Raw genomic sequence first — 56,300 nt, forward strand, 5'->3', positions numbered from 1 at the left:
CGCCGGGGTAGCAGGATCGCGCGCCCGGGGACGCGTACCCGGTGCCGCCGAGGGTGACGTCGCCCGCCGCGACGGCCGCGGCGACCGTGCACCGCGGGCTCAGCGTGGCCACGTCGCTGTCGCCTTCCCGGCGCACCAGCGGCAGCGAGTCGTGCAGCGTCGGCGTTCCCGGCGTCACCAGCACGACGTCGGCGGAGCGCTCCCGCAGCGCGTCGAGCCGCTTCGCGGGCACCAGGTCGGGCTGGGTGACGAGCAGCGTCGCGTTCTCGCCCGCCACCTCGTCCGCTTCGGCCATCGTGTGCGCGGTCCGGACGTCCACGCCCTGGTCGCGCAGGAGCTTCGCGAGCGCGTGGGCGCCGCCGGGTTCGTAGGAGCCGGGTTCGAGCGCGCCGTGCGTCTGCTCCCCGCGGCCGAGCAGGAGCAGCGCGCCGGCGGCGAAGATGAGGGCGACGAGGGCGAGGGGGATCCGGGCCCCGCGCCAGATCCGGCGCACATCCGGCGAGACCGAGGTGCTGCTCATACCGCGACCGGCCGCTCACGGCGGCACTGCTCGTCCAGCTCGGTCAGCGTCCGGTACGCCGTTTCGGTGCCTTCGCGGCCGCCGTAGTGGACGTCGTCGAAGAGCCGTGCGCCCGTGCGCAGCGCGTCGGCCACGTTGGGCAGCAGGGCACCGGCCTCGGCGGCGGCCTCGTCCGCCGTGCGGCCGGAGCGGGTGTCGAGCAGCGCGCGCTCTTCCAGCGCCCGCACGACGGCGCGGAAGCGGTCGCGCACGGCGTCGTCGTAGCGGCCCGCCGCGGCGGCCTCCGCGGCCGAGCGGCGGTAGTCGGCGGCGTTCTTGCGCTGCCCGCCGAAGACGACCCGGTCGGCGCGGGCGGTGCGGGCGACCTTGCCGGTGCGCAGCCGGACCACGACGACGAGCACGATCAGCAGCACGAGGACCAGCAGCAGCCCGAAGGGCCCGCCCGGGACGACCGACGACATGCCCCGAAGCAGCTTGTCGACCTGCTCGCCGAGCCACTGCCCGACCTGCTCCAGGAAGCCCGGCTGCGCGTCGCGGTACTTCGGGTCCGACAGCTCCTCCGCGGCGGCGCGGCGAGCCGAGTCCCGGTCGATGTCGACCGGGACGTCAGTGAAGAACAGCGTCACCACGCCTGCGGGGGCTGGACCCCGGCCGCGCGCGCCAGCGCGATGTCCATGCCTTCGCGGCGCATCCGCTGGTCGAGGTAGACGATCGCGGTGACCAGCGCGACGAACGGGATCGCGATCGTGCCGGAGACGATCTGCCCCGCGGACTGCAGCAGCAGCTCGCCGGTGCCCGGCACGGACACCTTGCCCGGGTTGAGGAAGCCGTCGAACACGCCGGTGCCGAGCGCGAACGGCAGCTGGATGATGTTTTCGAAGAACGACTCGATGATCCGCGCCAGCACGAGCACGCCGAACACCCGCCAGAACGAGCCGCGCACCAGCTTGACCGACCGGACGAACGCCTCCCGGAACGTGCCGCGCTCGAGCACCAGCGCCGGGGACGCCAGCGCCCAGAACACCCAGACGAGCACCCCGGGGACGATGCACAGCATCAGGCCGATCGTGCTGGTCAGCGCGTAGACGAACGCCACGCCGAGCAGCGGCAGCAGCCGCGGCTGGACCTCGCGCCAGGCGCTGCCGAAGGAGACCTCGCGGCCCAGCGCGGCGCGGCCCACGACCGCGGCCATCAGGCCGGTGGTGAACGTCATCAGCAGCGCGGAGATGAGCGACGCCGGCAGCGCCACGATCAAGAGGTCGCCGAAGGTGCCGAAGAGGGCGTTGCGCAGTTCTTCGTCGGTCGCGCCCGGCCCGAGTTCGGCCGTCGAGGCCAGGCTCTCGAGGTCGGCGTAGAGGAACTTCTGCGCGACGAAGGTCAGGGCGGCGCTGATCACCGCGACCACCGCGCCGATGCCCAGCACGAGCAGCGGGTGCCGGCGGAGCGTCGTGATCGCGCCGTCGAGGATGTCGCCGATGTTGAGCGGCCGGAGCGCGATCACGCCCGGCTTGCCGAGCCCGTGCGGGTTCCAGCGCGGCTGCGGCGCGTACTGCGGCGGCGCCTGCCACCCGGGTGCCTGCTGCTGCCAGCCCGGCGGCGGCGTCGGCGGGGCGGGCGGGGTGTCCGGCGCCTGCCAGCCGCGCGGCGGCGTGGCCGGTGACGCGGTGTGATCTTCCGACGGCTTCGGCTCACCCGATCCGGGCGCCTGAGCTGCGGGCACGCCCTGGCTCGGTGTCGGCGTGTCGGCGCCCTCTCCGCCGGACGCGCCACCGGTGTCTGTCATCGAAGCCCCTCGCCTGCGGTACCTGCTTGCCGACACTCTCTCAGAGGCGGTTGTACCCGGCCAGACCTGGGGTGACGTCCGGTCGCCGTGACACCACGCGCACGGACGGGTGCGAGACGGCCCGTTCCCCCGATATGCTGAACCGCGGGATCGGGTACCCCCGGTCCGTACCGAGACCCTTCGGGACTGCCTAGTGACGCAACCGCCCCACGGCCAGGTACCGCCTCGCGGAACCGTTCAGCCGCCGCCGGTGCCGGGTGCGCAACCGGATCTCCCGTGGCTGGGCCAACCGCACACCATGGCCGCACCGAAGCGCCGCTCGCCGGCGGCGGTGATCGGCGTGTGCCTGGGCGCGGTGGCCGTGCTGGTGCTCGGCCTGGTCGCGATCGTCGCGCTCAACCGCACCGAGACGCCGCTGGCCAACCCCAGCTTCCGGGACGCGCCGTCGTCGCAGGACAGCCCGGCCCCGCTGCCCCCCGGCGGCGCGGGCGCCCCGGCCTCGGCGTCGACGCCGGCGTCCGAAACGCCGTCGCCCAGCGCGACCGGGCCGCAGAAGGTCCTCAAGCTGGCCGACCACCCGATCCTGCAGGACCCGAACGCCGGTCTCCAGAACCGCGTGTGCACGCTCCCGGCCTGGCAGAGCACCCAGGAAGGCGCGGAGGCGTTCTTCACCGCGGCGAGCAAGTGCCTGGACGCGGCGTGGGGCCCGTTCCTCGAGGCCTACCACCTGCCGTTCACGCCGCCGGCCCTGCACTTCCCGACCGGCGCGAGCTTCGAGACCGAGTGCGGCACCATCCAGGTCGGCATCGCGACCGCCGCGTACTACTGCGAAAACAACCTGTACGTCCCGTTCCGCGGGCTGCAGACCGACCAGTACGGCAACAACCCCGGCGTCTACCTGGCCCTGTTCGCCCACGAGTACGGCCACCACGTGCAGGAAGTCGCGGGCCTGATGGACGCGGCCTGGCAGAAGATCTACGAAGCCGGCCAGAACAGCCCCGCCGGGCTGGAGATGTCCCGCCGCAAGGAACTGCAGGCCCAGTGCTTCTCGGGCATGTTCCTGGGCGCGCACGTCGACCAGGGCGGCACGATCAGCCGCGACATGTACAACAAGGCGTGGAACGACCAGGAAACCCGCGGCGACAACACGTCCCGCAGCCACGACCACGGCACGAACGCGCACTACGCGGCGTGGTGGCGAGCGGGCGCGACGAGCAACCGGATCTCCGACTGCAACACCTTCGCAGCGCCGTCGTCCGAGGTCAGCTAGCGGGGTTTCGGCCGCGGCCCCGGCGAAGTCAAATCAGCCCGCCGGATCCGGCCCGCCCACACGTCATGAACGAGTCGTTCACCTCACCAGACGACATGAACGACCCGTTCATGACATCCACCGCAGCCCCGTCGCCTGAGGTCAGCTGACGGGCTTCGACGGCCAGGCCACAGGCGCTGCAGGTGACCGGCTCGCCCGCCCGTCTCGAATGGGTCATTCAGGACCTCCGAAGACCTGAATGACCCATTCAAGACGTGGGGCGGACCGGAGCCGGTTTCGAGCGCAACGGGATGCTCAGCCACAGGTAGCCGAACATCCCGCCGGCGAAGCACGCGAACACCAGCAGCGCGAGCCCCAGCGGCCGGCGAGCGTCCGAAGCGCCGATCGACGTGTCGGCCGCGTGGACCGCGACCGGGCCCTGGTCCGGCAGCGTCTCCGGGACGGCGACCTCGACGCGCTCGCCTTGCCCGTGCCCGCAGCCGTTCAGCGTGCCTTCGTGCGCCTTGCCGGCGACGGTGAACTTGACCGTCTCGACGGCGTCCGGTTTGTCGCACGCCGCGGGCTTGGTGACCTCGGCCTGCACCGGCGCGCCGAGGCTGTCACTGGTGATGCCCAGCAGCCCCGGCCCGGCGAGCCAGGCGAGCAGCACGACGAGCACGCCCGCCGCGGCGGGGATCGCCACCGTGGGCCACGTGAGGGCGAGGGATCGCGGGGGCACCCGGCCATGGTTCCAGATTCCGCGGCCGAAACCCAGGTGCCGTCACCGCTGCTCGATCTTCTCCGCCTGCGTGACCTTCTTGACGTAGAGGAGCTTGTCGCCGGGTTCGATGGCGTCGGCCTGTGGGGCGTCGACGCGGTAGAGGACGCCGTCGCGGACCAGGCCGAGCACGAGGTCGGGCAGGTGCCGCGGCGAACCGCCCTCCTCGGCGGGCTCGACCGCCCGCTCGGCGATCGCCAGGCCCGACTCCGGGGTCAGCAGGTCCTCCATGATGTCGACGACCAGCGGCGTCGACGTCGCCATGCCGAGCAGCCGCCCGGCCGTCTCGCTGGAGACGACGACCTGGTTGGCGCCCGACTGCTTGAGCAGGTGGACGTTCTCCGCCTCCCGCACCGACGCCACGATGTGCGCCTTGGGCGCCAGCTCGCGGGCGGTGAGGGTGACGAGGACCGCCGTGTCGTCCCGGTTCGGGGCGACGACGACCGCGCGCGCGTGCTGCACCGCGGCGACGCGCAGGACGTCGGAGCGGGTGGCCGAGCCGTGCACGGCGACCAGGCCCAGCGCGCTCGCCGCGTCGAGGGCCTGCTGGTCGGTGTCGACGACGACGATCTGGCCCGGGGCGACGTTCTCGTCGCCGAGCAGCGCGTTGACGGCGGACCGGCCCTTGGTGCCGAACCCGACGACGACCGTGTGGTCGCGCACCTTCGTCCTCCACTTCTGGATCTTGAACGCCTGGCGGGAGCGCTCGGTGAGCACTTCCAGGGTGGTCCCGACCAGGACGATGAGGAAGAGCACCCGCAGCGGCGTGATCACCAGGACGTTCACCAGCCGGGCGGACGCCGTGGCCGGCGCGATGTCGCCGTAGCCGGTGGTCGAGAGCGAGACGGTGGCGTAGTACAGGCTGTCCAGCAGGGACAGGCCGTCGCCGTTGGTGTCGCGGTACCCGTCGCGGTCGACGTAGACGATGATCACGGTGGCCAGCAGCGCGAGCAGCGCCCCGATGATCCGCTTCACGATGGACCGCAGCGGGCTGACCGTCAGCTCGGGCATCCGCAGGACGCCGACGAGCTCGTGGTCCGGCCGATCGGTGAGACTGCCCAGCGGCAACCGCCTCAGGGCCTTCATGCACCGGCTCCCAGCGGCTGGTGTCGAGCGTCACTCACGCCCGGAGGATAGCCCAACCGGGTGGCGGACCGCCGCGTGGAACGCGACGATGCCCCCATGGCTACCTCGCAACGGCCCGCGCACCTCTTGGCGGGGGCACTGGGCTTCATGGGCGTCCTGCACTTCGCCGTGCCCAAGCCGTTCGACGGCCTGATCCCGCGTTCCCTGCCGGGTTCGCGGCGGGCGTGGACGTACGGCTCGGGGGTGGCGGAGCTGGCGGTCGCGGCCGCGGTGGCGACCCCGCGCACGCGCCGGCTGGGCGGGCTGGCGGCGGCGTTGCTGTTCCTGGGGGTGTTCCCGGGGAACGTGAAGATGGCGGTGGACGCGAAGACCCCGCCCCAGCGCGCGATCGCGTGGGGGCGGCTGCCGCTGCAGTGGCCGCTGATCGCGTGGGCGCTGAAGGTCCGCGACCGCGGCTGACGCCGTGCACGTCGAAATCACCGAGGTGCTGGACGGCGGCCTGGTCCGCTTCGCTTCGCCGCTGGGCACCGCGAACGCGGCCTGGCGGGGCACGGAGCCGCCCCGCGTCGGGCGGGTTCACGTGGAGCTGGACTTCCCGGCGTCGCTCCGGACCTGGGCGGTGGTCCCGGCCGGCGCGCCCGAGCTTCGCGGCACCGGCGACCAGGTCCGCGTCACGGCCCGGGTGGCCGCGTACACCCCCGAGGACGGCGTGCTCACCCTCGAGCTGGGTGACAGCGTGGTGCTGGCCGAACTCCCCGCACCCGCACCGGAAATCCGGCCCGGCGGCTGGCTGCGGGTGACCGCCGGCCGCCTCGACCTCTACCCGGTCGACCTGTAGTCACTCCTGCGGGATGTCCCGCAGCAGCCGGCGCAGGCCTTCCGTGTCCAGCAGGTCCGCCGGGCGGATCGTGCGGTTCGCCCGGACGTAGTGGAACGCCGCCCGCACCTGCTCCACCGGGACGTTCTTCAGCGCTGCCCAGGCCATCCGGTACGCCGCCAGCTGGACCGCCAGTGCCGGGATCCTCGACTCGGGCGGGACCGAGCCCGTCTTCCAGTCCACGACCTCCCAGTACCCGTCGGCGTGCCAGAACACCGCGTCCATGCGGCCGCGCAGGGTGATGCCCTCGACGTCGGCCGAGAACGAGACCTCCACCGCCTCGGGGACCCGGTCCGCCCACTCGCTCTCCTCGAACGCCTCCCGCAGCTCCTCGAAGTCCGCGTCCGGGGCTTCGTCGAAGTCGGCCGCGCCGGGGAGGTCGTCGATTTCGATGAGCTGGTCGCCCCCGAAGCGGCGCTCCAGCCAGCCGTGGAACTCCGTGCCGCGGCGGGCGAAGCTGTTCGGCTCCGCCGGCAGCGGGCGGCGCAGGTCGCTCGCCAGCCGGGCGCTGTCGTCGGCCAGCGTGACCAGCTGGCTCACCGTGAGCCGCGACGGCAGCGGGACCCGCTTGACGTGGTCGTCCTTGCGCGCCCACTCCTCCAGCAGGACGTCGGTGTCGGTCAGCCAGCCGTCCGGGTCGTCGTCCTCGTCGTCCGCCGGCGGCTCCTCAGCGTCCGAAGTGGACATCGCCTCGGACACCAGCTCGACCCCGGTCTGCACGCCGGTGCGGCGGTCGGCCAGCGGGTCGACCGGCCACCGCGACTTCCGCGAGTCCGACACCAGCGGGTTTTCCTCGTCTGACGCCGGTTCCGGCGCCCAGTCGGTCAGCCGCCCGACGCCGGTTTCCCGCAGCACGCCGGCGATCTCGGTGAGGAACTCCGACGGCCCCTTCGCGCGGCTGCTGCTTTCGTTCCACCAGTGCCCGGAGACGATCAGCGCGCGCTCGGACCGCGTCAGCGCCACGTAGCAGAGCCGCCGCTCCTCGGACTGCTCCCGCTCGACGAACCCGGCCTCGTGCAGCTCCAGTCCTTCTTGGACTTCCTTGCGGTCGTAACCCTCGGCGACGCGCAGCTCCGGCAGGTCTTCGGCGTCACCGCGCAGCACGGCGGGCAGCGACGTCGCGGTCCGCAGCCACGACGACGACCGGCGACGCCCGGGGAACACCTCGTGCACCAGGTGCGGGACGGCGACGACCTCCCACTCCAGGCCCTTCGACGAGTGCACGGTGAGCACCTGCACCCGGTCCGGGACGACCTCGACCTCGCCGGGGGTGAGCCCGTCTTCGGCGTGCGCGGCGGTGTTCAGGTAGTCCACAAAGGACAGCAGGGTCGCCGTCGGCGCGGTCTCGGCGTAGTCGGTGACGACTTCGGCGAACGCGTCCAGGTGCGCGCGGCCCGCGGAACCGGGGCGGGCCAGCGATTCGACGTCCAGCAGCATCGTGCGCTCGACGTCGGCGACGAGCTCCGGCAGCGACTGGTCGAGCCGCCGCCGCAGCGCGGCCAGCTCCCAGCCGATCCGCCGGATGCGCCGGTAGCCCTCCGCCGAATACCGGTCCGCCGCACCGGGTTCGTCGACGGCGTCGATCAGCCCGGCCTGCTCGACCCGCTCGACCACCAGCTCCGGGGTGTCGGACTTCTCCGGGCTGGACAGCTCGCCGGCCCGCCGCCACAGCGCCGCGACGTCGGCGGCCGCGAGGCGCCAGCGCGCGCCGGTCAGGAGCCGGGCCGCCGCGCTGCCCGACAGCGGGTCGGCGAGCACCTTCAACGTCGAAACGAGGTCGGCGACCTCGGGTTCGTCGAGCAGGCCGCCGAGCCCGACGACCTCGACCGGCAGCCCGCGCGCCCGCAGTTCGGCGGCGATCGGGGCCATGTCGGCGCGGCGCCGCACGAGGACGGCGGCGGTCGGCGGCTTCCCGGTCTCCTCCTGCACGGCGTACCAGCGCCGCGACAGCGCGTCGGCGACCCACTCGCGTTCGGCGCGGATGTCCGGCAGCAGCGCGCACGCGATGTCCGCCGCCCCGGCGCCTTCGCGGGCCCGCAACCGTTCGACGCCGAGGCCGCGGGCGCGCAGCGGTTCGGCGATCGCGTTCGCGAGGTCGAGGATCTCCGGCGGGTTGCGGAAGCTGGTGAGCAGCCCGAATTCGTGCGCGGGGACGAGGCGTTCGCCGTCGAAGCGCGGGAAGTCCGAGGTGAACCGGGGCAGGTTGGCCGCGCTGGCGCCGCGCCAGCCGTAGATGGCCTGCGCCGGGTCGCCGACGGCGGTCACCGGCATCGGCGGGTTCTCGACGCCGCCGAACAGCGCGCGCAGCAGGACGCGCTGGGCGTGCCCGGTGTCCTGGTACTCGTCGAGCAGGACGGCGCCGTAGCGTTCCCGTTCGCCGCGCACGACCGACGGGTAGCCGCTCGCGAGCTGCGCGGCGAGGGACATCTGGTCGGCGAAGTCGAGCGCGCCTTCGTTGCGCTTGCGGCGGTGGTAGTCCTCGACGAGTGGCAGCAGCGCGAGCCGGAAGTGCTGCGCCGCCATGATTTCCGTGAGCTTCTGCGGCAGCCCGGCCCGCTGTCCCTTGGCGCGCGGCGCGTTCTCGATGATCCGGCAGAGCCACTTCGTGTACTCGGCGAGCTGCTCGGTGGAGACCAGGTGCTCGCCGAGTTCGCCGGCGAGGGCGAGCACGTCGGCGGTGACGGTCGGCGGGACGCGGTCGGTCTCGAGCTCGTTGTCCCAAGTGGACACGACGCGGTGCGCGATCTGCCACGACGACGTCTCGGACAGCAGCCGGACACCGGGCTGCACCGGCAGCCGGAGGCCGTGCTCGGACAGCATGCGCCCGGCGTAGGCGTGGTAGGTGAGGACGGTCGGTTCGCCGGCGACCACCGTGGACCGCAGCCCGCCGGTGGGGTCGAGTCGGTCGAGGAGGCCGGACCCGGCGAGGCGGCGCAGCCGCGCGCGGACGCGTTCCCCGAGCTGGCGGGCGGCCTTGCGGGTGAAGGTGAGGCCGAGCACGCGGTCGGGGCTGACGATCCCGTTGGCGACCAGCCAGACCACCCGCGCGGCCATCGTTTCGGTCTTCCCCGCGCCGGCCCCGGCGACGACGAGCGAGGGTTCGACGGGCGCGGCGATGACGGTCGCCTGCTCGGGGGTCGGCCGGTGCAGCCCGAGCGCGTCGGCGAGTTCGGCGGGCTCGACGGGGTTGGCGACGAGGAGCGGGCTCACTTCCCCACCCCCCGAGCCGCACTTTCACGTGAAAGTGCAGCTTTGTGCCGCAAAGCCGCACTTTCACGTGAAAGTGCGGCGGTGGCTGAGGCGGTCACGGGCCTGGTACCTGTCGGCCTTCGGGGCGCAGGGGGCAGCAGCCGCGGGCCGGGCAGCGGTCGCAGTCCGGGTTCTCCTGCGCCTGGTAGTCCGGCCCGGCGGCCGACGCCGCGGCGTCGCGGACCAGCTCCAGCCACTGCTTGCCGCCGACCTCGTCCAGCGGCGGCTGGGACCGTTCGGTGGCGCCGGTCTGTTTGTTCGCCTTCGCGACGTAGACCAGCTTCGCGCCGCCGGGTTCGTTGCTGCCCTTGATCGCTCCCAGCAGCACCGCGAGCTGGTACGCCGCCAGCTGCGGGTGCGCCTCGGCGTCGGCGCCCGAAACGGGCACCTTCCCCGTCTTGATGTCGACGATCACCGGCCGCCCGTCGGCGTCGAGCTCCACCCGGTCGACGCGGCCCCGCAGCAGCACCCGGACCTCGTCGGCGCCACCGGCCGGCAGCTCCACCTCGATGTCCTGCTCGACGCCGGCTTCCTTGAGCTCCGCCCGGCTGCGCTCCAGCCACGTCACGAAGTTCTGCAGCATCTGCTCGACGCGCCGCCGTTCCCGCCGCGAGAACCACGGCGCCCCGGCGTCGACCCGCACCCAGGCATCGTCCAAAGCGGACTGCAGCTCCGCGTCCGTGCGACCGGACGCGACCGCCTGCGCCAGCCCGTGCACCAGGGTGCCGGTCACCGCGGCCAGCTGGGCCGGGTCGCTGCCACCGTGGCGCTCGATCATCCAGCGCAGCGGGCACTTCGTCAGGATTTCCACTGTGGACGGTGAGATCCGGATGAGGTCGCCGGGCGGGTGCACCGGGACGTCGGTGGACGCCGGGAGCAGGCCGTACCACGTCGACGGGTGCGCGCCCGGCACCTTCGCGTCGGCCAGGCGCGCCAGCTGCTTCGCCGCCCGGCGCCGGCGTGCGGGCTCCGCCTTGTCGTCGCAGACGACCTCGCGCAGCTCCCCCACCAGCTCGGCCAGCACCAGCGACCGCCCCGGCGGCTTCATCCGCGAGTCGAGACCGCCGTCGTCGGCGCCGTTCTCCTCCAGGTCGTCGAGGAACCGGGACGGCTGCTCGTCCTCGCCCGAAACCGCGGTGACGAGCAACGTCTGCTTCGCGCGGCTCATCGCGAGGTAGAACAGCCGCCGCTCCTCGGCGAGGATCGGGGCGGTCTGGGACACGGCGTCGTCGTCGACCCCGGCCATCAGGTCCTTGAGCCGTTCCACGCCCAGCACGGATCCGCGCAGCCGCAGGTCCGGCCACGCGCCCTCCTGGACACCGGCGACGGCGACGACCGTCCACTCGCGACCGGCGGCCGAGTGCGCCGTGAGCAGCGAAACACCGTCGCCCGGCACAGCGGCCGGAGCGAGCGTGTCGCCCGCGATCCGTTGCGCGCCAAGGTAGTCCGCGAAGGACGCGACACTCGCGCGCGGCAACCGGTCGACGTACCGGCCGGCGGCGTCGAACAACGCGACCACGGCGTCGAGGTCGCGATCGGCCTGCGCGGCCAGCGAACCGCCGCGCTCGACCTGGCGCAGCAGCTTGTCCTGCAGGCCGCTTTCCCGCCACAGCTGCCACAGCACCTGCTCGACGCCGTCGCCTCGGGCCACGGCCTGGTGCGTGACGCGCAGCAGCCCGCCGACGCGCCGCACCGGCTCGGCCTCGGCGTCGGCCAGCCCGGCGAGGACGTCCCCGCCCCGCAACGCTTCCACGAGCAGCTCATCGCTCGAGCGCTGCCCGCCGCCGGCCAGTTCGAGGCGGCGCAGACCGCGCCGCAACCGCCGCAGCGCCAAGGGATCCGCGCCGCCGAGCGCAGACGACAGCAGCATCTCCGCGAGGTCGACGTCGAGGAGTTCCGGTGCGGGCGCGAGCTTCAGCACGGCCAGCAGCGGACGCACCGCGGGCTGCTTCGCCAGCGGCAGTTCCTCGGTCGCCGACCCGATCGGTACGCCGGCGGCGCGCAAAGCGCGTTGCAGCACCAGGAAAGTCCGCGCCGGCGACCGGACGAGCACCGCGATCTCCGACCACGGAACGCCGTCGACGAGGTGCGCGCGGCGCAGCTGGTCGGCGATCCAGCTCGCCTCGGCGGCGGGCGTCGGCATCACGCGGACACGCACGTTCCCGCCGGTGGCGCCCTTCGGCGGGACGATCTTGCGGTGCTGCGACGCACCCGGCAGCGTCGCGCCGATCTTCGCCACCGCCAGGCGCACGGCCGGGGCCAGCCGGTGCGACGTCGTGAGCGTGACGGTCCGGCTGCCGTCCGGGTCGGCGTCGGCGAACAGGCTCGCGTCCGCGCCGCGGAAGGAGAACACGTTCTGGTCGGGGTCGCCGGCCACGACGAACTCGGCCGCGGTGTGCCCGATCACCCGGACCAGGCTGGTCTGCAGCGGGTCGAGGTGGTGGGCGTCGTCCACGAACAGGTGCCGGACGCGGGTGCGCTCGCGTTCGCGCAGCTCGTCGTCGTCCTCGAGGGCGAGCAGCGCGGAGGTGACCAGCTCCGCGGCGTCCAGCGCGGGCGAGCTCGCGACGCCGAGCGCGTTGCCGCCCGCACCCTGCAGCTGCGTGACTTCTTCGTACTGGGCCCAGAACTGGCCGGCGGCGATCCACTCGTCACGGCCGCGGCGGCGGCCCAGCTCGGCGAGGTCCTCCGGGCCGAGCCCGCGCTCGGCCGCGCGCATCAGCAGGTCGCGCAGCTCTTCGGCGAAGCCGGGGACGATCAGGGCGGGCCGCAGCGGTTCCGGCCAGTACTCGGCTTCTTCGTCGAGGTCACCGGCCAGCAGTTCGCGCACGACGACGTCCTGCTCGGCGCCCGCGAGCAGGCGTGGCGGCGGGAGCTCCCCGGCCATCGCTTCCAGCCGCAGCAGCGAGTAGGCGTAGGAGTGCACGGTGCGCACGAGCGGTTCGCGGACGGTCCGGGGCAGCGGCCGCGCCTGGTCCGGGTCGGCGGTGAGCCGGCGCGTGATGTCGGCGCGCAGGGCGTCCGCGGCCTTGCGGGACGTGGTGAGCACGAGCACGCTCTCGGGGTCCGCGCCCTCGGCGATGCGGCGGGTGGCGGCCGAGGCGAGCAGCGACGTCTTGCCGGTGCCGGGCCCGCCGAGCACGCGGCGGAACCCACCGGGTGCGGAGAGCACGCGCCGGGCGCCTTCGCCCCAGGTGAACGTGGGTGCGTCGGGGACCGGCGTGCGCACCAGCCGCGCGTCCGCCTGCGCCGTTCGCCTCCCGTTCACCCCGCGATGGAACCACGTCCGGAGTAGTGGGTGCGGCACCGGCACGGCTTAGCGGCGGACGGCCACGAAAAGTGTCGTACCCATCCGGCAGAGTGTCGGTATGGACGACGTTCTGCACGAGCGCGTGCGGGAGATCATCGAGTCGGTGCCGGCCGGCTCGGTCGCGACGTACGGCGACATCGCGGCGCTCGCCGGCGCGCCTTCGCCGCGGATGGTGGGCGCCATCCTGGCCGAGGACGGGCACGACCTGCCGTGGCACCGGATCCTGCGCGCGAACGGGACTCCGGCGCCCCACCTGGTCCACGACCAGCTGGAGCGGCTGCGGGCGGAAGGGGTGCTGGCCGACGGCCAGCGCGTGGACCTGCGGAAGTACCGCTGGAAGCAAGGAGGTGACGAGGATCCCGGTCCGGAAGGGCTGTTCTGACCACTGTTGCTTAGGTTAGCCTCGCCTAATGACGACGCAGGCGGAGCGCACCACCCTGACCTACCACCGGGCCTCGGTCACGGTGGCCCGGCCGCTGTCGCCGCACCTGGTGCGCGTGACGCTCGCCGCGGAGACCTTCCGCGACCTGGTGCCGCAGGCGCCCGACCAGTACGTGAAGCTCTTCTTCCCGCTCGCCGGGCAGGAGGAGCCGGTGCTGCCGGAGACCGCTTCCGACGTCATGTCCTGGTACCGCACGTACCTGGCGATGCCGGACGACCTCCGACCACCGATGCGCACGTACACGGCCCGGGCGATCCGGCCGGACGCGGCGGAGGTCGACATCGACTTCGTCCTGCACGGCGACGAGGGCCCGGCGTCGGCGTGGGCGTCGCGCGTCAGGCCGGGCGACCAGGTGGCGTTCATGGGCCCGCACGGCCTGTACGCGCCCACGCCCGCCGCCGACTGGCAACTGCTGGTCGGCGACGAAACGGCGTTGCCCGCGATCGGCGCGATCGTCGAGCAGCTGCCCCCGGGAACGCGGGCGTCGGTGTACGTCGAGCTGGCGGACCGGGCGGACCGGCAGACGTTCGACACCTTGGGCGCGGTCGAGGTGCACTGGGTGCTGCGCGACTCGCGTCCGCTGGGTGAGGCGTTGCTGGAAGCCGTCCGCGGCGCGACGTTCCCCGGCGGGACGCCGTACGCGTGGGTGTCCGGCGAGGCGGGCGTGGTGAAGCTGGTGCGGCGGCACCTGGTGCGGGAGCGCGAGGTCGACAAGCGGGCGATCTGCTTCACGGGCTACTGGCGGCGCGGGCTGAGCGAGGAGGCCGCGAGCCGCGAAGCGGTCCGGGCGGCCGAGGCCGGCGAGGTCCCGGCCGAGGAGGACTGACCTCGTCGGTGCCCCGGCGAGGAGCTGCGCGAGGACAACTCCACGCTGGCCGGCTGCCGACGCCCGGGGGCGTCTTCAAGACGTACTGAGCGAAGCTCTGCCCCGGCGGCTCAGTGCTGACTGTCGCCGAGGGTCGTGACCAGCAGTTTCACCAACGCGCCCAGCCGCTGGCGGTCCGGCTGCAGGGTCGATATCCCGGCCTCCTCCAGCGGTGCCGCCGTCACCGGACCCACGCACGCGACCACCACCGGCCCCCGGAAAGCGGCCACCACCGCCTCGTACCGCCCGTAGGACCGCGCCAACGAAAGGAAGTTCGCCGCCGCGGGAGCGCTCGTGAACGCCAGCGCGGCCACCTCCCCCGCCACCGCCGCGTCGATCAGCTCGTGCACCGGCGCCACGTCCGCCGGCGAATGCCACCGGTACGGCTGCACCTCCACCAGCGATGCCCCGGTCAACAACCCCGTGTGCTCCGGCAACGGCGTCCCGTGCAGCTGGACGGCCACCCGCGCACCCTCGACACCCGCCGAAGCCACCGCCCCGAACAGCTCCGCGTTCGACTCCGACTCCGCCGAAAAGAACTCCCGCAGCCCGGCACCCCGGACCGCACCGACCGCCTTCGGACCACGGGCGTAGATCCGGGACTCCCGAAGCCGCTCCAGCAGCGGCTCGCGCAGGCCCCAGCCATCGGCAGCGTCGAGCCAGCCGCGGAAGCCCGCGCCCGTCGTCACCACCGTGAACGCGACCGGCTCCGCCAGGACCGCTTCGGTGGCCGACCGCAGCGCGGGATCCGACTCGAGCGGGACGATCGTGATCGTCGGCGCGTGGCGGACCTCGGCGCCGTAGCGTTCGAGGGCCGCGATGAAGTCCTCCGCCCGGCGTTCGGCCGTGACGCCGATGGCGATGCCACTCAGCTCACCCATAGATCGCGCCCATCTCCTCGATCGCTTCCGCCAGCTCCGCCCGCAGGTCCGCCGGTTCGAGGACCTCCAGGTGCGGCCCGAAGCGCAGCAGCTCGCCGATGGCCGGTTCGCCGCGCTCCACCGGCAGCTCCACGGTGAGCCAGCCGTCCGCGTCGGGTTCGCCCACGGCCGACCGCAGCGCGCGGGCCCCGGCCGGACCCGCGTAGAACGGTACGAGAGCCTGCGCCCGCGGCGACAGCCGCACCACGGCCACGCGCGGGAACATCCGGCGTTCGAACTGCTCCGACCACTCCTGCCAGTACCGCGCGAGGTCGAAGCCGGCCGGCCGCTCGAACACCTCGCCGAGGTCCTCCAGCGCCTGCACCCGCGAGATCCGGTACGTCCGGTCGGTGCCTTCGCACCGCGCCGCGAGGTACCAGTTGCCCGCCTTGAGGATCAGCCCCAGCGGCTCGACGTCCCGCTCGACGACGCGCTGCCCCCACCGTTCGTAGCGGATCCGGATCCGGTGCGACGACCACACCGCGTCGGCGACGGCGGACAGCGCCGGCAGGCTCTCGATCCCCCGGTGCCAGCCGGGGACGTCCAGGTAGAACCGCTCGGCGACGCGGCCGGCCCGGTCGCGCAGCTCCGACGGCAGCGCCGCGTACAGCTTGAGCTGCGCCGCCGCGAGGACCGTCCCCAGCCCCAGCTCGGCGGCCGCGACCGGCAGCCCGGCCAGCGACAGCGACTGCGCCTCTTCCTCGGTCATCCCGGTCAGCCGGGTGCGGTAGCCGTCGACCAGGCGGTACCCGCCGGTCCGCCCGCGGTCGGCGTACACCGGGACACCGGACGCCGACAGCGCGTCGATGTCCCGGTAGATCGTGCGCACCGAGACTTCGAGCTCTTCGGCCAGCTCCTCGGCCGTCATCCGGCCGCGGTTCTGCAGCAGCAGGAGGACGGACAGGAGGCGGCTCGCGCGCATGCCGCCGATTCTGGCAGAAATACCTGACACAAGCTGACAGGTATGTCCGGCAGGGTGACTTCCATGAACGAGTTCATGACGAAGAACTGGGAAGAGAAGATCGTCAGCGGCACCGAAGGCGGCCCGCGGGTGGCCTACGCACACGTCACGTTCGCGTACGAAGGCGTCATCGAGGGTGAATCGATCTGCGACCTTCTGCTGTACTACGCGGGCGAAGGCTACGACAGCGGGCAGACGACGTCGCCGAGCTTCGAGCGCTTCGAAGGCAAGGTCGACGGTCGCGAAGGGACGTTCATCGTGCGCCACGAGTACACGTTCGACGACAAGGGCTTCACCTCGACGTTCAAGGTCGTCCCCGGTTCGGGTACCGGCGGACTGGCCGGCCTGACCGGCAGCGGGACCGCCGGCGGCGCGACCGGCGTGGACAAGGTGGGCTACACGTTCGAGTACGCGTTCTAGGAGTCGCAAGTGGACCGCCGCCAGGTACTCGCCTACCGCATCGCCGAGCACGGCCTGCACCGCACGGCCGGCGACGTCGCCGACCTCGCCGTCGTCAAGGCCGGGCTGCAGGACAGCATGCGCGACACCGCGCTGCTCGCCCTCGTGGCCCGGCTCGACGGCGAAGTGTCCCCAGTGGACGATCCGCGGCTCGTGCTCGCCTGGACGTTGCGCGGCGCGCCGCACTTCCACCTGGACCTGGCCGGGGTGACGCGGGCCCTGGTGCCCCTCGACGACGCGGACGCGCTCGCCCGGATGCTGTGGCAGCGCAAGGAACTGGCGGCGACCGGCCAGTCGGCGACGGAAGTGGTCTTCACGGCGGCGGCCGCGCTGCGCAAGGTCGTCACCAAGCCGATGACGAAGGGCGCGGCGAGCACCGCGGTGACGAAGGCGCTGCCGCCGTCGTTCTCCCGGTGGTGCCGCGGGTGCGGCGCCACCCACATCCAGGAACAGCTGATGCGGATCGCGGCCCCGCACGCGGGTGTCCGCCTGGTCGCGGGCGCCTCCCCGGCGACGCTGGCGCCGCTCGAAGGACGCGGCCGGCTGCGCCGCACCCCGGACCCGGCGGCCGCGGCGAAGGTGGTCGAGGACTACCTGCGGCTCAACGGCCCGGCGTCCCCGGGTGAGGCGGCGGAGTTCGTCGGGACGGCCAAGGCGGTCGTGGACCGGACGTGGCCGGCGGACCTCGCCGAGGTGAAGGTGGACGGACGGCGGAAGTACCTGCCCGAGGCGCAGCTGGCCGCGTTGGAGAACCCGCCGGAACCCGACGTGGTGCGGCTGCTGCCGCCGCTGGACCCCTTCATCCAGGCCCGCGACAAGGCCCTGCTGGTCCCGGATCCCGCGCGCCGCAAGGAGGTCTGGAAGATGCTGGGCAACCCCGGCGTCCTCGTGGCCGACGGCGACATCGCGGGCACCTGGCGCACGAAGGGCAGCGGCGCGAAGCTGACGTTCACGGTGACGGCGTTCGACCCCCTCCGCCCGGCGGTCCGCGAGGACGCCGAAGCCGAAGCGGCGCGGGTGGCGGCGGCGCGGGGGTTCGAGAAGCACGCGGTCACCTGGGTGGGCTGAAGCGCGGCTCCAGCCCACCCTGAGCGCGGTCACCGGGCGGCCGCGTCGATGTCGCCGTACGCCGTGGTCGCGTGGATGGTCAGGGCCGCCGCGCCCTCGGTGTTCTTGAGGGAGTTGCGGATCCGGCCGTACGTCGTGCCGGCGTCGAGGGACGCGGACACGCCGGCCGCCGCGCCGACCGTGATGTCGCCGGCCTGGGTGCTCAGGACGAGGTTGCCGCTCACGGCCTCCGCGATCCGGATGTCGCCCTTGCCGGTGGTGATCTCCGCCGGGCCGGTGAGGCGCCCGACCGAGACGTCGCCGGCGTGGGCGGTCAGGTGCAGGCTCGCGGCCTCGTCGAACACGGCCTCGCCGTGCGCGCCTTCCACGGTGACGTCGCCGAGGCGCCCGACGCCCCGCAGCGCGACGCCGGCGGCCCTGGCCCGGACGTCCGAACCGGCGGGCAGCTTGACGACCACGTCGAGGGAGCCGGACGGGCCGAAGTACTGGTTCCCGGCCGCGCCTTCGATGCGCAGGACGCCGTCGGCGAAACCGACCTCGACCTGCGAAGCGGCCTTCACGTCGCGGCTCTTGGCGGGGTCGGCGGGGCGGACGTCGACGGTGGTCTCGCCCGGCTCGGCGGCGACGAACCGGACGCGGCCGGCGGGGATGTCGAGGACGGTGGCGATCGGGGCGGTGGTGGCGAAGTGCTGCATTTCGGGGCTCCTGAGTGGCTCTGTTCCGGTGATGAAGCCACTTTCACCGGGGCCGCTGACACCGGGTGGCCACCGCGCTGACACGCCCGCTGACACGCCGGTCAGGCCTCGACGGCCAGCCGGTACCCCCGCTTCACCACCGTCTGGACGACCTTCCCGCCGCCCAGCGCAGTCCGCAGGCGGCCGATCGCCGTCTCCACCGCGTGCTCCTCGCCGCCGCCCGGCAACGCCGAGATCAGCTCGCGGCGCGACACCACCCGGCCCGGCGACGCCGCCAGCGCGCGCAGCAACGCCATCGGTGCCGGTGCCACCTCGCGCCAGTCACCGTCCACGATGGCCGCCTGGCCGCGCAGTTCGATCTCCCGGCCGCCCGCGAGGAACCGCGGCGACCGCGTCACCAGCGTCTCGGCCACCGTGCGGGCCAGCGCGCCGATCCGCGCCCGGTGCGGCTGGACCGTCGGCACCCCCAGCGCCGCCAGCGGTCCCGCCGTGATCGGGCCGACGCACGCCGCCACCACCGGGCCCGACAGCGCCGCGACCAGGCCCGGCAGCCGGCCCGTGCGCCGGGCCAGCGCCAGCAGCGAAGCCGCCGCGGGCGCGCTCGTGAACGGCAGCGCGTGGATCGAGCCGTCCAGCACCCCGTCCAGGAGCCGGTCGACCGGGCCCGGGTCCACCGGGCCGACCCAGCGGTACACCGAGATCTCGATGACCTCCGCCCCCGCCGCCCGCAGCGTCTCCACGAAGTACGGCAACGGCTCGCCGTGCAGCTGCACCGCGATCCGCTTCCCCGACACGTCCGCGGCCAGCAGGTGCTGCAGCAGCTCCGCGTTGCTCTCCGACGCCGGTGAGTACGCCTCCGTCAGCCCCGCCGCCCGGATCGCGCCGGTCACCTTCGGGCCGCGGGCCAGCAGGGCGCACTCCGCAAGGCGCGAGAGCAGCGCGTCGCCGAGGCCCCAGCCTTCGGCCGCCTCGAGCCAGCCGCGGAAGCCGATGCCCGTCGTCGCCACCACCGCGTCCACCGGCGCCTCGAGCAGCCCGGCCGTCGCCGCGTGCAGCTCCGTGTCGTCGGTCAGCGGCACGATCCGGATCGCCGGGCCGTAGCGGACGCCCGCCCCCTTGCGCACCAGAAGCGCGCCGAGCTCGTCAGCCCGGCGCGCCGCGGTGATGCCGACCACGAACCCGGTCAGCGGGAGGACATCGGTCACGGGCTCTCCACTTCGACCACGCCCCCTCGCACGCGCACCTCGTACACCGGCACGGACACGTCCTCGGCGTCCAGGCACTGTCCACTGTCGAGCGCGAACCGTTCCTTGTAGACCGGCGACGCGACGACCGGGACGCCACCCGCGTCCCCGACGATCCCGCGGGAGAGCACCGCCGCGCCGCTGCACGGGTCCCAATTGGACAGTGCGTACCAGCGCTCGCCCGGCAGGCGGAAGATCGCCACCTGCACGCCGCCGTCGAGCAGCGCCGCCACCCCGGCGTACTCCGGGACGGCCTCGGCGGCGCAGACCGCCGTCCAGGTTCGCTCGATCGACGTCGTCATCGCCGCACCTCCGGGACACCCAGCATGACCGGCACCTTCTGCTCGCGCTCCGAGCGGAACGAGATCGCCGGGTCGGGCGTGCCCGGCGCGTTGACGAACGACGAGAACCGGGCCAGCTTCTCCGGGTCCTCGAGGACGCCCTTCCACTCGTCGGCGTAGTTGTCGACGTGCTTGGCCATCGCCGCGTCGAGGTCTTCGCAGATGCCGAGGGAATCGTCGACGATCACCGCGCGCAGGTGGTCGAGGCCGCCGTCGAGCTCCTCGATCCACGGCGCCGTGCGCTGCAGCCGGTCGGCGGTGCGCACGTAGAACATCAGGAACCGGTCGATCGTGCGGATCAGCGTCTCGGTGTCCACATCGGACACCAGCAGGTCGGCGTGCCGGGGCGTGGTGCCGCCGTTGCCGCCGACGTAGAGGTTCCAGCCGTTCTCCGTGGCGATGATCCCGAAGTCCTTGCTGCGCGCCTCGGCGCACTCCCGCGCGCAGCCCGAGACCGCCGACTTGAGCTTGTGCGGCGACCGCAGCCCGCGGTAGCGCAGCTCCAGCTCGATCGCCAGCCCGACGCTGTCCTGCACGCCGTAGCGGCACCACGTCGACCCGACGCACGACTTGACCGTGCGCAGCGCCTTGCCGTACGCGTGCCCGGACTCGAAGCCCGCGTCCACCAGCCGCCGCCAGATCAGCGGCAGCTGGTCCACGGTGGCGCCGAACAGGTCGATCCGCTGGCCGCCGGTGATCTTGGTGTACAGCCCGAAGTCCTGGGCCACCTGGCCGATCACGATCAGCTTCTCCGGCGTGATCTCGCCGCCCGGGATCCGCGGGACGACCGAGTACGTGCCGTTGCGCTGCAGGTTCGCCAGGTACCGGTCGTTGGTGTCCTGCAACGTCATCTGCTCGCCACCGAGCACGTGCCCGTTGCCGAGGGTGGCCAGGATCGACGCCACCACCGGCTTGCAGACCGCGCAGCCGCTGCCCGAGCCGTAGCGGCCGATCAGCTCGCTGAACGTCGTGATGCGCGTGGCCTGGACGATCTCGAACAGCTCCGCGCGCGACTGGGAAAAGTGCTCGCACACGGCCTTCGACTGCTCGACACCGGCCGCGCTCAGCAACCGCCCGAGCAGCGGGACGCACGAGCCGCACGCGGTGCCCGCGCGGGTGCACGCCTTGAGCTTGGGCACCGAGTCGCAGCCGTCTTCGTGGATCGCGCGGGTGATCGCGCCCTTGGACACCGCGTTGCACGAGCAGATCTGCGCCGCGTCCGGGAGCGCGTCGACACCCACCGCCGCGCCGCCGCCCGCCGGAGCGAGGATCGCGCCCGGCTCGGCCGGCAGCGGACGGCCGACCAGCGCGCGCAGGGTGTTGTACTCGGTCGCGTCGCCGACGAGCACGCCGCCCAGCAGCGTCTTGCCGTCGTCGGTGACCACGAGCTTCTTGTACGTGCCGGCGACCGCGTCGTTGACGGCGACTTCCAGCGCGCCCTCGGTGCGGGCGTGCGCGTCACCGAACGAAGCGACGTCGACGCCCATCAGCTTCAGCTTCGTGGACGTGTCCGGCTCCGGGAACTCGCCGGCGCCGCCGGTGAGCTGCGCGGCGACGATCTCCGCCATCGCGTACCCGGGTGCCACGATGCCGTAGACGCGGCCGTCGACCGCGGCGCACTCGCCGATCGCGTACACGGCGGGATCGCTGGTGCGACAGGACGAATCCGTCAGCACACCGCCGCGCGGACCGACGTCCAGACCGGACTGCCGGGCGAGGTCGTCCCGCGGCCGGACACCGGCGGAGAACACGACGAGGTCGACGTCGAGTTCGGTGCCGTTGCCCAGCTTGGCGAGCAGCCGCGAGCCGTCGGCCTCGATGGCGTCGGTCGACGTTCCCGTGTGGACGGTGACGTCGAGGTTGGTGATGAGCCGCCGCAGCAGCGAGCCGCCGCCCTCGTCGACCTGCAGCGGCATCAGCCGCGGCGCCATCTCGACGACGTGCGGCGAAAGACCCATGTCCCGCAACGCCTTCGCGGCCTCCAGGCCGAGGAGGCCACCGCCGATGACCACGGCGGACCGCCGGCCGCGGCCGGGCTTGTCGACGGCCGCGGCGCGGATCGAGTCGAGGTCTTCGATGGTCCGGTAGACGAAGCAGCCGGGCAGGTCGTGGCCGGGTACCGGCGGCACGAACGGCCGCGAGCCGGTGGCCAGCACCAAGGCGTCGTACCCGACCGTGGCACCGGACGCCGTGGTGACCGTCTTCGCGGTCCGGTCCACCGAAACGGCCAGCTCACCGAGCCGGAGGTCGACGTGCGGGTCGCCCGCGTAGTCCGAGCCGGGCAGCGCGAGCGCGGCCGGGTCCCAGGTGTCCACGTAGGACGTGAGCGCCACCCGGTCGTACGCCGGGCGCGGCTCCTCGGACAGGACGACCACGTGCCAGTTCCCCGAAGGGTCTTCCGCGCGCACCGCCTCCACGAGCCGGTGGGCGACCATGCCGTGTCCGGCGACGACCAGGGTGGGCATCTCAGACCTCCGCTCCCGCGAGCGCCAGACCGCGCTCACTCGTGGGCTGTTCGGCGGGCTTGCGCAGGTAGACCGCCCAGGTGACGGCGAAGCACAGCCCGTAGAAGACGAGGAATCCGATGAAGGCGGGGACACCGCTCTTGGCGTCGGCGAACGACTGCCGGAAGGCGAGGTTGATGAACAGCCCGCCCTCGGCACCGATCGCGCCGGCCAGGCCGATCAGCGCGCCCGACAGGCGGCGCGCCTTGAGCAGCTCGGCCGTCTCTTCGGCGCCGTTCGCGATCGCCACCTTCGCCTTGGCGCGGAAGATCGCCGGGATCATCTTGTACGTCGAGCCGTTGCCGACGCCGGTGAGCACGAACAACACGATGAACGCGACCGTGAACAGCGCCAGGGACTTCGAGGTCGAGGCGACGATCAGCACGACCGTGGCCAGCGCCATCCCGATGAACGTGAAGAAGGTGATCTTGCCGCCGCCGACCCGGTCGGCCAGCCAGCCGCCGGTCGGCCGCGAGAGCGAGCCGAGCAGCGGGCCGAGGAACGTCACCGCGGCCGCCTGCAGCGGGGTGCGGCCGAACTGGTTCTGCAGCACCAGGCCGAAGGCGAAGCTGTAGCCGATGAACGAGCCGAACGTGCCGACGTAGAGGAACGACATCACCCACGTGTGCGGGTCCTTGACGACCTCGCGCATCGCCTTGGTGTCGCCCTTCATCGTGGCGAGGTTGTCCATGTAGAGGTACGCGCACACGGCGGCGACGACGATCAGCGGCAGGTAGACGAAAAGCACCACCCGCGGCGCGGTCGCGCCCGCCGTGCCGATCACCAGCAACCCGACGAGCTGGATCGCGGCGACGCCGAGGTTCCCGCCACCGGCGTTGAGGCCGAGGGCCCAGCCCTTGTGCTTCTCGGGGTAGAAGGCGTTGATGTTCGTCATCGACGACGCGAAGTTGCCGCCGCCGACGCCGCCGAGCGCCGCGACCAGCAGGAACGTGCCGAGCGACGTCCCGGGGTGCAGCACGACGGCCGCGAGGACCGTCGGGATCAGCAGCAGGACGGCGCTGACGATCGTCCAGTTGCGACCGCCGAACTTCGCCACGGCGAAGGTGTAGGGCAGCCGCATCAGGCCGCCGATCAGCGTCGGCGTCGAGACGAGCAGGAACTTGTCGGCGGCGGAGAACCCGTAGTCCTTGCCCATGAACAGGACGATGACCGACCACAGTGTCCAGACCGAGAAGCCGATGTGCTCGGCCAGCACGGAGAACCAGAGGTTGCGGCGGGCGATCTTCTTGCCCTTCGCCTCCCAGAACTCTTCGTTCTCCGGTTCCCAGTGCTCGATCCAGTGCTTTCCTTGGTGTACCACGGCGTTCTCCTCAGAGCGGGTCGGGTCGGTCATTGCGCCGCGAGCCAGTTGGCGATGCCGCCGACGGTGTCGGTGCACCCGCCACAGCCCGTCGTGGCTCGCGTGGCCCGCGCCAGTGCGGGAGTGTCGGTGGCGCCGCCCTTCCAGGCTTCGATCAGGCGGCTCTTGGTGACGTTGTTGCAGCGGCAGATCACCGCGGCGGCGGGCAGGTCGGCCGGGCTGGCGGCCGGGGTGCTGCCGGTGGGCAGCGCGCGGCCCAGCAGGACGGCGAGCCGGTCGTCGGGCAGCAGCGTGCCGCGGTCGTGGAACTGGGTGATGGTCGCGGCCGCGTCGGGCAGCCCGAGCAGGATCGCGCCGGCCACGCGGTTTTCGCGGACGACGAGCTTGCCGTACCGGCCGCCGGTGGGGTCGTTGAACGTCAGCACCTCGGCGTCGGGGGTACCGGCTTCGAGCTGCGTCTCGCCGAGCGCGGCGAGGTCGATGCCGCGGGCCTTGAGCCGGGTGACGGCGGTCGTGCCGCGGTAGCGGGCGGCCGCGTTCGTGCCGGTCAGCACGTCGGCCAGGACCTCGGCCTGTTCCCACGCGGGCTGGATCAGCCCGGCCGGGGCGCCGGGGTGGCGCGCGCAGTCGCCGAGTGCGTGGATGCGGCCGTCGCTGGTGCGCAGGGTGTCGTCCACGAGCACCGCGCCTTCGACGTCCAGCCCGGCTTCGGTGGCCAGGCGCGTCTCGGCGCGGACACCGGCGGCGACGACGACCAGGTCGGCCGGGACGAGGGTGCCGTCGTCGAGCTTGAGCCCGTCCCCGGGGAGGTAGCGGGCGGCGGTGGCGCCGAACTTGAACGTCACGCCCATGTCGGTGAGCCGGCGGGCCAGCACGTGCCCGGCGGCCGCGTCGAGCTGGCGTTCCATGACGTGGCCCAGCGGGTGCACGACGGTGACCTGGTTGCCGCGCCCGGCCAGGCCGCGGGCGGCTTCCAGACCGAGCAGGCCGCCGCCGAGGACCGCGACGGGCGCGCCGAACCGGGCCGCTTCGAGGATCTTGGCGCAGTCGTCGAGGCTGCGGAAGGCGACCACGCCCGGCCCGGCTTCGAGACCTTCGACCGGCGGGATCCACGGGTTGGCGCCGGTGGCGAGCACCAAGGCGTCGTAGTCCACGCACGCACCGTCGGCGAGTTCGACGCAGCGCTTCTCGCGGTCGATGCGGACCACGTCGACCCCGAGCCGCAGGTCGATGTTGTGGCGCGCGGCCCATTCGTCGTCGTGCAGGCGGACGCTTTCGGCGCTCATCCCGCCGGCGACGACGGCCGAGAGCAGCACCCGGTTGTAGGCGGCGTGCTTCTCGGCGCCGAGCACGGTCAGCCGGACACGTTCGGCGATCGGGTCGCGGCGGCGGATCTCGTCGGCCAGGCGGGCACCGGCCATGCCGTAGCCGACGATGACGACTTCACGGGGGGTCATGCGGCACCATCCACTGTAGACAAGGAAACGGCACACACCTTGAACTCCGGCATCCGGCTGACCGGATCGAGCGCGGGGTTGGTGACCAGGTTCGCGCGCTGCTCACCGGGGAAGTGGAACGGCAGGAACACGACATCGGGCTGGAGGCTCTGGACGAACCGGACCTTCGCGATCGTCTCGCCGCGCCGGGACCGGACCCGCGCGGGATCGCCTTCTTCCAGCCCGGCCCGCTTGGCCGTGTCGGGGTGGACCTCGACGAACGCCTCTGGGACGACGTCGTTCAGCTCGTCGATCAGCCGGGTCTGCGCGCCCGACTGGTAGTGCTGGAGAACGCGTCCGGTGGTGGCCTGCAACGGGAACTCCTCGTCCGGCAGTTCGGCCGGGCCGGTGTACTCGACCGGCACGAACCGCGCGCGGCCGTCCGGGTGGGCGAAGGCGTCGAGGAACATCCGCGGGGTACCGGGGTGGTCGTCCGCCGGCACCGGCCAGTGCAGGGCTTCGCCGTTGCGCAGCCGCTCGTAGCTGACGCCGGAGTAGTCGGCAATGCCGCCCTTGGACGCGATCCGCAGCTCCTCGAACACCGTCTCGGCGTCGACGGGGAACCGGTTTTCCGGCTGTCCCAGCCGTTTCGCGAGTCCGTTGAGGACGTCCAGATCGGACCGGACACCGGGCGGCGGGTCGAGTGCCTTGCGGCGCAGCAGGACCCGGCCTTCGAGGTTGGTGAGCGTGCCGTGCTCCTCGGCCCACTGGGTGACCGGCAGGACGACGTCGGCGAGGGCCGCGGTCTCCGACAGCACGAAGTCGGCGACGACCAGGAAGTCCAGTTCGGACAGCCGATCTTGGACGCGCTGCGAGCGCGGCGCCGAGACGACGACGTTGCTGCCGAACACCATCAGCGCCTTCGGGCCGCCGTCCTGGCCGAGCGCCTCGAGCAGTTCGGTGGCCGAGCGGCCGGGGCCGGGCAGGCTATCGGGGTCGACGCCCCACACACCGGCGACGTACTCGCGGGCGGCCGGGTCGTCGAGCTTGCGGTAGCCGGGCAGCTGGTCGGCCTTCTGGCCGTGCTCGCGCCCGCCCTGGCCGTTGCCCTGGCCGGTGAGGCAGCCGTAGCCGGCGCCGTCCCGGCCCGGCATGCCGAGCGAAAGGGCGAGGTTGATCCAGCCGCCGACGTTCGCGGTGCCGGTGGCGTGCTGCTCGGTGCCGCGCGCGGTGAGGATGTAGGCGTTGCGGGCCCCGGCTAGTTTCTCCGCGGCGAGGCGCATGTCGGCGGCCGACACCCCGGTGACGCGCTCGGCGCGTTCCGGCCACCAGGACGCGACGATCCGCCACACGTCCCCGAAACCGTTGGTGCGAGCATCCACATAGGACTGGTCGAGGTGACCGCCTTCGACGACGGCGTGCAGGATGCCCAGCGCCAGCGCGAGGTCGGTGCCGGGCCGGGGAGCGAGGTGCAGGCTCGCCAGCTCGGCGGTCGGCGTCCGCCGCGGGTCGACGACGATCAGGTCGGTCCCGCGCAGGTGCTGGGTGAACGGCGGCATCGTCTCGGCCGGGTTCGCCCCGGCGAGCAGCACGACGTCGGCCCGCTTGAGATCGGTGACGGGGAACGGCATCCCGCGGTCGGCCCCGAACGCCTTGATCCCCGCGGCGGCGGCCGAGGACATGCAGAACCGGCCGTTGTAGTCGATCTGCGAGGTGCCGAGCGCGACGCGGGCGAACTTCCCGAGCAGGTAGGCCTTCTCGTTGGTCAGCCCGCCGCCGCCGAAGATCGCGACGCCGTCCGGACCGTGTTCGCCGGCGATCCCGGCCAGCTTGCGCGCGACGAAGTCGAGGGCGAAGTCCCAGCTGACGGGCTCGAGCCCGCCGTTGACGCGCAGCAGCGGGGTGGTCAGCCGCTTCGGCGAAGTGAGGAGGCTGCCGGAGGTCCAGCCCTTCTGGCAGAGGCCGCCGGCGTTGACCGGGAAGTCCCGTGGCGTGACGCGGGCACCGTCGAGGCTCATCCCGCACTGCAGCGCGCAGTACGGGCAGTGGGTGTCGACCTGCGGCACGGGCACCTCCTCGGCGGTTCGGGAATGCCCTGACGCTAAGGAGGCCGTGTTACTCGGAATCGACCGAATGTTTCAGGCAGTTGACATTGCGGCGGTGCGCCCGCAGCCCGGCCGGTGAGATCCGCGTCCACGGACCGGGAGTCGGGAGGTCAGCGGCGCCTCCCCGGCCGTGATGGCGACCTGGCGACCTCGGTCACAGCCGTCCTGCTCGAACAGCCGCCGCTCGAACCTCCACGGCGAGGGGTTGAGCGGATCGGGCAGCGTCCGCGCGGCGAACCGCCGATCGACCCGCGACAGCACGGCGCCGACCAGCGCCCGGTCCCGGCGCGGCAGGTCGGCCAGCACCCGAGCGAGGAGCCGGCGAGTGCCGACCGGGTCGCAGTCGGGGTGCGGGGAGGCCGGCAGGGCGGCCGGGTGGCGCGGTCCCAGTCTTCGAGCAGGTCGGCCACGGACCCGGGAGAGCCGCCCGCGGCGGCTTCGGCGAAGGCGAGCTGCCGCTGCGCGCGCCGGGAGAGGTGGGGAATCTTGGCCGGCGGCGGTCCGGCGACGTCGAGTCGCTGGGTGCGGCGCAGGCTTGCCGACCGCCTACGCGGCATGGCCCTTTCGGCAGCGGCTGCTCATGAAGCCAGCATCCCAGGCGGCCGGAGCCCGTCACAAGACAGATCGCGCCGGGCACCCGAGGCGCGATCCCGCGGCGAGGGGCCGGCCCGCCACTCTTACAAAACCCCGCTCACCTCGCGAGCCGCGGCCCGCAACCCGTCCAGCGAAGCCTGCGTCGAGCGCGGGTTCAGGGCGTTCGCCGCCAGCCGGAACAGCACCGCCCGCAACAGCAGCTGCGGCCACTCCGGCAGGTGCGCCCACCGCTCCAGCAGCTCCCGCGTCGCCCCGCCCCACGCCAGCGCGTCCACCGCGACGATCGCGGCGCCGTACTCACCCGGGCGGTAGTACGGCACGAAGTCCACCAGGCCCGGTGCCCCGGTGCCGTCGAACAGCAAGCCCGCCAGCAGTTCGCCGTGCGCCACCTGCGACGGCAGGCGGATCGGACGGCGGGCACCCGCCAGCACCTCGAACCACCGGCCGCCCTTCGTCTCTTCCAGCGGAACCTCGAGTTCCTCCCACGCCACCCGGTCGGCGATCGCGTCGACGTCGCGGCGGGTGGCCAGGAACTCCGGCCGGGGCAGGCCCAGCGTCGCGCGGTGGAGCTTCACCGCCGCCAGCACCGACGCGTCGCCGCGGTGCTCGGGCGTTCCGGAGACGAAGCGGGACGCCGTCCAGCCGCCGACGATCCAGCGGCCGTCGCTGGAGCCGACCGGCTTCGCGACCCGCAGGCCCGGCTCGGCGATGTAGTCGAGGGCGCGGGCGGTCCACAGCGTCTTCGCCTTGTCGGTGACCGGCTTGAGCACGAGGTCGCCGCAGCGCCACGCCGTCGAGTCCGGCAGCGGTTCGCTGGCGTCGTCCAGGCCGCCGAAGGCCGAGCAGACGTGCGACGGAGGGCGTTCGAGGGTTGACCGCACGAGTCTTGACGTTACCCGGCCGGGTGGTCCACGTTCGAGAAGACGCGCTGGTCACACAGTGTTTTGCGACTCGGACGAAACGACGCGAAGGCCGCCCCCGGAAGCCGGAGGCGGCCTTCGCGAAAAGCCACTGTCAGTAGGTCGGCAGGCTCGGATCGATCTGCTTCGCCCACGCCAGGACGCCGCCACCGAGATGGGTCGCGTCCTTGAAGCCGGCCGCGTGCAGGGCGGCGAGTGCCTCCGCCGAGCGGGCGCCCGACTTGCAGTGCAGGACGATCGGCTTGTCCTGCGGCAGTTCCGCCAGCGCCTCGCCCGAGAGGATGCGGTCCTTCGGGATCAGCGTCGCGCCCTTGATGTTGACGATCTCGTACTCGTGCTGCTCGCGGACGTCGATCAGGGCGAAGTTGTCGCCGTTGTCGAACTTGGCCTTGAGCTCGGCCGGCGTGATCGTGCTGCCCGACGCGGCTTGGGCGGCCTCGTCCGAGACGACACCGCAGAACGCCTCGTAGTCGATCAGCTCGGTGATCTTCGGGGTCTCCGGGTCCTTGCGGATCTTGACCTCGCGGTACTTCATCTCCAGCGCGTCGTAGCTGATCAGACGGCCGAGCAGCGGCTCGCCGATGCCGGTGAGCAGCTTGATCGCCTCGGTCACCATGATCGAGCCGATGGACGCGCAGAGCACGCCCAGCACGCCACCCTCGGCGCAGGAGGGGACCATGCCCGGGGGCGGCGGCTCCGGGTAGAGGTCGCGGTAGTTGAGGCCCTTGCCGTTCGGCGCGTCCTCCCAGAACACGCTGACCTGGCCCTCGAACCGGAAGATCGAGCCCCACACGTACGGCTTGCCCAGCAGCACGGCGGCGTCGTTCACGAGGTAGCGCGTGGCGAAGTTGTCGGTGCCGTCGACGATGAGGTCGTACTGCTCGAAGATCTCGAGCGCGTTCGACGAGTCCAGCCGGTCGGTGTGCAGGTGCACCTTGACCAGGGGGTTGATCTCGGCGATCGACTCCTGCGCCGACGCGGCCTTGAGCTTGCCGACGTCGGACTGGCCGTGGATGACCTGGCGCTGCAGGTTCGACTCGTCGACGACGTCGAAGTCGACGATGCCGAGCGTACCGACGCCGGCCGCGGCCAGGTAGAGCAGCGCGGGGCTGCCGAGGCCGCCGGCGCCGATGACCAGGACCTTGGCGTTCTTCAGCCGCTTCTGCCCGGTCACCCCGACGTCCGGGATGATCAGGTGACGGCTGTACCGCGCCACCTCTTCCTTGGTGAGCTCGGCAGCCGGCTCGACGAGCGGCGGCAGTGCTGACATGGGTCCTCCATCTCGCGCGCGGTTCGCGTCCATCCCACTATGCACAACACGCGCAGGCAAACAGACCTTCCCTGATGCCAGATGCTGGGACGGTCTCAAAACTTCTTTCGGGGGTTCCGGGTGGCGGAGCCCCCGGCCCGGGGCGGAGCCCCGGATGTCACGGAGTGGGATTCGGCCAGGCGTTGGGGGTGCAGACGCGCCCGTCCTTGGCCACTTTGCCCTTGTCGCCGCCGGGGATGTCGTTGAGCATCGAGACGTAGTCGTCGGAGACGCCGAACGACTGCTGCATCATCACCGGCGCCGGCTGGCCGTTACCACCGCAGCCGACGTGCTGGTTGCCCAGTGCGTGGCCGACCTCGTGGTTGATGGCGTACTGGCGGTAGCCGGTCATGTCCGCGTAGAACGCCTTCGCGCCGCGCACCCAGCGGGCCAGGTTGATCAGCACCCGGCCCATGCTCTTGCGGTAGCAGGACGCCTCGAAGGTGATCTGGAAGCCGCACGCGTCGGCGCGGTGCGTCGTCTCCGGCGTGGTGAGGCTCACGCGGAACGACGGGTTCGGGAAGTTCGCGTCGACGCGCTGGAGGGCGATCTTGCCGTCCCACGTCCAGCTCTTGGGATCGGACAGCGTGCCCTGGACCGCGGCGGCGAAGGCGTCGTCGCCGGCGTAGCTCGAGGCGTCGATGCCGTCCTCGACCTCGACGGTGTAGGTGTAGAGCTTGCCGCTGCCGACCTTGGGGCCGCTGCCGGGGACCACGTGCCAGCTGCCCCGGCCGGCCTGGGTGAACGGGCTGCCGTTCGGCAGGTCCGCCGTCGGGACCTTGAGGTCGACCGGCTTGGCCGGGTTCTCCGGGATGCCCGCTTCGCCCTCGCCGTCGATGGCGCCGCCGGCCGCGTCGCCGCCCGCCGACTCGACGCCGGGCGCGGCGCTCTGCTCGGCGATCGGCTGGGCCGGGCTGGTGGCCGTGTTGACCACGACGAGCACGGTCAGCACGACGAGGATGGGCAGGGCGTAGACGCGCCAGCCGTAGGTCTTGGTGAGCTTCGCGAGACCGGACTTCGGCGGCGCTTCCTTCGGCTGCTCGCGCGGCGTCTCGACGTGGGGCTTCCAGGAGGCGCTCAGCGGCTCGGCGCTGGTCCGCCGCCCGCCCGGGCGGTAGCGGTCCTCGGTGACGCGCTGCGCCGGCGCCTTCGACGACGGGCGGTACTGCCCGGTGCGCGGCGACTCCTCGGGCTCCGGGGTCCGGCGGCCCGGCGCGCGGTGGGGAGCCCGCCGATCGTCGCCTCGCGCGTCCTGCTTCACCCGGTCCACCGCACCAGGGTGCCACAGCGCCACCGAACCGTTATCGGCGACTGGCTGACCACGCAGGGGTTTGTCCTCACTCGATCGGGCTACCAGGTACCGGCTTCGACGTGCTCCCACATGCCCAGAACGGCCTTGGCGACGACCACCGGACGCTCCATCTGCGCCACGTGCCCGGTCCGCGGGAGCACCAGCAGCCGCGCCCGCGGGATCGCCCGCGCGGTCCGCACGGCCCGCTTCACCGAGATGACGCGGTCCTCCCGGCCCCAGACCACCAGCGTCGGCGCCGTCACCCGCGGCGCGACCGACCACAGCGACGCCTTCCCGAGCGTCGACCAGGCCCGGAAGATGGCGAACGTGCTGCGGGCCATCGCGGGCGCCGCCCAGGTGAAGCCGGCGCGGGCGCCGTGCTCCTCGGTGAGCTCGTCGAGCCGGCTGTCCGGGAACCTCGACGGGTCCGCGAAGCAGAGCTTGATGACCTGTGCGGCGCGTTCACGCGGGCCCAGCGCCGCGAGCTGGGCCCGCACGCGGGCGCCGACCAGCGGCAGGTAGGCGAGCGCCATCCGCGGGTCGGACAGCCGGCGCGGGTCGGGCCGCCGGTCGGGGACCGCCGGCGAGATGAGCGTGAGCGTCTTGACCAGCTCCGGGCGCCGCGCGGCGACGAGCAGCGCGATCGCCCCGCCCATCGAGTTGCCGAACAGGTGCACCGGCCCACCGACCGCGGCCGAGACAGCCGGAGCTTCGCCCCGGGGCGGGGACTCCGCCACCCGCGCCCCCGAAAAACCGGTTTCGATGTGCCGCGCGACCACGTCGGCGTGCGCGTCGAGGGTGAAGTCGAAGCCCGCTTCGGGCTCGGAGTAGCCGAATCCGGGCAGGTCGGGGGCGGTGCCGCCGGCGACCGGGGCGAGCAGCGCGGCCAGGTCGGTCCAGTTCGTCGACGAGCCGCCGAGGCCGTGGACGTACACCGCGGGCACGCCGTCGGGTCCCGGCGTGCGGCGGACGTGGAGCCGCGCGGTCCCGACTTCTTCGAAGGCCGCCGGCCACGGCGGTTTCAACGGCTCGAGAGACGGCAATTCCCTGGTCGACAGGGGCACGTGCGTCAGCGGCGCCCGCGCGGTCACGGCGGTGTTCACGGAACCAGGATGCCCGACCCGTGGCACGGCATACATACCGGCGAGTAATCTTCAGGACGACTTCACGCGGTGGCGACCCCGCCCGTCGAAGGTGTGAAGACGGGAGGATGAGCATGACGGAGATGACGCGGCTGCAGCAGCGCGGGGTGCGGCTGCCCCGGACGGAGCGCCGGGCCCAGCTCCTCGCCGCGGCCCAGCGGGTCTTCGCCGAGAACGGCTACCACGCCGCCGCGATGGACGAGATCGCCGAAGTGGCCGGTGTCAGCAAGCCGGTTCTCTACCAGCACTTCCCCGGCAAGCTCGATCTGTACATCGCGCTGCTGGAGAGCCACGTCGACGAGCTGGTCAAGCGCGTGCAGACGGCGCTGGACTCGACCACCGAAAACCGCCAGCGCGTCCCGGCGACGGTCGGGGCGTTCTTCGACTTCGTCAGCGAGGACGCGGGCGCGTTCCGGATGGTGTTCGAGTCCGACCTGCGCGGCGAGCCGGCGGTCCAGGAAGCGGTCGACCGCGCGACGTCGGCGAGTGTGGACGCGATCACGGAGACGATCACGGCGGACGCCGGCCTCGACGAGGACAAAGCGCGGCTGCTGGCGGTGGGACTGGTCGGGATGAGCCAGGTCAGCGCCCGGTTCTGGCTGCAGCACCACCAGTCGATGAGCCAGGAGGAGGCGGTGGCCCTGACGGCCAACCTCGCCTGGCGCGGCATCGGCGGCGGCTTCCCCCTCAAGGACTCCTGACCCGGCACTTTCATAGGGAAAGCTCCGCTTTGCGTCGCAAAGCGGAGCTTTCCCTATGAAAGATGCGCTAGTGGCCGCGGGTGACGGCGGTCCGGACCAGGGTGGAGATGCGGCGGGCGACCTCGAAGGGGCGTTCCTGCGGGAGCATGTGACCCGCGCCCGGGAACCGGACGAACTCCGCGTGCGGCAGCTCGTCCGCGATCACCTTCGCGTGCGCCAGCGGGCACAGCCGGTCGCGCTCCCCCGCCAGCACCACCGACGGCACGTCGCACAGCGCGCCCAGCCCGCCCACCCCGCGGTGGGCGGCGATCGCGTCCAGGAACAGCCCGGCGCTCGCCGGGTGCGCGCACAGCAGCTGCTCGACGACGCTGTCGACCTGCGCCCGCCCCGGGCGTGCCCCGAAGACGAGCTGCCGGGCGCCCGAGCGGACCATCGCCGGCCGCAGCCGCAGCGTGTCCGACCGCAGCCGGGCGAGCAGGCGGGCCACCCGCGGCTCGAACCGCGTCACGCCGCGGCCGACCAGGCCCGGGAACCCCAGCGTCAGCTGGTCCATGTCCCCCGACGACGTCGCCACGAACGCCGCGCCCGCCAGCCGCTCCGACACGAGCTCCGGGTGCCGTTCGGCCAGCACCATGAGCGTCATGCCGCCCATCGAGTGCCCGGCCAGCACGAGCGGGCCCGACGGGACGCGGTCGGCGATCAGCTCGGCGAGGTCGTCGGCCAGCCGCGAGATCGTCGCCGAACCGGGGCGCGCGTGCGCCGAACCGCCGTGGCCACGCAGGTCGTAGCGCAGCACGCGCACGCCGGGGTCCAGGTGCGGCAGCACGAAGTCCCACGTCCGGTGGTCCTGCGTCCAGCCGTGCACCAGCACCAGCGTGACCGCCGAGTCGGCCGGGCCCGACTCCTCGACGTGCAGCGCGGCGCCGTCGCTCGCGACGAACCGGTGCCCGATCGAGGGGCCGCGCAGCCGCGACGCGGTCGTCACCGGCCCGCCGGGAGCAGGAACGACTTGCGCCAGAAGTACTTCCCGGGCAGCCCGACCAGGCCGGACTCCTCGAGGAACGGCATGATCTTCTCCCCCGCCCACGCGATCGTCCCCTGCCAGTGCGGGTTGTTCAGCGCCGCTTCGACGCCGTCGCGCGGCCGGATGCCGACCGCCTTGTAGACGTTCGGGTTGATGAACGCCCGCGTCACGAAGTACGAGATCAGCGCGATGATGAACTGCTGGTAGGCGATCTCGGCCTTCGACAGCTTCGCCATGCCGCGCGTGACCTCTTCGCGGGCGAAGGTGACGTGCCGGGCCTCTTCGAGCACGTGGATCCGGTTGACCATCCGGACCAGCGGCTGGACGCCTTCGTCGTTCATCTGCTCGCGCTGCAGCCGGTCGAGGACCTCCTCGGCGACCAGGATCGCGCCGTAGCGCGCCGGGCCGTAGGAGATCGACGGCATCAGCTTCGCCAGCTTCCGCAGCCACGGCACCGGGCCGTAGGCGGGGCAGCCGATCCGCGACGCCATCCGCGCGAACATCGTCGAGTGCCGGCATTCGTCGGCGATCTCGGTGAGCGCGAACTGGGCGTGCGCGGACGTCGGGTCCTGCTCGTAGACCTCCTTCAGCAGCATCTGCATCAGGAGGATTTCGAACCACAGCCCGGTGGTCGCGACGCTGGCGACCTCGTGCTTGCCCAGCTCGATGCGCTGCTCCGGGGTCAGCTCGTCCCACAGCTTCGTGCCGTACAGCGAGGAGCGTTCGTCCAGGATGAAGCGTTTGCCCTCGACCAGCGGCGCGGTCCAGTCGATGTCGACGTCGGGGTCGTAGAACTTGTTCGCCGACGACTTCAGCAGGCGTTCCGCGGTCTTGTCGCGGTCCGGTTCCTTCAGCGTCCGCGTCATTGCCGACACCCCTTCCGCAATGTGTAACTTGAGGTAACAGTTACCTGTGCGTAGCATGACCTTCGTGATCGAACGTGTCAAGCGCTCCGGCAAGCAGTCCAGCAAGGCCTCGCGTGGCGAGGAGACGACCGGCGACGCCCGGCGCGATCGCTGGCGCAAGCACCGGATCGCGCGGCGCAAGGAGTTCGTCGAAGCCGCGTTGCGGGCGCTCGACACGCACGGCCCCGACCTCGGCATGGAGGACGTCGCCGCGGAGGCCGGCGTCACGAAACCGGTGCTGTACCGGCACTTCGACGACAAGGCCGACCTCTACGTGGCACTCGGCCAGCGCGGCACGGAGATCCTGTTCGAGCGGCTGATCCCGGCGATCAACGCCGAACTGGCGCCGGTGCCGCGGATCCGGATGGCGCTCGACGCGTTCTTCACCGTGATCGAGGAGCACCCGAACCTGTACCGGCTGCTCGCGCACGGCCGCCCGGAGAAGCCGGTGTCGTCGGACGTCGTGGCCGAGGACAAGGAGCTGATCGCCTCGGCGCTGACCGCGCTGCTCGGCGACTACATGCGGATGTTCAACATGGACTCCGGCGCGGCCGAGCCGTGGGCGCACGGCATCGTCGGCATGGTCCAGAACACCGGCGAGTGGTGGCTGGACCGCCGGTCGATGGGCCGCGACTCGGTCGTGGAGTACCTGACGCAGATCATCTGGGCGGCCATCGACGGGCTGAGCCGCCAGCACGGCGTCGTCATCGACCCGAACCAGCCCCTGGAAGCCAACAAGGTGGTCCAGCTGGGCCGCGCCGAAGCGGTGGAGGAGACCTCATGAGCGAGCACGACGAAGACGGCTACAGCGGCGAAGCGACCCTCGTGGTCGACGGCGTATCCGTGTCGACGACGGTGGAGCTGCGCGGCTACTTCCAGCCGATCGACGGCTATTACCGCTGGTACGGCCGGGTGGCGGTGAACGAGGAGCTGACCAAGCTCGCCGGCGGCAAGAAGAAGCCGGTGTCGATCCAGGCGGGCGAGTACACGGCGGACGGCGAGCTGTCCGACCCGGACCCGTGGGGCCGCTACCGGATCATGGGGACGAGCACCCCGCCGTTCCACGTCCCGACGTCGCTCGAAGAGCTGAACGCGTAACGGCGAGGCGCTCGCGGGCCTCAGGGCAGACGCGGGCCGGGCAGCTCGACGCCCGGGATCAGGCCGTTGGCGATGTCGGTGGCGCGCCACTTCCGCACGGTCAGCTCGACGGCCGTGACCGGCGCGTCGAGGAACGGCGCCGCCTCCGGCACCTTCGCCACGAGCAGCTCGCGCACCCGCGCGCCACCCTCGGCGCCGACGACCTCGGCGAGCGCCTGGGCCTGCAGGAACGGCTGCATCGGCGAGCCGGTGGAGACGACCACCGAGACGACCGGGTTCTCCCGGATGGCGGCCAGCGTCCGGCCGCGGTCCTCGAGGACGAGGTTCAGGGTGAACTCGCCGCTTTCGGCGAAGTACACCCCGCCGACCCACGGCCCGGTGCTGCCCGAGGTGGCGAGGAACAACGACTTGTGCGCGGAGAGCGTGCTCCGCACGAGGTCCGCGACGGCGGACTGCTCGAGAGTGGTCACCGGCCGAAGCTAGGTGGTGGGAAACCGACACACCAAGCGAAACACCACAATCCGGTGAACCGCGGCATGCGAAAGGCCGTCACGGGCTCGCGCCGGCAACGCCGGGTCAGGCGCCGGGCGCGGCCGCCCCCCACCGGCATCGCGGCGCCCCCTCCACCCGAGCCGCCGGCAGCAGCTCGCCCGCCCCGATCCACGGCGCAGGCGCCGAGGGGGCCACTCGACCGGCCGACCTTCGACGCGCGAACCCGGGCATACGAAAGGCCACCCCGGGCTAACGCCAGGTCAGGCACCGAGCGCGGCCGCCCCCCACCGGCATCGCGGCGCCCCCTCCACCCGAGCCGCCGGCAGCAGCTCGCCCGCCCCGATCCACGGCGCCCACCACGGCGCAGGCGCCGAAGGGGCTACTCGACCGGCCGACCTTTCGACTCCCGAACCCAGGCAGGCGAAAGGCCACCCCGGGAACGTCCCGGAGTGGCCTTGGCCGCGAGGGATCAGTCGCCGACGCCGAAGCCGACCTTGCGGACGTCGGACGGGGCGATCTCGACGTACGCGATGCGGTCGGAGGGGACGATGTACTTGCGCCCCTTCTCGTCGCTGATGCGGAAGAGCCCGTCACCGGCCGTCAGGGCCTCGGCGACCAGCTTCTCCACCTCTTCGGGAGACTGGCCACTGGACACCACCAGCTCGCGCGGTGTGTCCTTGATGCCGATCTTGACCTCCACGTGGGACCTCCGCTGGAAATTCGTAAGGGATGTGCTCGGCAAGGCTAACCGAACGGGCTCGTTCCGGTGGCGCATGACCGCGCCTGACCGCGTCGTCAATTCCGGGTACTCCATCGGGGTCAGCCCAGGCCGAGCGCCTGCATGCGCTTGGTGTGCCCCTGCTGCAACCGCCGGAACAGCGCCGCAATTCCGGAGAGGTCGCCGGAGCCGCCGATGATGAGCTCGGCCAGGCCGTCGCGCTCGGCGACGACGTACTGGGCCTGGGTCAGTGCCTCGCCGAGCAGGCGGCGGCCCCACAGGGCGAGTTTGTCGCGGGTCTTGGGGTCGGCTTGGATGCCGGCGGCCACTTCGCGCTCCGCGAACGCCGAGTGGCCGGTGTCGGCGAGGACGGTGAGCACCAGGTCCTTGGTCTCCGGGTCGAGCCAGCTGGCGATCTCGCGGTAAAGGTCCGCGGCCAGCCCGTCGCCCACGTAGGCCTTGACCAGCGATTCCAGCCACGACTTCGGCGGCGTCGAGGCGTGCCAGGCGTCGACCTGGGCCACGAACGGCGCCATCGCGTCCTCGATCTTGACGCTCTGGGCGGCCAGGTGCTGGGCCAGCAGCCCGTAGTGACCGATCTCGGCGGCCGCCATGGTCGCCAGGGCGGCGCGCCCGGCCAGCGTGGGGGCGGTGCGCGCGTCCTCGGCCAGCCGGTCGAAGGCGGAAAGTTCGAGGTAGGCGATCACACCCAGCAGGTCGACTACGCCTTCGCTGATCTCTTTCGGGTCGGTCACGGCGGCCAGGGTATCGCCGAAGCACCCGGACGTGCCGCGACGAGACCGATCCCACTGGCTCCGGCGCGGCGGGTACTGTCGAAAAACCGCTGACCAGGTACACTGTCTTTGATAAAGAAGCTTCCGTACGTCATACCGACGTCGGGAAACAGGCAGGTCACGTGGCTTGCCGACGTACTGCAATGTGCGTGCACGCCTCTTCCGGCATTCCCGGGACGGACCGGTTCCGCGCTCCAGTTCAGCGCCAGGGACCAGGGTTTACTCCCGGTCGAGTGTCGAGCGGACCCACGGCTGTGCGCGCTGGTCACGAGAGAGGCGATCACCCTGACCGCAGAAATTCCCACAACCGAACAGACCCCCGCCGTCGCGCTGGAGCACAGCGAGACCGGCCCGGCCGCGCTCGACACCTCGCACCCGCTGCAGGCGGGCGTCGAGGTCGAGCCCGAGAACCCGACCTTCGCGTCCTTCGGCGTCAAGCCGGAGATCGTCAAGGCCCTGGGCGAGGCCGGCATCGAGCGCACCTTTGCGATCCAGGAGCTCACCCTGCCGCTGGCGATGGCCGGCGACGACCTCATCGGCCAGGCCCGCACCGGCATGGGCAAGACGCTGGGCTTCGGCGTCCCGCTGCTGCACCGCGTGCAGGTGCCGGGCGACGGCACCCCACAGGTGCTGGTCGTGGTGCCGACCCGCGAGCTGTGCATCCAGGTCGCCAACGACCTCAAGGGCGCCGGCAAGCACCTCGGCATCCGCACCCTGGCCATCTACGGCGGCCGCCCCTACGAGCCGCAGATCGAGGCCCTGCGCAAGGGCATCGACGTCGTGATCGGCACCCCGGGCCGCCTGCTCGACCTGGCCGAGCAGCAGCACCTGGTGCTCGGCAAGGTCCGCGGCCTGGTGCTGGACGAGGCCGACGAGATGCTGGACCTGGGCTTCCTGCCCGACATCGAGCGCATCCTCCGGATGGTGCCGGACGAGCGGCAGACCATGCTGTTCTCGGCCACCATGCCCGGCCCGATCATCACGCTGGCCCGCACGTTCCTGCGCCAGCCGACCCACATCCGCGCCGAAGAGAACGACGCGAGCGCGATCCACGAGCGCACCACCCAGTTCGTCTACCGGGCGCACTCGATGGACAAGCCCGAGGTCATCGCCCGCGTCCTGCAGGCCGAGGACCGCGGCCTGACGATGATCTTCAGCCGCACCAAGCGCACCGCGCAGAAGGTGGCCGACGACCTGGTCGAGCGCGGCTTCGCCGCCGCCGCCGTGCACGGTGACCTGGGCCAGGGCGCCCGCGAGCAGGCGCTGCGCGCGTTCCGCTCCGGCAAGGTCGACGTCCTGGTCGCGACCGACGTCGCCGCCCGCGGCATCGACATCGACGACGTCACGCACGTCATCAACTACCAGTGCCCGGACGACGAGAAGACCTACGTCCACCGCATCGGCCGCACCGGCCGCGCGGGCCGGACCGGCGTCGCCGTCACGCTCGTCGACTGGGACGAGATGCCGCGCTGGAAGCTGATCTCGGACACCCTCGGCCTCGACAAGCCGGAGCCGGTGGAGACGTACTCGTCGTCGCCGCACCTGTTCGAGGACCTGGGCATCCCGGAGGGCACGAAGGGCCGGCTGCCGCTGGCCAACCGCACCCGCGCGGGCCTGGCCGCCGAGGAGGAAGAGGACCTGGGCGGCAAGAAGCGCGGCCCGCGTGGCCGGGGCAAGGCCGGCGAGGCCGCTCCGGAAGAAGCGCCGCGCAAGCGCGCCCGCGCCCCGCGCAAGCGCACCCGCGGTGGTTCGCGGGCGGCCGAGGCGATCGAGTCCGCGGACAACGCCGCCACGTCCTCGGAAGACGCTCCCGCCGGCGAGGGGCGGAGCCGTTCGCGGCGCCGCACCCGCACCGGCAACGCCCCGGAAGCGACCGGCCCGGCCGTCGAGAAGGAAGCCGGCGAGAACGCCGAGCGCCCCGCTCGTCGGCGCCGCCGTCGCCGCCCGGCGGCCACGTCTGATACACCTGCGTCGGCAGACTGAGGCCTACGCACGGGGGTCGGGTAAGTGAGCGAAGACGAGAAGGCGCCCGAGAGCGCGCCTGAACCGGTCGAGCCCGCGGAAGAACCGGCCCCCGAGTACGGCTCCGAAGACGTCCTCGAGGACGTTCCCGCACCCGCGCCCGCTCCGCGCGTCAAGGCACGTCGTTCGCCTTGGAACCGCGGACGGGACCGGGTGCTCGCCGCGGGTCTCGCGGTGGCCGTGGTGGCGGTCGCGCTGGTCATCGGCGCGACCAGCGACAGCGCGGCCACCGACCACACCGAGGCGGCCCCGCCCCCGCCGTTGCCCGCGGCCCCGGACAAGGTGCCGGGCTCGCTGGCGGAGCTGTGGAGCGCCCGCAGCGGCGCGACCCCGGTCCCGGTGGTGGCGGGTGACGCGGTGGCCACGGCCGACGGCGGCGAGGTCGCCGCCCGCGACCCGCTCACCGGCCAGATCCGCTGGCACTACGCGCGTGACCGGCAGCTCTGCACGATGAACGAGACGTGGGGGCGGCTGAACGCCGTCTACCACAAGGACGTCAACTGCAGTGAAGTGACGCAGCTGGACCCGGCCACGGGCCGGATCACGGCGCAGCGCAACGGCAACGCCGAGCTGGGCACGCAGCTGGTCAGCGACGGCTCCCACGTGACGGCGACGGGCAAGAAGCTCCTCGACACCTGGCGCGACGACCTCGTGAAGAGCGCCGAGTACGGCGAGGTCCCGGCGCTGGTCAACGCGGGCAAGCAACCGCGCACGGGCTGCACGTACGGCACGGTGGCGGCGTCGTCGGGCAAGGTCGGCGTGATCGAGCGCTGCCCGGGCGACCCGGCCGACCGCCTGACGGTCTACAAGGCGGCCCCGGAGAAGGACGACGAACCCCAGGTCAGCTTCAGTTCGGTGCTGGCGGGCAAGCGCGCCCGCGTGGTCGCGATGTCGGGCGAGCTGACGGCGGTGGTGCTGCCGGACCAGAAGCTCCTGGTGACGTACAACGGCGACGGCACCCAGCGCGCGGCATATCCCCTGGACGTCCCGCCTTCGGACCTGGCCCAAGACCCGCCGGCGGGCGTCGAGGCGACCACCCGGACGGCGGCGAACGTGTACTGGTTCAGCGGCTCGAAGGTGCTGGCCCTGTCCCGCGACGACCTGTCCCCCCGCTGGACGCTGGGCAGCGCGATGGGCCCGGGCATCACGTTCGCGAACCAGCTGGTCATCCCCATCAAGGGCGGCCTGGCGGTGCTGAACGAAAACGACGGCTCGACGATCCGGACGGTCGGCGTCGACCGCCGCGGCTACACCGGAGCAGTCCGCCTGGGTGCGGCCGGGCCGGTGCTGCTGGAGGAGCGCGGGGACACGCTGACCGCGCTCAAGTGAGCCAGAAGAGGGTCACCGCGGAGGCGGCGAAGAGGACGACGGCGATGCCTGCCCCGGCGGCCGCTGGACCGTTCCGCCGGTCGGCGACACGCTGGGCGAGCAGGGCGAGGGCCGCGGCGATGGGGTGGCCGACGAGGAGCGTCGCCCCGGGGCCCGGAGCGCCGGTGTAGAGACAGACGCCGGCGACGACCAGGACGCCGAGGGCGAGCACGGTCAGGCCGGCGGCGAGGGAGCCGGTGAGGCCTCGCCACCAGCGCCCACGTTCTTTCGCCGGGGCGGTGGTTTCTGCCGCCTCGGGTTCCGGTTCGATGGCCTCCGACGTGGCCGGATCCGGTTCGATCCACTCGGGCGCGACCGGCTCTTGCGGCACGGTGCGCGCTTCAGCCCGGTCGGCGGCGGACAGCTCGTGCGGCGCGGCCTCGGCCTCCGCGGCACCCGCAGCGGGCAGCGCGTGCCGCGCGGTCTCCGCCTCGGACGCAGCAGCTTCACCCTCGCCGACGGTGGGCAACTCGTGCCGCGCGGTCTCGGGCTCCGCCGCACCGGCAGCAGCCAGCTCGCGCGGCGTAGTCACCGCTCCCGCCACACCGGCGGCGGGCAACTCGTGCGGCGTGGTCCCGGCCTCGGCCGCACCGCGCGCAACCCGCCCCCGCGCCACCTGCTCCGGCGCCGCAGCACGCTCCTCGCCGACGGTGGGCAACTCCTGCCGCGCGATCTCCGCCTCCGCCGCACCGGTCGGAGCGCCAGCCTCGGCCGCACCGCGCGCAACCCGCCCCCGCGCCACCTGCCCCGGCGCCGACGCGCGCTCGTCGCCCCCGTCGGACTCCACCCGCTGCGGCGGCGCGGGCGTACCTGCCGCCAAGGGGAGTGTCGCCAGCTTGTCGGTGTCCGGTGAAGCCACATTCCCTCCCGTTCAGGGCGCGAGCAGGTCCCACGGCTGCAACTGCTGGGCCGTCTCCTGGCCCGCCGCGCAGCTCGGCCTGAAGTCGCACCAGGCGCAACGCCGGTCCGGGCGGGCCGGGAACAGCACGTCCCCGTCGCCGCCCGCTTTCAGGGTATCCGTGGCGAGCCTGAGGTCTCCGGCGGTCTCGTCGGCGCGTTGGAGGTGGCGCCGGAGGCTTTCCGGGGTGTGCTCCGCCGCCGCGATCGTGCCCGTCGGGAGGTGGTGCAGCTCGACCGTCGTGCACGGCATGCGCAACGTCCGCGCCGCCGCCACCGCGTACAGCGCCAGTGCCTGCGACGCCCGTGCTTCGTACTCGTCCGGGGGACGGCGGCCCGTCTTGTAGTCGACGATGACCAGCTCGCCCTCGCGCGCGTCGATGCGGTCCGCGCGACCCTCGATGATCATCGACGGCCGCTCCCCCGGCACCGGGCTGACCGGCGCCGACACCCAGCGCTCCAGGCCGGCCGGCTCGTGCGTGACGTCGTTGTCCTCGACGTACTCCGCCACCCAGCCCTTGGCCCGCGCCCGGTAGCGCGCCGCCTGCTCCTCGCTCTCGAAGCCCGCGTCCTTCCAGAACTCGGCCACCAGCGCCACCGCCCGCTGCGGCACCCGCTTGAGCACCGGCAGGTCGAACAGCGCCCGCAACGCGTTGTGCACCACCGCGCCGAGCGTGCTGTGCGCCCACGGCCCGGTGCGCTGCGGCGTCGGCCGGTCGAGGTAGGCGAGACGGTACCGGCGCGGGCAATCGTCGAAGGTCGCCAGCCGCGCCGGCGAGACCTTCGTGAGCCGAACCGGTTGCGCGACGCCGAAGTCGAACCCCATCTGCTCCTTCACGCCGCCCACGCTACGCACCAGCACCGACACTTTTTTCGGGGGCTCGGGTGGCGGAGCCCCCGACCTGGGGCGAAGCCCCAGATGTCACCGACACTTTTTTCGGGGGCTCGGGTGGCGGAGCCCCCGACCTGGGGCGAAGCCCCAGATGTCACCGACACTTTCCGCGCGGGGCGAGGCCACCCCGCGCGGAAAGTGCGGCTACCGCACCACCAGCACCGTGTGCGTCCCGCCGGAAACCGCCATCGGCCCCGCCGCGCGGATCGCCCGCCCGTCCAGCAGCACCACCCGGCCCGACGGCACCAGCAGCGATCCCGACGTCCCGCGTGGCGCGGAAACCGTCAGCGAGAACACCGAACCCCGCTGAGACCACGAAGCCGACAACGCGCCCTTCGGCGTCGGCACCGCTCCCCGCGCCCACTCGACGCCGCCCGGGTTCGGCGCGACAGTCCACGTCGCGAACCCCGGCGAAGTCGGGGCGACACCCAGCAGGTCGTTGGTCAACGCCGGCACGACACCGGTCGACCAGCCGTGCGCCGCCGACGTGTAGCCCTGCTCGTAGTGCGAGCCGCCTTCGCCGATGCCTTCCCACGCCGTGATTCCCGGGTCGTGCGTGGCCATCCAGCCGTACATCCGCTTGATCTGGTCGATCGCCGACGCCGCCTGCCCGGTCCGGAACCGCGCCTGCAGCTCCGGGAACGACGTGAACGCGTACACGCGCTTCGTGCCGTCCGACACCAGGGTGTCGTTGTCCATGAACGGGTTCCCGTACGGCAGCGCACCGGCTGCGAGCCGCGCCAACGCCGAGGAAGCCTGCTCCGGCGAAGCGATCCCGACCAGGATCGCGTGGCTGTTGCCGTCCTGGCCGTGCCGCACCGCGCCCGTCCCCGAGTCGAGGTACGCGCCCGCCGCCGGGTCCCACAGGTACTGGTTCACCGCCGCCGAGACGCCGGACGCGCGCGAAAGCCACCGGTCGGCGTCCGCGGGGTGCCCGGTCGCCCGCGCCAAGCCCGCCGCGCCTTGCAGCGCCCGGACGTACAACGCGTTGTAGTACGTCACTTCGCCGGTGCGCGGCAGGAACGCGTAGTCGCCGTAGCCGCCGGTGCCGTTGAGGCCCTTCGCGAGCAACCCGCGCGAATCGGTGACCGACGGATACCAGCTGTCGAGCGTCTTCACGAGGTGCGAGTAGTACGAAGCCGCGTACGCGGTGTCGCCGGTGTAGAGCACGTAGTCCCAGCTCGACGTCACCCACCAGAGCGGGTAGTCGAACAGCGGCAAGGTGTAGTTGTTGATCGACGCCGGCGGGATCCAGCCGTCCGCGCGCTGGTGGTCGGCCAGATCGGCGAGGACGTTCTTCGCCGCCGTCCCGTCCTGGTGCGTCAGGTACTGGGTCAGCCCGGAGACCGCGACGTCGCCGACGTACGGGTCCCGGTCCCGCTTCGCGCCGTCGTGCAGCACGAGCTTTCCGTCCAGCGACGGCGAAAACGCGCCGCGCGGGTCCACATCGGACTCGCGGAACGTGTCCATGCCCAGCTCGTTCGTGTAGGACGCGGCGTACCAGTAGCGGTTCAAGGCGTCGTCGGACGACTCGAACCAGCCGCGGTAGCTGGCCGGCGTGCCGAGGAACGGCGTGAAGTCGAGCGAGACGCCGCTGATCCGCACCTCACCGGACGGCTGGGTCAGCGGCGCGTCCGACGCGAGCGCGTCGAGGCTGATCCGCAGGTAGCGGAAGCCGCGCAGGCCGTCCGCGCACACCTGCGTGCCGCTCTGGCAGCCCTTCGCGTCCCGCCAGACGGCCGGCGTCGCGGGCACGGCGATCTGGTCGCTGCCCGGCCCGCCGGCGAAGTCCGACCGCGAGAAGTCGGAGCGTTCGCCCAGGTACTGCTGGGTTTCCGAGGTCGACACCCGGATGCCGGGGTGGTTCGCCGACGCGCCCGCGAAGGCGATCTTCGGGTAGCCGGCGACGACCTTGCCGAAGTCGACCACCGCGACCGGCACCGGCGGGTCGGCGACCAGGCCGGGCCAGACCTCGGCGACGCGGCTGAACTCGCCGGACGGCGTGTTCTGGTCCTTCGTGACGGTGATCCGGACCTGGGTGGTCGCCACCGCCCGGTCGAACCGCACCGCCCGCTGGACCGCGGTGTTGCCGGTGACCGTGGCCGCGGTCCGCCACGCGCCCGCGTCCAGCACCTCGACGGTGTAGTCCTGCGGCACACCGTCCACACTGGACAGCAGCGTGACACCGGGCAGCGTGACCGGCGCGGCCGAGGTGATGGTCAGGACGTCCGGGTAGGCGCCGATCGTGTCGTCGTTCCAGAACGTGTCCGGGTTGCCGTCGACGGCATTGCCCGGGTCGTACGTGCGCGGCTGCCCGTTCCCACCGTTGTTCGGCGCGTGGAACGACGACGCGGCGGCCGTCGTCCCCGCGGGCCAGGCCGGCTTCGGTGGCGGCGCCTGCCGCTTGAACGTCGCGACACCCCGCCCGAGCAGGCCGTCCGGGTTGGTGACGTCGCCGGTCGTGGACAGCACCTTCACCGGCCGGACGTCCCGGCTCGACGGCGCGACGACGTACTTCTGCCACCCCGGCGCGGCGTCGGCGGGGGCGGCGACCACGCCGCTCGCCACCAGCACCGTGACCGGGAGGAATGCTCTGAGCCACTTCATCGAGGCCTCCGAAAACCGACACAGGGCGATTGAATCGTTTCAAGCGCTGAGCTGAGGTTCAGGCTGCGCGAGTGGTGCCAACGATGTCAACGAACGCGGGAGTTCCTGTCCGGCAGGACAACCCGAAAGGCGGGAGGTCAGTTGCCGCCGGCGATGAAGCCGCGCACGGAGTTCGCGACGAGCTCGACGGCAATGGCCGCGAGCAGCAGACCGGCCACCTTGGCCAGCAGCGTGATGCCGCTTTCCTTGATCAGCCGGATGACGACGCCGGAGTAGCGCATGCAGATGTAGATCACGAAGTGCGTCATGACGATCGCCGCCGCCAGCGCGATGTACGCGCCGATGTGCCCGTCGGCCTGCCGGACGAACACGATGGTCGCGGCGATCGCGCCGGGCCCGGCCAGCAGCGGCGTGCCGAGCGGCACGAGCGCGACGTTGACGTCGTCGGCGGCCGCTTCCGGTTCGTGGCCACTGCCGGTGAGCAGCTGCAGCGCGATCAGCAGGAGCAGCAGGCCGCCCGCGCCCTGCAGCGCGGGGATGCCGATGCCGAGGTAGGCGAGGATCGCCTGGCCGGCGACCGCGAACAGGCTGATGACCAGCAGCGACACCAGCACGGCCTGCCGGGCGGCGCGCGCCCGCGTCGCGACCGGCTTGCGGCCGACGAGGCTGAGGAACACCGGCACGGTGCCGGGCGGGTCCATGATGACGACGAGGGTGATCGTCGCGCTCATGAAGAGCTTCGCGTCGAAGACGTCGGCGAGCGCCATGTCAGCCCTTCACGACCTGGTACCCGGTCGCGCGCGCCACGAGCTGCTCCAGCTGGCCGGGGTCGGTGGTGCACGCGCCGAGCGGGATCGTCTTGTTCGTGCCGTGGTAGTCGCTGGACCCGGTGACGAGCAGGCCGAGCTCGCCGGCGAGCGCCCGGGTGCGGGCGCGCGTCGGCTCGTCGTGGTTCGGGTGGTCGGCCTCGACGCCGGTGAGCCCGTGCGCGGCCAGCCCGGCGAGGGTGTCCTCGCTGATGGTGGCGCCGCGGCTGAAGGCGAAGGGGTGCGCGATGACGGTGACGCCGCCGGCCGCGCTGATCATGTCGATGGCCTCTTCGACCGGGGTGTCCCGGCGGGCGACGTAGTAGCCGCGGCGCGGGCTGAGGTAGTCGGCGAAGGCCTCGTCGACGGACTTGACCAGCCCGGCGCGGACCAGCGCCTGGGCGAGGTGGGGCCGCCCGGGCGGCGAGTCCTCGGGCAGCAGGCCGAAGATCTCGTCGGCGTCGATCGGCAGGCCGTCGGCGGCCATCCGCTCGGCCATCCGGCGCAGCCGCGTGCGGCGCTCGACGCGCAGCCGGGTCTGCTCGGTGACGACCGGCTCGGACGTCGGGTCGAAGAGGTAGGCCAGCAGGTGGACGCTGATCTGCCGCCCGGTCGCGGGGTCGATCGACACCGTGGAGAGCTCGGCGCCGGGCACGAGCGTCAGTCCCGGCGGCACCGCCTCGGCGGCGGGCGCCCAGCCCGCGGTGGTGTCGTGGTCGGTGATCGCGACGACGTCGAGCCCGGCGTCGACGGCCGCGGTGACGAGCCCGGCCGGCGTGTCGGTGCCGTCGGAGGCGGTGGAGTGGGCGTGCAGGTCGATGCGCATCGTGTCCATTGTCGACGATGCGCTGCGTCACACGCTCGGCGGGATGAGGCTAGCCGACGGGCTTCTTGCCGCGGGCGGCTCGCTGGGCCTTGATCATGGAGAAGCGCTCGGCCTGCTTCTGCTTGTCGCCGAAGACGAGCTCCGAGATCGTGTCGTAGAACTCTTCGGGCCGCGGCAGGAAGTCGATCTTGTTGAGGGCCTGGATCTGACCGGCCGACTCGACGACCATCGTGCCGTACCCCATCATGCGGCCGGTGGCGGTGCGCACGTAGCTGAGGTCGGTGACCTTGCTGATGGGCATCATCAGCACCTTGGTCGTGAACACCCCGGTGGTCATGACGAACCGCTTGTCGGTGACCACCAGCCGCTCGACCCACCACTCCATCACCACGTAGGCGAACCGCAGCACGACGATCAGCGCGACGTACCAGAGGATGTTCTGGCCGATGTAAAGCGCCGGTGGCAGCAGGTAGGACACCAGGACGCAGATGGCCAGCAGAGCGGCCGCCTCGAAGGTGTCCCACAGCAGCACCGCCCAGTGGCGGCGGATCCGGATGACCCGCCGCTCGGTGTCGAGGAGGTACTCGTCGGGGTCGCGTGGCGCGAACATGGCTCGAGGGTAGCCCCCGATCAGCCCTTGAAGACGTTGCTGACGAAGGTGATCACCGATTCGGCCGAGTCACGGAGGAACTGGATGATGTTGCCGACGAGGCCAGCGGCCTGCCCCGGCTGGGCAATGACGAAGAACAGCACCAACGCGATACCGGCGAGGCCCGCAATCTTCTTCACGTTCACCGCGATCAAATCCCGTCTCTTACGGTGACACCGGACAACAGACTTTTACGTTGTACCGCACTCAACTGGCACACGGGAGGTAAGTCCCGCGCTTGGGTCAGCACGCGGTCCGAAGTGTACCGCACGGCTACTCTCCGTGTACAGGACATCCGTTTTCAGTTCGGTCACGTCTACCGTTGGGGCCATGGAGGCTCCCACCAGCACCACGATCCGCTGCATCGGCGGCATAGCGTTCGACGACCACGGCCGACTGCTGCTCATCCGCCGGCGCAACGACCCCGGTTCGGGTCAATGGTCCCTGCCGGGTGGCCGAGTCGAACCGGGCGAAACGGACGAACAGGCCGTGATTCGCGAGCTTCGCGAAGAGACGGGATTGGACGTGATTCCGGGCACAGTGATCGGCAGCGTCCGGCGCGGGCCGTACCTGATCTTCGACTACGCCTGCGCGGTCACCGGTGGAGAGCTCACGGCGGGTGACGACGCATCCGACGCGCGTTGGGCCGATGCGGCAGACCTTTCGGACATGGAGGCGGCCGGGGAGCTGGTGGATCTCCTATACGTGACGTTGCGTGACTGGAACGCCTTGCCGCGTGCTTGAGCGCTCCTCGGCGGCGGCCGTTGGGGTGCTGGGAGGGGCCGAGCGCTCCGGAACGAGCGCGGAGCGGGTCCGGACGTCATGAACGAGTCGTTCATGACGTCCGGCGAGGTGAACGACTCGTTCATGACGTTGCGGACCGGCCGGAGGGCTAGAGCGGCAGCCAGGTCATCCGCTGCCCGTGCGGGGCGGTGCGGGCCAAGGCGTGGGCCTCCGCCTTCCCGTCCTCCCACCGGACCACGCCCAGCGTCGCCAGCCCGTCCCCGCCCGCGAGGTCCGCCCGCCCGGGCAGAACCTCCTCGAGACCGGCCCCGTAGAACTCCTCCGACACCCACCAGACCGGCCGGGAAGCCGCCAGCGAAGCCAGCTCCGAGACGAACTCGGCCCGCCGCGAAGCCCCGAAGTACGCCAGCACGTGGCTGGTCAGCACCACCAACGGCCCGTCCAGCGACGCGGCCGCCGCGGCGAAGTCCGTGACCCCGTCCCCGGTGATCAGCCGCGGCCGGTGCTTGGCCTGCTCGGCCGCCGCCGTGCGCAGCAGCCTGATGCGGTCCGGCTGGTCGGCCCACACGCACGCCTCGAGCCACGCCAGCTCGTCCTCGTCCGACAGGTCCACCGGGGCCCGGTCGAGGCCCGCCCGGTCCGTCACCGCCAGCTTCTTCGGCAGCTTCGGCGCGACCGCGCCCGGGGCCAGGTCCAGTGCGCAGTGCAGGCCGACCGCCGACTTGGCCGGGCCGGCCGTCAGCTGCTCGCCGCCGTCGCACTGGTAGCGGTAGCCGAAGCGGTCCATACCCAGCAGGAGGCCCGCGGAGCAGCCGACCTCCAGCAGGGCGACCTTCCCGCCTGCTTCGCGAGCCGCCCGCGCCACGCCCGGGTACAGCAGCGCCGCCCGGCGGACCTCGTTCGTCTGCGTGTACCGCGACGAAATCAGCGCCCGCGCCTTGTCCGCGCGCTCCAGCAGGAACGACCGGAACAGCGGCCACGTCTCCGAGTCGACGCCGTCGAAGCCGCCCAGCGAGGGGTAGTAGCGGGACAGCGGGTGGATCGGGTCGGCCTGCACGAGGCGGTGCGCGGTCGCCATCAGCAGCGTCGCGCGCACCTCGCCGTCGCGCGCGACCGACAGCAGGCCGGCGACGTCGTCGTCCTCGGCCGCCTGCCTGGCCAGGTGCTCGTACAGCGGCGAGACCCCGCGGGCCTCGACTTCCGCGAACGTGCGCAGTACGTCCTTGATCGCGTCCAGGTCCATCAGAGCCTCATTCGTGCGGCACCGGCCGGCCCGGCTGCTCCCCGCCCCGAGTTTCCCCGTAGGAGCGCTTCGGCACCATCACCTTCCGCCGGAAGGTGCACACGATCAGGCCGTCCTGCTTGTACCCGCGCGTCTCGACGTACACGACGCCGCGGTCGTCCTTCGACTTCGACGGCGTCTTGTCGAGCACCTCGGTCTCGCCGTAGATGGTGTCGCCGTGGAACGTCGGCTTGACGTGCTTGAGCGACTCGACCTCGAGGTTCGCGATGGCCTTGCCGGAAACGTCGGGCACGGACATGCCCAGCAGCAGTGAATAGACGTAGTTGCCGACGACGACGTTCTTGCCGAAGTCGGTCGTCTCCCCGGCGTAGTGCGCGTCCAGGTGCAGCGGGTGGTGGTTCATCGTGATCAGGCAGAACAGGTGGTCGTCGTATTCGGTGACCGTTTTGCCCGGCCAGTGCTTGTAGACCGCACCGACCTCGAACTCCTCGTAGTACCGACCGAACTGCACTCGTCTTCTCCTGTCCCGCGTAACACCGCGTGAGCCTGGTACGACACGCATCCGTAGTGAGGAGTACCCTCAACCATCGGTTCTCGTGCGTCAACGCGAGCCCCACCACTCTGCACCCGGCCCGAAGGAGGTGAGGAACCCGATGAGCAGTGGCGATAGTCCGCTCCCTAGTAGTCCCAGCGTTCCCACCTCACGGGTCGTCTCCAGGTAGGCCTTCTTCCACCCCTCGGGAACGCTGGTGTCGCCGGGCGGACGTACTCCGCCCCTGGTCAGTCGTCTCGCACGACCACGCACGACGCCCAGGAGATCCCATGCCTGCCATTCCCTCGCTCGGCGGCCTCCGCGGCCGCGGCAACAAGGGCGCCGTCCCCGTCCGGCCCGTCCCGGTACCGCTGTCCGCCTACGTCGTCGACTGCGCGGTGTACGTCGCGGGCGAGCGCCTGCCCGGCCGCTGGACGCACATCGAGGCGATCAAAGAGGTCCGCAAGCGCCACGAAGGCTTCGTCTGGATCGGCTTGCACGAGCCGGACTCGCAGCAGATCCAAGGCATCGCCGAAACCTTCGGGCTGCACGAGCTGGCGGTCGAAGACGCGCTCGAAGCGCACCAGCGGCCGAAGCTCGAGCGCTACGACGACACGCTGTTCCTCGTGGTGAAAACCGTCCGGTACGTCGAACACGAGTCACCCACAACGGCGAACGAAATCGTCGAGACCGGCGAGCTCATGGTGTTCCTCGGCCGCGACTTCGTCATCACCGTGCGGCACGGGAACCACTCCGGGCTGGCGCGGCTGCGCCGGGAGCTGGACGACGACCCCGAGCGCCTGCAGCTGGGCCCGGCCGCGGTCGTGCACGCGATCGCCGACCACGTCGTCGACCACTACCTCGACGTCACGGGCCGGATCGAGAACGACATCGACGTCATGGAGGCGCAGGTCTTCGCGCCCCGATCGCAGGTCAGCGCCGAGCAGATCTACCTGATGAAGCGGGAGGTGCTGGAGCTGCGGCGCGCGGTGATGCCGCTCGCGACGCCGGTGCAGCGCCTGGCCGAGGGCTACACGCGGCTGGTGCCGGACGAGGTCCGCTCGTACTTCCGCGACGTCGCCGACCACCTCACGACCGTGTCCGACCGGGTGGCGGCGTTCGACGAACTGCTGTCCACCCTGGTCGACGCGACGGTGGCGAAGATCTCGCTGCAGCAGAACACCGACATGCGCAAGATCACGTCGTGGGCGGCGATCATCACCGTGCCGACGATGATCGCCGGCATCTACGGGATGAACTTCGACTACCTGCCCGAACTGCACTGGAAGTTCGGGTACCCGCTGGTGATCACCGTGATCCTCGGCATCTGCCTGTTGCTGTACCGAATATTCCGGAAGAACGGCTGGCTCTAGGTCCCCTTTCTTTCCACCGGAATCAGTGCAGGAGAATTCGTGATGCCCCGGATGCTGTCCAACCTCAAGTTCTGGGCGCTCGCGCTCAGCGTGCTCTGGATCGTCGTCATCACTTTCGTCATCGTCGCCGACCCGGGGTTCGCGCACGGCATGAAGTAGGGCCGCGGCGTCGTACCCTGGGTGCGTGCCGAAAGCGCTGGTCGTCTCCGACGAGGTCGACGAGCGGTTGTGGACCAACGCGGTCCGCACCGTCTCCGTCGACCTGGTCATCGGCGCCGGCGACCTCCCCTACGACTACCTCGCGTTCCTGGCCGGCGCGCTCGACGTGCCGTGCGTGTTCGTGCCCGGCAACCACGACCCGGACCTGAGCGGCTACACCCGCTACGGCGGGCTGTCCATGAAGGACGGTTTCCCGACGGTCTGGCCGGGCCCGGCGGGCGGCGTCAACGCGGACGGCCGGGTCGTGGACGTCGCCGGAATCCGGTTCGCCGGGCTCGGCGGCTCGATCCGCTACAACGACGGGCCGAACCAGTGGACGCAGCGCCAGCAGGCGCGCCGCGCCCGCGGCCTGGTGCGGCGCGCTCGCCGGCGGTCCCGTCGTGACGGCCGTGCCGTCGACGTCCTGCTGACGCATTCACCGCCGCTCGACCTCGGCGACCGGGCGGACCCGCCGCACCGCGGGTTCGCGTGCCTGCACCGGACGATCGACGCCTTGCGCCCGAAGTGGTTGCTGCACGGGCACATCCACCCCCACGGCGAGCCGGTGCCGGACCGCGTCGTCGGCGAAACCCGGATCCGCAACGTGGTGGGCCACCGGATCATGGAGTTCTCATGAAAGAAACGGGGTTCCCCCGCGCCGACGCGGAGAACGACTTCCTCCGCGCGCGCCGGGGCCAGGTGCTTTCGCGGCTCTCGACGTGGCTGCGCCGCGAGCCCGACGACGTCAACATCATGCTGCCGTTCCACGAAGTCGTGGAGGCGCTCGGCTACCTCGGCGAGCACCGGATCGGGCTGCGGGTGATCAAGCTGGACTCGATCGCCGGCACGGTCGACCGCAGCCGCGACTTCGACCGCCGCTTCCGCCCGACGTCGGCCCGCGTCCGCGAACGCTGGGAGCGGCTCGCCCTGGCGGCGCGCCGAGGCGAAGAAATCCCGCCGATCGAGGTGTACCGCGTCGGCGAGCTGCACTTCATCATCGACGGCCACCACCGGGTTTCGGTCGCGATCGCGCAGGGACTGTCCACAATAGAGGCAGCGGTGACGGCGGTCCGCACCAAACTGGACCCGAGCGGCATCCGCCACCGCGGCGACCTGATCGTCAAGGACTACCGGCGCCTGTTCCTGGAACGGGTCCCCTTGACGGGCCACGCGCGCGCGTCGGTGATCGTGTCGGACCCGTGGGACTACGCGAAGCTGGGCGAGCACGTGGAGGCGTGGGGCTTCCGGCTGATGCAGGACGAGGGCCGGTTCTGCGACCGGGCGAGCGTGGCGCAGCGGTGGTTCGAGGAGGAGTTCGTCCCGGTGGTGGCGATGCTGCGCCAGGCCGGCCTGATCGGCGACCGCACGGACGCGGAGGCGTACATGTGGGTGGCGGCGGAGCGGTACCGCCTGATCCGGACCCACCGCTGGGACGACGAGGTCATCGAGACGCTCCGGTCCCGGCGGCACTAGAACCTGGTTGCAAACCCAAGAAAAAACCCGACCCACGAAGGGGTCGGGCGGTGTGTAAGGCCAGTTTACACGAAGACGAAGCCGCGCCACCACCACCTACGCGGGTGACGGGCTCACCACCCCGAAGGTTTCGTCAGGGTGGTGATTCGCGCCGGCAGCTGCGCGTTCGTCAAGTCGGCCGCGGCCAGTTGCCACCACCAGTGGCCGCCGACCCCCTCGCCGGCATCGGCGCTCGACGCCCCCGCGACGTAGTTGCGGGTCGGATTGACCACACCGACGGGCACCAGCGTGCGGGCCTGCGCGACCGGGAACGCGAGATCGCTGTCGTTGCTGATCACCACGACTGCGTCCACGCGCTTGTGCAGCAGGTCCAACAGAAGGTGCGAAGCCACATTGACGTCCGATCCCTTCTCCTCGCGACGGGCCACCGACACCATGAACCGGGCATCGGGAACCGGCCGCTCGCCGGAGTCCTGCACCACGATCGGCCACGCCGCGGTCGTCACCACCGGCTTCCCCTTCGGCCCCTTGACCGCCAGCGGCGCCGTGGCGACCCTGTTGACGTAGCGCCCCAGTTCGACCACGTCGACCGACTTCGCCGCCACCAGTGCCCGCAGGTACACGTTCTGGTCCCGCGAACCGGTCTGGTGGCTCGCGCCGCTGATTCGCGCGGTGCAGAAGACCACGCGCTCGACGTGAGCAGTGGACCAGCCAGAGTGCCGCGCGATCAGGTTCTCGGCCAGTCGACGTACGTCGAGCCAGCGCCAGCCTGCTACACCCGAGCCTCCCATGATGCCGCGGCCGCCGTAATACAGATTGTAACCGTCGACATAGATTCCAACACGTACAGTAAGACACTAACGGCAATCCCCACTGCGGCCGTGAGGAGTCCTCTAGAAGTCCAGCCCCGGCGTCAGCGCCAGCTGCCGCACCTGGGCCGCCGTCAACGTCGGCTCCGGGCGCTGCTCCGGCAACCTCACCCCCGACCGCTCCAGCACGCCGCTGTTGTTCGACCAGAACTGCACCTGCGCGTCCGGTCCCGCGCGGGCCACCCGGTGGGTCACCACGTCACCCGACCGCAACGTCGAGAGCCACATCAACCCCTGCGGTGTCGGTTCCGTGCGGCACGAGAGTTCCTCCGGCGCGCCGCACGGTGGGCCGCCCGAGCTCCCCGGCAGCATCAGCACGTACACCGACCCCGAGCCCTCCGCGTCCGTCACCCGGACGCCCATGTGGAACAACGCCTCCCGCGGGGCTTCGCCCGCCGCGTCGGCGATCAGGTGGAACGGGTCCTCGGGCGGGGTCTCGCCCGGGATCGTCAGCCGCGTGATCTGCGCGTCCGGGGACACCAGCGCGCGGATCGCGCGACCCACCACACAGCTCAGCCGGTCGACCAGCGCCTCCCGCGTGTCCGACGCGGTGGGGCACGGGACGTTCGCCACCGAGCCGCGGTGCGGCAGGACCACCACCGCCAACCCCAACGCCAGGACCACCACCGCCAGCGCCGCCGCGCCCGTCAGCAGGTGACGGCGGCGAGCCGCCCGGGCCGCCGCGAGGACCGCCTCGCCGGACAGGCCGATCGGGGGCTCGTCTTCGGTCACGTACGCCGTCAACACCGAGCGGACGTCTTCCATCACCACTCCTCGCTCGTCGGCGCCGGCAGGGCCGCGCGCAGGGCTTCGACCCCGCGGGCCGTCTGGGACTTGACCGTGCCTTCGGCCACGCGCAGCAGCGCCGCCACCTCGGCCACCGGGAGGTCCTCCAAGAACCGCAGCACGACCATCGCGCGCTGCCGCGGCGTCAGCCCGCCCAGTGCCCGCTCGACGTCGAGGCGCAGCGGCGTGTCCCGGCCCGGTGGGGCCGCCGGCTCCGGCACCGCCGACGTCACGTACTCCCGCCCCGATTTCCGCCGCCCGGCCAGGAAGAGGTTCAGCAGGATCCGGCGCGCGTACGCGTCGGCCGTGTCCGGCCGCACCCGGCGCCACCGGCGGTAGAGCTGGACGAACATCGCCTGCACGAGGTCTTCCGCGCCGTGCCAGTCGCCGCACAGGGCGAACGCCACCCGGCGGAACCGCTGGACCCGCGCGGCGAAGTACTCGCTGAAATCGGAATCTCCCGACGCCCCCACCCGGCCTCCTTAGCCCGTTCAGTCTTACTAGTGCGCGAGGGGCCGGAAAGGTTCAAGCGTCCCCCGTGCGAGCTACGCGCGGGTGTCCACCGCGTGGGGACGATTCCGGGCCGCCGGATCCCTAGCGTTCTTCCCAGTCGCGGCACGTCGGTGCGCGAATTCGGCGAAGGAGTCCTGATGAGGCTGCTCTGGCAGTTGCTCGCGGTCGCGGCGATCGCCTTCCTCGGCGGCCAGGCCGTCAACGTCGTGGCCGGGAACCCGTGGCTCACGCTCGTCCTCGGCGCGCTGACCGCCGGGCTCGCGGTGCTGGTCTACCGGTGGGTCGTGGGGCGGGCCGAGCA

Annotated in this window: 53 protein-coding genes (1 of these 53 running past the window's edge); 16 read left to right on the top strand and 37 right to left on the bottom strand. The window is 72.1% G+C overall.

What is annotated here, in order from left to right; all coding sequences use genetic code 11:
* The 3 genes in view from MUY14_RS31110 to MUY14_RS31120 are tightly spaced (each overlapping or abutting the next) and all read right to left on the bottom strand, a layout consistent with a single transcriptional unit that may run on beyond the window.
* Positions 1-520: the 5' end (the start) of a DUF4350 domain-containing protein gene (locus MUY14_RS31110; protein ID WP_247014470.1), read on the bottom strand. 623 nt of this gene lie to the left of the window's left edge; only the first 520 of its 1,143 coding nucleotides appear in the window; it begins with the start codon at positions 518-520; its stop codon lies off the left edge, out of view.
* Positions 517-1,149, bottom strand: a complete 633-nt coding sequence (locus MUY14_RS31115) for a DUF4129 domain-containing protein (RefSeq protein WP_247014471.1) — start codon at positions 1,147-1,149, stop codon at positions 517-519. The genes MUY14_RS31110 and MUY14_RS31115 overlap by 4 nt, the downstream gene beginning before the upstream one ends.
* Entirely contained in the window at positions 1,143-2,303 is a 1,161-nt protein-coding gene (locus MUY14_RS31120) for a hypothetical protein (RefSeq protein ID WP_247014472.1), read from the bottom strand. The genes MUY14_RS31115 and MUY14_RS31120 overlap by 7 nt, the downstream gene beginning before the upstream one ends.
* A gap of 250 nt (positions 2,304-2,553) precedes the next feature.
* Here MUY14_RS31120 and MUY14_RS31125 point away from each other — a divergent pair, with 250 nt between their 5' ends.
* Positions 2,554-3,573 (top strand): neutral zinc metallopeptidase, encoded by a 1,020-nt coding sequence (locus MUY14_RS31125; RefSeq protein ID WP_396126600.1) that lies wholly within the window; start codon positions 2,554-2,556, stop codon positions 3,571-3,573.
* Between the two features lie 247 nt (positions 3,574-3,820).
* Here the strand turns inward: MUY14_RS31125 and MUY14_RS31130 are convergent, their stop codons facing one another.
* Complete coding sequence (locus tag MUY14_RS31130) at positions 3,821-4,255, bottom strand: hypothetical protein (protein WP_247025329.1); 435 nt, start codon at positions 4,253-4,255, stop codon at positions 3,821-3,823.
* Between the two features lie 78 nt (positions 4,256-4,333).
* Positions 4,334-5,416, bottom strand: coding sequence for a TrkA family potassium uptake protein (locus MUY14_RS31135; RefSeq protein WP_247014474.1), 1,083 nt, complete (start codon positions 5,414-5,416; stop codon positions 4,334-4,336).
* A 96-nt stretch (positions 5,417-5,512) separates the two neighbouring features.
* Between MUY14_RS31135 and MUY14_RS31140 the strand changes: the two genes are divergently transcribed.
* Together MUY14_RS31140 and MUY14_RS31145 are read left to right on the top strand one after the other, a co-directional pair.
* Positions 5,513-5,875: a hypothetical protein gene (locus MUY14_RS31140; protein ID WP_247014475.1), complete on the top strand. Its 363-nt coding sequence runs from the start codon at positions 5,513-5,515 to the stop codon at positions 5,873-5,875.
* A gap of 4 nt (positions 5,876-5,879) precedes the next feature.
* Positions 5,880-6,254 (top strand): hypothetical protein, encoded by a 375-nt coding sequence (locus MUY14_RS31145; protein WP_247014476.1) that lies wholly within the window; start codon positions 5,880-5,882, stop codon positions 6,252-6,254.
* Here the strand turns inward: MUY14_RS31145 and MUY14_RS31150 are convergent, their stop codons facing one another.
* Together MUY14_RS31150 and MUY14_RS31155 are read right to left on the bottom strand one after the other, a co-directional pair.
* A complete protein-coding gene (locus tag MUY14_RS31150; RefSeq protein WP_247014477.1) occupies positions 6,255-9,503 on the bottom strand; it encodes an ATP-dependent DNA helicase in 3,249 nt (1,082 codons plus the stop codon).
* A gap of 94 nt (positions 9,504-9,597) precedes the next feature.
* A complete protein-coding gene (locus MUY14_RS31155) occupies positions 9,598-12,771 on the bottom strand; it encodes an ATP-dependent DNA helicase (RefSeq protein WP_247025332.1) in 3,174 nt (1,057 codons plus the stop codon).
* Positions 12,772-12,910: 139 nt separating this feature from the next.
* Here MUY14_RS31155 and MUY14_RS31160 point away from each other — a divergent pair, with 139 nt between their 5' ends.
* Positions 12,911-13,234, top strand: coding sequence for an MGMT family protein (locus MUY14_RS31160; protein WP_247014478.1), 324 nt, complete (start codon positions 12,911-12,913; stop codon positions 13,232-13,234).
* Between the two features lie 28 nt (positions 13,235-13,262).
* The gene (locus tag MUY14_RS31165; protein WP_247014479.1) at positions 13,263-14,120 is read left to right on the top strand and encodes a siderophore-interacting protein; all 858 of its coding nucleotides are present in this window, start codon (positions 13,263-13,265) and stop codon (positions 14,118-14,120) included.
* Positions 14,121-14,230: 110 nt separating this feature from the next.
* Here the strand turns inward: MUY14_RS31165 and MUY14_RS31170 are convergent, their stop codons facing one another.
* Entirely contained in the window at positions 14,231-15,040 is an 810-nt protein-coding gene (locus MUY14_RS31170) for a uroporphyrinogen-III synthase (RefSeq protein ID WP_247014480.1), read from the bottom strand.
* Entirely contained in the window at positions 15,033-16,001 is a 969-nt protein-coding gene (locus MUY14_RS31175) for a YafY family protein (protein ID WP_247014481.1), read from the bottom strand. Before MUY14_RS31175 ends, MUY14_RS31170 begins: the two co-directional genes overlap by 8 nt.
* Before the next feature lie 63 nt (positions 16,002-16,064).
* Here MUY14_RS31175 and MUY14_RS31180 point away from each other — a divergent pair, with 63 nt between their 5' ends.
* Complete coding sequence (locus MUY14_RS31180; protein ID WP_247014482.1) at positions 16,065-16,460, top strand: DUF3224 domain-containing protein; 396 nt, start codon at positions 16,065-16,067, stop codon at positions 16,458-16,460.
* Between the two features lie 9 nt (positions 16,461-16,469).
* On the top strand, positions 16,470-17,567 hold the full coding sequence (locus tag MUY14_RS31185) for a DNA glycosylase AlkZ-like family protein (RefSeq protein WP_247014483.1): 1,098 nt from the start codon (positions 16,470-16,472) through the stop codon (positions 17,565-17,567).
* A gap of 29 nt (positions 17,568-17,596) precedes the next feature.
* On the opposite strand, the gene MUY14_RS31190 is transcribed toward MUY14_RS31185, so the two are convergent.
* From MUY14_RS31190 to MUY14_RS31240, 11 genes are all read right to left on the bottom strand, one after another.
* Positions 17,597-18,262, bottom strand: coding sequence for a DUF4097 family beta strand repeat-containing protein (locus MUY14_RS31190; RefSeq protein WP_247014484.1), 666 nt, complete (start codon positions 18,260-18,262; stop codon positions 17,597-17,599).
* Between the two features lie 101 nt (positions 18,263-18,363).
* The gene (locus MUY14_RS31195; RefSeq protein WP_247014485.1) at positions 18,364-19,467 is read right to left on the bottom strand and encodes a uroporphyrinogen-III synthase; all 1,104 of its coding nucleotides are present in this window, start codon (positions 19,465-19,467) and stop codon (positions 18,364-18,366) included.
* Entirely contained in the window at positions 19,464-19,808 is a 345-nt protein-coding gene (gene nirD / locus MUY14_RS31200) for a nitrite reductase small subunit NirD (protein ID WP_247014486.1), read from the bottom strand. Before nirD ends, MUY14_RS31195 begins: the two co-directional genes overlap by 4 nt.
* Positions 19,805-22,312 carry a nitrite reductase large subunit NirB gene (gene nirB, locus MUY14_RS31205; protein WP_247014487.1) on the bottom strand — a complete coding sequence of 836 codons (2,508 nt, stop codon included), beginning with the start codon at positions 22,310-22,312 and terminating at the stop codon, positions 19,805-19,807. The genes nirD and nirB overlap by 4 nt, the downstream gene beginning before the upstream one ends.
* Position 22,313: 1 nt before the next feature.
* Entirely contained in the window at positions 22,314-23,705 is a 1,392-nt protein-coding gene (locus MUY14_RS31210; protein ID WP_247014488.1) for a NarK/NasA family nitrate transporter, read from the bottom strand.
* Entirely contained in the window at positions 23,702-25,129 is a 1,428-nt protein-coding gene (locus tag MUY14_RS31215) for an FAD-dependent oxidoreductase (RefSeq protein WP_247014489.1), read from the bottom strand. The genes MUY14_RS31210 and MUY14_RS31215 overlap by 4 nt, the downstream gene beginning before the upstream one ends.
* Entirely contained in the window at positions 25,126-27,174 is a 2,049-nt protein-coding gene (locus MUY14_RS31220; protein ID WP_247014490.1) for a molybdopterin oxidoreductase family protein, read from the bottom strand. Before MUY14_RS31220 ends, MUY14_RS31215 begins: the two co-directional genes overlap by 4 nt.
* Positions 27,175-27,890: 716 nt before the next feature.
* A complete protein-coding gene (locus MUY14_RS31225; RefSeq protein ID WP_247014491.1) occupies positions 27,891-28,688 on the bottom strand; it encodes a TIGR02569 family protein in 798 nt (265 codons plus the stop codon).
* Positions 28,689-28,821: 133 nt separating this feature from the next.
* On the bottom strand, positions 28,822-29,997 hold the full coding sequence (gene moeZ / locus MUY14_RS31230; RefSeq protein ID WP_247014492.1) for an adenylyltransferase/sulfurtransferase MoeZ: 1,176 nt from the start codon (positions 29,995-29,997) through the stop codon (positions 28,822-28,824).
* Positions 29,998-30,154: 157 nt separating this feature from the next.
* Positions 30,155-31,306: a DUF3152 domain-containing protein gene (locus tag MUY14_RS31235; RefSeq protein WP_247014493.1), complete on the bottom strand. Its 1,152-nt coding sequence runs from the start codon at positions 31,304-31,306 to the stop codon at positions 30,155-30,157.
* 80 nt (positions 31,307-31,386) lie between these two features.
* Positions 31,387-32,430: an alpha/beta fold hydrolase gene (locus tag MUY14_RS31240; RefSeq protein WP_247014494.1), complete on the bottom strand. Its 1,044-nt coding sequence runs from the start codon at positions 32,428-32,430 to the stop codon at positions 31,387-31,389.
* A 113-nt stretch (positions 32,431-32,543) separates the two neighbouring features.
* Between MUY14_RS31240 and MUY14_RS31245 the strand changes: the two genes are divergently transcribed.
* On the top strand, positions 32,544-33,170 hold the full coding sequence (locus tag MUY14_RS31245; RefSeq protein ID WP_247014495.1) for a TetR/AcrR family transcriptional regulator: 627 nt from the start codon (positions 32,544-32,546) through the stop codon (positions 33,168-33,170).
* A gap of 67 nt (positions 33,171-33,237) precedes the next feature.
* Here the strand turns inward: MUY14_RS31245 and MUY14_RS31250 are convergent, their stop codons facing one another.
* Positions 33,238-34,155, bottom strand: coding sequence for an alpha/beta fold hydrolase (locus MUY14_RS31250; RefSeq protein ID WP_247014496.1), 918 nt, complete (start codon positions 34,153-34,155; stop codon positions 33,238-33,240).
* Complete coding sequence (locus MUY14_RS31255) at positions 34,152-35,060, bottom strand: diiron oxygenase (RefSeq protein WP_247014497.1); 909 nt, start codon at positions 35,058-35,060, stop codon at positions 34,152-34,154. Before MUY14_RS31255 ends, MUY14_RS31250 begins: the two co-directional genes overlap by 4 nt.
* A gap of 55 nt (positions 35,061-35,115) precedes the next feature.
* Here MUY14_RS31255 and MUY14_RS31260 point away from each other — a divergent pair, with 55 nt between their 5' ends.
* A complete protein-coding gene (locus tag MUY14_RS31260; protein WP_247014498.1) occupies positions 35,116-35,883 on the top strand; it encodes a TetR/AcrR family transcriptional regulator in 768 nt (255 codons plus the stop codon).
* Complete coding sequence (locus MUY14_RS31265) at positions 35,880-36,197, top strand: DUF4873 domain-containing protein (protein ID WP_247014499.1); 318 nt, start codon at positions 35,880-35,882, stop codon at positions 36,195-36,197. Before MUY14_RS31260 ends, MUY14_RS31265 begins: the two co-directional genes overlap by 4 nt.
* A gap of 20 nt (positions 36,198-36,217) precedes the next feature.
* On the opposite strand, the gene MUY14_RS31270 is transcribed toward MUY14_RS31265, so the two are convergent.
* The 3 genes from MUY14_RS31270 to MUY14_RS31280 all read right to left on the bottom strand — a co-directional run bounded on the left by MUY14_RS31270 (position 36,218) and on the right by MUY14_RS31280 (position 38,162).
* Complete coding sequence (locus MUY14_RS31270) at positions 36,218-36,667, bottom strand: pyridoxamine 5'-phosphate oxidase family protein (protein WP_247014500.1); 450 nt, start codon at positions 36,665-36,667, stop codon at positions 36,218-36,220.
* A gap of 491 nt (positions 36,668-37,158) precedes the next feature.
* Positions 37,159-37,389: a DUF3107 domain-containing protein gene (locus MUY14_RS31275; protein WP_125307071.1), complete on the bottom strand. Its 231-nt coding sequence runs from the start codon at positions 37,387-37,389 to the stop codon at positions 37,159-37,161.
* A gap of 119 nt (positions 37,390-37,508) precedes the next feature.
* Positions 37,509-38,162 (bottom strand): ferritin-like fold-containing protein, encoded by a 654-nt coding sequence (locus MUY14_RS31280; RefSeq protein ID WP_247014501.1) that lies wholly within the window; start codon positions 38,160-38,162, stop codon positions 37,509-37,511.
* A gap of 417 nt (positions 38,163-38,579) precedes the next feature.
* On the opposite strand from MUY14_RS31280, the gene MUY14_RS31285 reads away from it, so the two are divergent.
* The gene (locus tag MUY14_RS31285; protein WP_247025333.1) at positions 38,580-40,184 is read left to right on the top strand and encodes a DEAD/DEAH box helicase; all 1,605 of its coding nucleotides are present in this window, start codon (positions 38,580-38,582) and stop codon (positions 40,182-40,184) included.
* A 24-nt stretch (positions 40,185-40,208) separates the two neighbouring features.
* Positions 40,209-41,552, top strand: a complete 1,344-nt coding sequence (locus MUY14_RS31290) for a hypothetical protein (protein ID WP_247014502.1) — start codon at positions 40,209-40,211, stop codon at positions 41,550-41,552.
* Here MUY14_RS31290 and MUY14_RS31295 read toward each other — a convergent pair.
* The 7 genes from MUY14_RS31295 to MUY14_RS31325 all read right to left on the bottom strand — a co-directional run bounded on the left by MUY14_RS31295 (position 41,545) and on the right by MUY14_RS31325 (position 48,414).
* A complete protein-coding gene (locus MUY14_RS31295; protein WP_247014503.1) occupies positions 41,545-42,450 on the bottom strand; it encodes a hypothetical protein in 906 nt (301 codons plus the stop codon). The two genes, MUY14_RS31290 and MUY14_RS31295, sit on opposite strands and share 8 nt — an antisense overlap.
* Positions 42,451-42,462: 12 nt before the next feature.
* On the bottom strand, positions 42,463-43,314 hold the full coding sequence (locus MUY14_RS31300) for a PD-(D/E)XK nuclease family protein (RefSeq protein WP_247025334.1): 852 nt from the start codon (positions 43,312-43,314) through the stop codon (positions 42,463-42,465).
* Positions 43,315-43,524: 210 nt separating this feature from the next.
* Positions 43,525-45,987 carry an alpha-L-rhamnosidase C-terminal domain-containing protein gene (locus tag MUY14_RS31305; protein ID WP_247014504.1) on the bottom strand — a complete coding sequence of 821 codons (2,463 nt, stop codon included), beginning with the start codon at positions 45,985-45,987 and terminating at the stop codon, positions 43,525-43,527.
* Positions 45,988-46,124: 137 nt separating this feature from the next.
* Complete coding sequence (locus MUY14_RS31310) at positions 46,125-46,754, bottom strand: MarC family protein (protein WP_247014505.1); 630 nt, start codon at positions 46,752-46,754, stop codon at positions 46,125-46,127.
* Between the two features lies 1 nt (position 46,755).
* Positions 46,756-47,619: a PHP domain-containing protein gene (locus MUY14_RS31315; protein ID WP_396126601.1), complete on the bottom strand. Its 864-nt coding sequence runs from the start codon at positions 47,617-47,619 to the stop codon at positions 46,756-46,758.
* A 49-nt stretch (positions 47,620-47,668) separates the two neighbouring features.
* Positions 47,669-48,229 (bottom strand): PH domain-containing protein, encoded by a 561-nt coding sequence (locus MUY14_RS31320; RefSeq protein WP_247014507.1) that lies wholly within the window; start codon positions 48,227-48,229, stop codon positions 47,669-47,671.
* A gap of 20 nt (positions 48,230-48,249) precedes the next feature.
* The gene (locus MUY14_RS31325; RefSeq protein WP_163046845.1) at positions 48,250-48,414 is read right to left on the bottom strand and encodes a hypothetical protein; all 165 of its coding nucleotides are present in this window, start codon (positions 48,412-48,414) and stop codon (positions 48,250-48,252) included.
* A gap of 184 nt (positions 48,415-48,598) precedes the next feature.
* On the opposite strand from MUY14_RS31325, the gene MUY14_RS31330 reads away from it, so the two are divergent.
* On the top strand, positions 48,599-49,012 hold the full coding sequence (locus MUY14_RS31330) for an NUDIX hydrolase (protein ID WP_247014508.1): 414 nt from the start codon (positions 48,599-48,601) through the stop codon (positions 49,010-49,012).
* A gap of 148 nt (positions 49,013-49,160) precedes the next feature.
* Here MUY14_RS31330 and MUY14_RS31335 read toward each other — a convergent pair whose 3' ends face one another.
* Both MUY14_RS31335 and MUY14_RS31340 read right to left on the bottom strand, forming a co-directional pair.
* Positions 49,161-50,255: a DUF2332 domain-containing protein gene (locus tag MUY14_RS31335; RefSeq protein WP_247014509.1), complete on the bottom strand. Its 1,095-nt coding sequence runs from the start codon at positions 50,253-50,255 to the stop codon at positions 49,161-49,163.
* A gap of 7 nt (positions 50,256-50,262) precedes the next feature.
* Positions 50,263-50,766 (bottom strand): MaoC family dehydratase, encoded by a 504-nt coding sequence (locus MUY14_RS31340; protein WP_247014510.1) that lies wholly within the window; start codon positions 50,764-50,766, stop codon positions 50,263-50,265.
* A gap of 311 nt (positions 50,767-51,077) precedes the next feature.
* On the opposite strand from MUY14_RS31340, the gene corA reads away from it, so the two are divergent.
* The 3 genes from corA to MUY14_RS31355 all read left to right on the top strand — a co-directional run bounded on the left by corA (position 51,078) and on the right by MUY14_RS31355 (position 53,831).
* Positions 51,078-52,160 carry a magnesium/cobalt transporter CorA gene (corA, locus tag MUY14_RS31345; RefSeq protein ID WP_247014511.1) on the top strand — a complete coding sequence of 361 codons (1,083 nt, stop codon included), beginning with the start codon at positions 51,078-51,080 and terminating at the stop codon, positions 52,158-52,160.
* Positions 52,161-52,344: 184 nt separating this feature from the next.
* Entirely contained in the window at positions 52,345-52,995 is a 651-nt protein-coding gene (locus MUY14_RS31350; RefSeq protein ID WP_247014512.1) for a metallophosphoesterase, read from the top strand.
* Complete coding sequence (locus MUY14_RS31355; RefSeq protein WP_247014513.1) at positions 52,992-53,831, top strand: chromosome partitioning protein ParB; 840 nt, start codon at positions 52,992-52,994, stop codon at positions 53,829-53,831. The genes MUY14_RS31350 and MUY14_RS31355 overlap by 4 nt, the downstream gene beginning before the upstream one ends.
* 113 nt (positions 53,832-53,944) lie before the next feature.
* Here the strand turns inward: MUY14_RS31355 and MUY14_RS31360 are convergent, their stop codons facing one another.
* From MUY14_RS31360 to MUY14_RS31370, 3 genes are all read right to left on the bottom strand, one after another.
* Positions 53,945-54,517 carry a hypothetical protein gene (locus MUY14_RS31360; protein WP_396126602.1) on the bottom strand — a complete coding sequence of 191 codons (573 nt, stop codon included), beginning with the start codon at positions 54,515-54,517 and terminating at the stop codon, positions 53,945-53,947.
* 207 nt (positions 54,518-54,724) lie between these two features.
* Positions 54,725-55,465 carry a hypothetical protein gene (locus MUY14_RS31365; RefSeq protein ID WP_247014515.1) on the bottom strand — a complete coding sequence of 247 codons (741 nt, stop codon included), beginning with the start codon at positions 55,463-55,465 and terminating at the stop codon, positions 54,725-54,727.
* Positions 55,465-55,959, bottom strand: a complete 495-nt coding sequence (locus tag MUY14_RS31370; protein WP_247014516.1) for a SigE family RNA polymerase sigma factor — start codon at positions 55,957-55,959, stop codon at positions 55,465-55,467. Before MUY14_RS31370 ends, MUY14_RS31365 begins: the two co-directional genes overlap by 1 nt.
* Positions 55,960-56,300: the final 341 nt, after the last annotated feature.

This window comes from Amycolatopsis sp. FBCC-B4732 (assembly GCF_023008405.1).
Lineage (GTDB): Bacteria > Actinomycetota > Actinomycetes > Mycobacteriales > Pseudonocardiaceae > Amycolatopsis > Amycolatopsis pretoriensis_A.

Coding starts and splice junctions, on each gene's coding strand:
- MUY14_RS31300 (WP_247025334.1), bottom strand. CDS start 43,314: ATGGGGTTCGACTTCGGCGTCGCGCAACCGGTTCGGCTCACGAAGGTC.
- MUY14_RS31330 (WP_247014508.1), top strand. CDS start 48,599: ATGGAGGCTCCCACCAGCACCACGATCCGCTGCATCGGCGGCATAGCG.
- MUY14_RS31265 (WP_247014499.1), top strand. CDS start 35,880: ATGAGCGAGCACGACGAAGACGGCTACAGCGGCGAAGCGACCCTCGTG.
- MUY14_RS31190 (WP_247014484.1), bottom strand. CDS start 18,262: ATGCAGCACTTCGCCACCACCGCCCCGATCGCCACCGTCCTCGACATC.
- MUY14_RS31305 (WP_247014504.1), bottom strand. CDS start 45,987: ATGAAGTGGCTCAGAGCATTCCTCCCGGTCACGGTGCTGGTGGCGAGC.
- MUY14_RS31175 (WP_247014481.1), bottom strand. CDS start 16,001: ATGCGCGCGAGCCGCCTCCTGTCCGTCCTCCTGCTGCTGCAGAACCGC.
- MUY14_RS31355 (WP_247014513.1), top strand. CDS start 52,992: ATGAAAGAAACGGGGTTCCCCCGCGCCGACGCGGAGAACGACTTCCTC.
- MUY14_RS31335 (WP_247014509.1), bottom strand. CDS start 50,255: ATGGACCTGGACGCGATCAAGGACGTACTGCGCACGTTCGCGGAAGTC.
- MUY14_RS31180 (WP_247014482.1), top strand. CDS start 16,065: ATGAACGAGTTCATGACGAAGAACTGGGAAGAGAAGATCGTCAGCGGC.
- MUY14_RS31215 (WP_247014489.1), bottom strand. CDS start 25,129: ATGACCCCCCGTGAAGTCGTCATCGTCGGCTACGGCATGGCCGGTGCC.
- MUY14_RS31135 (WP_247014474.1), bottom strand. CDS start 5,416: ATGAAGGCCCTGAGGCGGTTGCCGCTGGGCAGTCTCACCGATCGGCCG.
- MUY14_RS31120 (WP_247014472.1), bottom strand. CDS start 2,303: ATGACAGACACCGGTGGCGCGTCCGGCGGAGAGGGCGCCGACACGCCG.
- MUY14_RS31320 (WP_247014507.1), bottom strand. CDS start 48,229: ATGTTCGCGCCACGCGACCCCGACGAGTACCTCCTCGACACCGAGCGG.
- MUY14_RS31245 (WP_247014495.1), top strand. CDS start 32,544: ATGACGGAGATGACGCGGCTGCAGCAGCGCGGGGTGCGGCTGCCCCGG.
- moeZ (WP_247014492.1), bottom strand. CDS start 29,997: ATGTCAGCACTGCCGCCGCTCGTCGAGCCGGCTGCCGAGCTCACCAAG.
- MUY14_RS31170 (WP_247014480.1), bottom strand. CDS start 15,040: ATGGGTGAGCTGAGTGGCATCGCCATCGGCGTCACGGCCGAACGCCGG.
- MUY14_RS31140 (WP_247014475.1), top strand. CDS start 5,513: ATGGCTACCTCGCAACGGCCCGCGCACCTCTTGGCGGGGGCACTGGGC.
- MUY14_RS31260 (WP_247014498.1), top strand. CDS start 35,116: ATGACCTTCGTGATCGAACGTGTCAAGCGCTCCGGCAAGCAGTCCAGC.
- MUY14_RS31255 (WP_247014497.1), bottom strand. CDS start 35,060: ATGACGCGGACGCTGAAGGAACCGGACCGCGACAAGACCGCGGAACGC.
- MUY14_RS31165 (WP_247014479.1), top strand. CDS start 13,263: ATGACGACGCAGGCGGAGCGCACCACCCTGACCTACCACCGGGCCTCG.
- corA (WP_247014511.1), top strand. CDS start 51,078: ATGCCTGCCATTCCCTCGCTCGGCGGCCTCCGCGGCCGCGGCAACAAG.
- MUY14_RS31310 (WP_247014505.1), bottom strand. CDS start 46,754: ATGGCGCTCGCCGACGTCTTCGACGCGAAGCTCTTCATGAGCGCGACG.
- nirD (WP_247014486.1), bottom strand. CDS start 19,808: ATGACGACGTCGATCGAGCGAACCTGGACGGCGGTCTGCGCCGCCGAG.
- MUY14_RS31365 (WP_247014515.1), bottom strand. CDS start 55,465: ATGGAAGACGTCCGCTCGGTGTTGACGGCGTACGTGACCGAAGACGAG.
- MUY14_RS31160 (WP_247014478.1), top strand. CDS start 12,911: ATGGACGACGTTCTGCACGAGCGCGTGCGGGAGATCATCGAGTCGGTG.
- nirB (WP_247014487.1), bottom strand. CDS start 22,312: ATGCCCACCCTGGTCGTCGCCGGACACGGCATGGTCGCCCACCGGCTC.
- MUY14_RS31210 (WP_247014488.1), bottom strand. CDS start 23,705: ATGACCGACCCGACCCGCTCTGAGGAGAACGCCGTGGTACACCAAGGA.
- MUY14_RS31315 (WP_396126601.1), bottom strand. CDS start 47,619: ATGCGCATCGACCTGCACGCCCACTCCACCGCCTCCGACGGCACCGAC.